The organism is Phascolarctobacterium succinatutens YIT 12067 (assembly GCF_000188175.1).
Lineage (GTDB): Bacteria > Bacillota > Negativicutes > Acidaminococcales > Acidaminococcaceae > Phascolarctobacterium_A > Phascolarctobacterium_A succinatutens.
In genome coordinates this window covers 1-57,239 of sequence record NZ_GL830938.1, presented here as the reverse complement: position 1 = coordinate 57,239, position 57,239 = coordinate 1, and the positions used below count along the sequence as shown (strand labels likewise).

Below are 57,239 nucleotides of genomic sequence, written 5' to 3'. Positions count from 1 at the left end.
CCAGTTTGAACAGAGTTTCAATGGCTGCGATGTTTCTTGCGAATTTCTGCTTCGGTCCACCTTCACCGATGTTGTCATCCGTGATGTGGAAGTTCACCGCAGGAACAGGTGGGATTTCTCTGGTGGTGATGGACTGCTCAAGCTGAGCGATAATGTCCATGACTTCGGCATTCTGCCATCCGTCCACCTGGGCATAATCCTGAATGATGGTGTCCTTTCCATCTACGCACTGTACGAAGTCCAGACTACCCGGCAGATCTCTGGTATTCATTGCACCCAGGGCTTTTCTCTGCGTGTCAGGAAGTGCATAGTAGGCTCGCAGGGCATCATCAAAGGAACTGTATTCCTTGATGTCCAGCGCACCCCGCTTCTGAATGTCCTCGGCAACATAAAAATGATCGATGAAGTGTTCCGGTTCCTGCTGTTCGGGTTCCGCACTGGCTCTGACCTGTGCGTGTGCCTTTTCGTCAGGGTAGTCCCCATAGATACGGATGCACTTATGCTCCTGCTGATCGTAAACGGCAGCACCATCGTACTTGAATCCGTCATCCTCCATGGTTCCGTCCACATAGCCCTGGGCAGCTTTTTCCGCTTCTTCCAGAGTGTAGTAGTCCAGTTTATCATCGAAGCCGTTTTCAAAGTGATGGTAGGCGGCAACCAGATAGCGGGGAGCCATGCGCTCCTCGTAGCTGTTAATCATCTCAGGTGTCAGCCATTCTGGTTTGTCGGGAATCATTTCATACAGCTCACGCATCTTGGCAATCTGTGCATGGCGGTTGCCTGCCCACAGATGCTTTTCGCTGTGCTGTCCTGCACCAAGGAAGTATTCGCAGTCCATACGCAGACGGTCTAACAGCTGATACTCAGGGGTGTAGTCCCTCGGTTCGGTTTTGCCCAGAAAATCCTCTGTAACGGGCTTTTCTTCGGTTTGGGCATCAACCCTTACCGCATGGTTTCTTTCGTCCTGAGAGAGCATACGCTCGAAATTCTCACGATTCTCGGCACGGAAGATGGGATAAGCAAGCGTAGGGTCACGCAGCTGAACTTCTCTGTCCGTGATCTGCTCCACACGGAAAGCTGTATCGTCCAGATATACCGTGTCACCGACCTGATAATTCCATTTCGGTTCCTCGGAAGCAGATGCTTCCACAACTTCGGCAGGCTCTGCCACAGGCGCTTCTGGCTGAACCGACTCCATCGCAGCTACGGACTGACGAACTTCCTCCAAATAGTCATTGGCAAGCCATTCGTCCGTGAAGTATTCCGTAACGCCTTCCGGGTCTACATAGTAGTCATCGGTCTGATTATCCCAGATCGCATACTCGCCATCCTCGGTATCAATCACTGCGAAACGGTCATAAACATCTTCCAACGGATCAGTTTTAGCTTCTTCGATAGCCTGTCGTTCCGCTTCTTCCTCCGGGCTGAGGTAGCGTCCCTTTCGTATCAGACCGTCGATTCTCTGCACCACCTGCGCCCAGGACATCTGCAATTTATCGCAACCGCTCTTGGTGTAAGCAACACCCTTGGCATCGTGATCCTGACCGCTGTGCGTTGCACCAGAGCAGGCATGGGAATGACCACCGGTTCCGTATTCATGCTTCAGGAAGTCCATCTTTTCCTTGGCAGAATGATTCTCCTGCCAGTAGTTATAAATACGGGCTTTACCACCGGAAAAGCCGCTTCCACGGGTCAAGTCTGCATTGACTTCATCATCCGTAATGAACTGGCGGACAAGGGGCATCTGCATCATATCGGTCTGATACTCACGCAAAGGCATATTCAACTCATACAGCTGTTTCTGAATGAGATTCAGCTTGTGATAGTGAAAACGAAGCAGATCGGGATTTTCCGCAAGGGTTTTTCTAAATTCCGAATACTGCTGTACCAAGGTTGCGTGGAAACGAGGGTCATCCAACTTTTCAGCCAAGTCTGCGGTTTCGTCAGGGAAACCACGAAACGGTTCCTGATGAAGAATTGCCAGATAGTTGCTGGAACGGGCTTCTTCACTCAAATCGTGATAAAGATGCCACAGGGATTCTGCCAACTTCTGACGCTCATATCCGGATGCTTCTACCAGTTCCACATTAGTTGCGAACCGACCATTTTCAAGCAGTTCTCCAATGCGCTCGGCAACCGTTTCCCAAGAAACGATCTGCGCTCTGGGGCTGTCAATGGCAGAGGAACCTTTGGCAAGGTGGATACCGTCCTCGGCATACCACGCACAGATATTCCCGCTATCTTCTTTCAGACCATAGCCGCCGTGATAGACCTGCTTTAAGGTCTGAACGATTTCTTCCAACGGCTTCTGCTTCATATATTCCAGCGCTACGACTTTTCGGGCTTCATCGGTATTGCTACCAAGCAGAAGGAAGTGGTCGATTTCTTCCTGGGCAAAAGAAAAAGCAGAGGGCGTAAAGCTCTCTGCTCGGTCGATAAAACTGATTTGTTCATTTTCGGAGAGGAAAAGGTTCAGACTCAGCTGTTGATAAGCTCCGTCATCACGACTTCCTCCGCCTGTGCTTTCAGGCTGTTCATGTGCTGCACCCACGCCATCTGCTGCGTTTCCTTGTCCGGTGCGGGGCTGTCCTTCAGGTACTGCTCCATCAGAAACTCCACTCTGGCTTTCGCTGTTTCCTCGATCTCCCACAGGTGCGGGAACAGGCTCTCCGTCAGAATCATGTCGTTCAGGAGCATCGGATTGTTCTGTTCCAAAAATGCTCGACGCATCCTGCCGTACTTGCCCAGAGGTTTCTCTCCCTCGTTCTCCAACTGAAGGTTCGGAATCTGATAATCTCCGGCCTGTCTGTAAGTCATCTCGCTCATAATCTGTACTCCTTTCGGTAGCTTTAATCTGCTCATGTTCTCCAATCGCTTTTTCGATTTCCTGAAACATCCTTGTGCTGATGGCATTCACCGCAGTACCAAGGGCATTTACCGTCTGTCTGGTGTTAAAATCAAACACCTTCTGGAAATCCTCATGCTCGAAGTAGTTGTCGGGACTTTCCACGAACCGGCAATACATCGTATAGGATACGCTGTTTGCCACCGCATTTTTGAAAGCTACTTCGATGTTGAGTTCATCATACTCCTCAAGGAAGCTGTTGGCAACGATGTCGAGGAACTGCTTTTTGTAATCGTCCCAATACTCAGCCGCCAGTGCGGATGCAATATCTTCAAGCTGTGCTTCCAGTACCCCGTCAGCGGCAACACCGAAGGTACGCTCCATCGCTTCCATGACATAGGAGCGGTTTTCAGGCGTCACCTCCCACGGTTTCAGTTCCGGGGAAGAACGGCGAACGCCGGTATCCGCCACATCAAACACATAGCGCAGATACGGTTTATCCCTGTTCATCACAAACAGAGCAATGCCGGTAGAGCCACGCTTTACATATCTGCGGTAATTTTCAGCGTTCCAGTCCTCATAGGGCTTGCAAAAGGTCGCATTGGGGCGCTGAGCATAAATCATCACCTGTTCCGGATAGGTGAACTCATAGTTGCGGGACATCGTTCTCAAAAACGAAGTCCAGTTATCTGTGTTCGAGGTGATTTTCCCAATCGTTTCTTTTGCTAATCCGGAATAAAATCGCTCTTTTGCGTTCATTGTATCCCTCCAATCCTATCAATCCGGATAAAGGTTCAGCTTCTCAAAGGCGGCATCGTCCATGGCTGAAACTTTACGGAGAACCGAGTCTGCCAAAGCAAAAAGCTCTGACTCGTCCTCCGAAAGCTGTTCCTTCATCAGTGTCAGTGCTTCACACAGCCCTGACCTTGTGCCAGGGCTGTAAAGCATCATCATGTTCCGCTCATCCTGTGTGAAATCCATCATTCAATCTCCCTTTCCGGGTGGCTCTTGGGCGGCTTATGGGAAACATCCGGCACGGGCTTTTCCTTTAACTGCTCCAACACCGAAGGACGTTCCTCTAATCCGGACGCTTTTCCGTTATTGATGATACCGTCAATCATCCCATAATCATCTTCCATTGCCATCTCTGCGTTTTTCAGGTAGTTTTCGGACTTCATAAAGTTTTCCAGCTTCTGAAACCCAACAGAATCTACATAGTGAAAGGATACCTCACCGACTACCTTTAAGGCTACGATGTCGCTGACCGACATACTGTGACCACGGAAATCATCCGGGTGGTCAATATTGAACTTTACATACAAATCTTCCAGCTGCCGATTCACATCCTCGGACATAGAAATGGAGCCATGATAGACCACCTCGTAACGGTCAATCTCAGGCTCCATTTCTTTCTTCTGAAGGTAGCTGTAATTTGCAAACATGAGCGGGATATTATCGTCTACATCTTCCCGCAGCTGAAGAATCGCATAGGAATCCGTGGGGCTTTCCAGAAAAGCAACCATTCTGTCATCCGGGGTGGTATTTCCGTGAACATCATCCCATTTTTCGTTTTTCATATCCGTGTCCTCCTTATCGTTCAGGCTCTTTGCGTTTGGGAGAGGGACTGGCAGGCGCAGCTTTTTCTGCGGCCTGTGCCAGTTTTTCCATGACCGACTCACGCTTCGGAGAGTCGAGCTTATCCAGCTGACTTTTCAGCACTTTGGCAACCTCAACCGCAGTTTCCTCACGGGCTTCTTCAATGGCTGTATTCAGGAACTCACGATACGGAGCCGTATTACCAGCGGCAAGATCTGCCTTGATTTCTTGGATATGCGCCTGCACATCATCGACCTGATCCATATATTCATAGGGGTCGAAGTTCTCTGCAAAACGGTCGAGCTTAAAAGCAAGCTCAGCGATAGGGTCATTGACCACCACCGCCTGTCTGCCGACTTCAAAAGCCTGCTCCATGACATCCTCATAGAACATTGCCCGCAGTTCCCGGCGCTCCAGCCCGAAGGATTCCAGAATATCCCGGCGGACTTCGAGCATGGACAGTTCAGGGTTATCAACCTGACCGCCATCAATCTCGTTGTAGTTTTCATCCAACAGGGTGTAGTCGTAACCATCTTCGCAGGTCTGCACCGCAAGGATTCTATCCTTTCCGACCTTCCATGCGGCTTCATCGCCCATAATCTCAGGCTCCGGCATATAGCTTGCGCCGTTGCGCTCCATAATTTCTGCAAACTGGCAGATATGAAACACATTGTATCCGATCTGCGTATGATACTCGTCAATGAAGGTGCAGGGCTTCACAACCATTTCATCCGGGTAGTGAATCTGCACACAGCTGCCATCGGGGATATGAAACAAATCCTTATAATGGCTGTCGATAAATCGGATTTCCTTACCATCCGGGTTGTACTCATTTGTCATTTGCGCTTTCCTCCATTTTCAAATTCCATACTGAACTTCGTTTTGCCATCATCTGATACCTCCATAAAGACGGTGGCATCAAAGGTGTTGCCCGTTCTTTCGGACTTGCAATTCTTGAGCTTTACCTTGCCGGAACCAAGCAATTTCTGCGCCGTGGCAGAAGTCATGCTCTTGCCGATGCTCGCAAAGTAGCGATTGTTTTTCCAGAGGGCAAATTTGCAAGCTCTGTTGGAACAGAAAAATGCCTTGGCTTTGTCCTCTACAGCACTGCCGCAGAGCGGGCATTTGCCGATAGAATTGGCTTCTTTCGACATCATAACCTCGGAATCACGGATTACTTCATAGTTCTGAATCAGACCGGCAATCACATCTTTGATCTCGTCCATAAAGTCCTCGCTGGCATATTCGCCTTTCTCAATGAGCAACAATTTTTCTTCCCAATCCGCCGTCATGGATGGGGACTGAATCTGTTCCGGCATGACTGTTACCAGAGCCGTACCCTTGTGGGTCGGAATCAGGTGTTTGGTTTTCTTATCACCCTTACGCTCCAGAAAACCGATGCGAACCAGCTTCTCAATGATACCGGCACGGGTCGCAGGCGTTCCCAAACCTTTGCGCTCCACCTCATCAGGCATTTCGTCCGCACCGGCAGTTTCCATAGCAGAAAGCAGAGTATCCTCGGTAAAGTGTTTAGGGGGAGATGTTTTCCCTTCCTTGATTTCCGTGCCGCTGACGGTCATTTCGTCACCAACGGAAACAGAAGGGAGTGTCTGCACGTTTTCGTCGGATTTTGTCGAATCATTTTTCTGAACCAGAGCTTTCCATCCATCCTGCACAACAGTTTTGCCTTTGGTGGAAAACACGGTACCGCCACAGTCCAGCTCAATAACTGTCTCTGCGTATCGGTGCGGATCGCCAACAGCTACGCACAACCGATTCGAGATCAGTTGCAAAATTGCAAGTTCACCCTTGGGAAGTTCGCTCAGATTGCATTTCTGCAATTCTCTGGTCGGAATGATGGCATGGTGATCTGTGACCTTTTTGTTATTCACAACCTGCTCTGCATGAACTGGTATGTTATCCACATCCTCCACGGGGAATGTGTGGAAAGCCAGCTTTACGAGGTCGGTCAGGCTATGTGCCATATCTTCCGTCAGAAACCTGCTGTCGGTACGGGGATAAGTGACCAGTTTCTTTTCATAGAGGTTCTGCGTGTAGTCCAAGGTCTGCTGTGCCGTGTAGCCAAGCACACGGTTGGCTTCTCTCTGTAAACTGGTCAGGTCATAGAGCGCAGGCGGCTTTTCTGTTTTCTCCTTACATTCAGCTTTCTGAACGATTGCCACCGAACAGCTTTGTTTGACAGCTTCGGCTGCTGCCTTGGTTTTGAAGCGTTCGCTTGCAGCCGTAAAACCATCCAATCCAATCTGAACTGTGTAGAACAGTTCAGGCTTGAATGCGGAAATGGCAGCTTCTCGCATAACAGCCATAGCAAGGGTAGGGGTCATAACACGACCAACATTCAGGGTCTGCCCGTAAAGGGTCGAAAAAAGTCGAGTAGCGTTAATACCAACAATCCAGTCGGCTCGTTCTCGACACAGTGCTGCTTCATACAAAGCATCATATTCCGTTCCAGACCTGAGATTTTCAAAGCCCTCCTTGATTGCTACATCTTCCATCGAGGAAATCCAAAGCCGCTCAAACGGCTTTCTGCACCCGGCTTTGTGGTACACCAACCGAAAGATCAGCTCGCCCTCACGACCGGCATCTGTTGCACACACAAGACTCGCAACATCTTCTCTGGCCATGAGCTTTTTCAGAATCCCAAACTGTTTTTTCGTACCGGCAGAAACCTCATACTGCCAGTCCATCGGGAAGATAGGAAGGTCTGCATAAGCCCATTTGCTGTACTTCGCATCATAGACTTCCGGCTGTGCCAGCTCCACCAAATGCCCTACACACCAGCTGACCACATATCCGTTTCCCTCTAAGTAGCCATCCTCACGCTTGGCAGCACCTAACACTTTGGCAATACTCTGTGCAACCGAAGGCTTTTCAGCCAAAACTAATTTCATTTGCATCTGCTCCTTTCACAAAAAAATAAGCAGCCACACACCGTAGTGCATGACTGCTATGTAAAAAGTTCGGAAAGGATTTTTGCAACCTGATACAATTTTCTGTTCTACAATCTCCGTCATAATAAAAATATCTCCATCATTTCAAAAGAGAATGACGGAGATATTTCACCTTGCTTATTCTTGTAGCAACCAATCGGCTATATCGTGAATTTCGATTCCTTCATAGCTATATTGGGGATGTTTGGTTCTGGCAATAATCATTTTCGGATAAGCGTCTCGAATCTGAAGCAGAGGAGAGCATTCTCTCTCAAATGTTTCCTGCCCGGAAATGTTGTCGCTGACCTGAATATAAATCTTTTCGCTACCTCTCTGAGCAACAAAGTCGATTTCCTTTTGATAGAGCTTGCCGACATAGACATCATATCCACGGCGAAGAAGCTCGATACAAACAACGTTTTCATATACTCTGCCATAGTCTATATTTCTGCTTCCCAGTATTGCATATCGAATACCGCTGTCACACAAATAGAACTTTTCAGAGCTTTCAAGGTATTTCTTACCTCGGATGTCATATCTCTTAATATCATAAAATACAAAAGCATTGCACAAATACTTAATGTACTTGCCGACGGTTACATGATTGGTTGGAGTCTCATTTGCTGTCAGTAGCTGACTGACCTTATTCGGAGAAGTCAGGTTGCTGATATTATCCATAAGGAACTCGCTCAGACGTTGTAAAACCAAAGTGTCCGGGAGAGTATATTTCTGTACCAAATCCCTTGTAACAATCGTTTCGTAGACCTCTTTGATATAGTTTGTTCTGTCTTTTTCGGTTCTATAAGCATAGGAACCTGCTAAACCGCCCTTGATAGCGTACTCATCAAAGAGCTTATCTTTGTCACTAATATCATCATAATACTGGCAATATTCCTGGAAGCTGAAAGGAAACACATGAATTTCAATATAGCGTCCGGTAAACAGAGTTGCCAGATCTGCACTCAACAGGAAAGCATTAGAGCCTGTTACATAGATGTCGTATTTTCCCTTAGAGTACAGGCTATTGATTGCCAACTCAAACTTGGGACACATCTGAACCTCGTCTACAAACAGGTAGTTCGTTTTTCCTTCCTGATAATGTTCTTCCACATAGGCGTGTAAGGCATGGTATTCCTTGATTTCTTCATACGCCAAATCCATGAAGTCGATGAAGATAATATTGATGTTTTCAAAATTGCTTTTCAGATACGCAATATACGCCTGCATCAATTTGGACTTACCAGATCGACGAATGCCCGTGATGATCTTGATGTCAGGAGTACCATTCAGTTCAATGATTCTATCGAGATATTTTGCTCTCGTGATTGTTTTCATATAGTCACCCGCTTTCAAAAATTGAAGTTTTTTCATTTCTCGAAACCGCTTCGCTGTACTTATTATACTGTCTGCTAATAGTATATGCAAGATGTCACTTTCAAAAACGCAAATTTTTTTATTTTTTGAAAGCGGAAACTATGTAAAGGCAACCCGAAGGCTGCCCCAGGCATCAAGCCTATCCTGTTTACACAGGTTCATTATCATCTTCATCGACGGAGCTATCTTCATCGTCGTCCTCAAACTCCGGATCGTACCCATAGTCCTCGTCATCGTCCACATAATCAGCATCTGGGTCAGGCTTTGCCGCTTCCTGTGCCTTCTTCTTTTCCTGGACTTTCTTAAATACGAAGAATCCACCACCACAGGCAAGCACAATCAGAGTAAGAATCGCCGGGAGCATATTTGTGGATTTCGGCTTTTCCTCCGGTGTCGGTTCTGTAATTTCAGGAACTGTTTCAACTACTTCCGGCTTTGTTTCCTCAACCGGCTTGGTGAACTCTGCAACTTCTTCCTCGTCCATCAGCTTGAGCAGGTCGGCTTCATCCACCTGATTCAGAAAATGCACGGTTTCCTCGCCCTTATCATCACGGTCAATGATGATATAGAAGTAGTTTCCGTTTTTGGTTACAGCGGTAATGAACTGCTTTCCGCTTTTCGTAGGCGAGCCAGCGTCATCAACCAAAGTCAGATTGCCGTCGGGAGTAAGCGGTAGCATCGGCTCCTCCGGCTCTGTTTCGGGAACTTTTTCTTCGACCGCAGGTTCTTCAGTCGCTACGCTTTCATCTACATAGGCAAATGCCGTTGTAGAAAACACGCCAAAACACATTGCACACGCCAGCAATGCGGCTCCAATTTTCTTAAATCTCATTCTGCGTTTCCTCCTCATTCATAGTATTGATCGTATCAGGCTTCGGAGCCATATCCGCAGCAAACATACGGAGCAGCTCGGAAAGCTGTTCGGGATTCAGGTTCGCAGCATGAACCATCTCATGGATTTCGGAATTTTCCTCCTCACGGTATCTGCGTTCCAGGTCTTTCACCTTAGCATCCCATTCTGCCCGTTTCTTACGGGCTTTTTCAAGGTCTGCACCTATTCTGTCTAACTTGGCACTCAATCGCCATCCCTCCTTTAGTTTCTGATTCTGCCGAAGCAGTAAAAATGCTGTTGCCAGTAATTCGATTCGATAGAAGCGTAGGAAATGGGGTTTCCGCAGTGGATCATCATACCATTGCCAACATAGATACCAACGTGTGATGCACCGGAGGTATCATAAGTGCCTTGGAAGAAAATCAAATCTCCCGGTTTGGCAGAGCTTTTCGGGATAATGTCGCATACGCCCATCAAACCGTTTGCGGTCAAACGACCAACACTCCAACCGTTTCCGCAGTGATTGATTACATAGGAAACAAATCCGGAGCAGTCAAAGGAGGTAGACGGGCTGCTGCCGCCCCACACATACGGGTATCCCAGATATTTTTCAGCTTCCCGAATCATATTGGCAAATCTTGTGTCTGTCAGCGCTTCGCCCGGAATATCATAATCGGTGTACTCGCCGCCAGGGGTGGCGTAAATGTCATTTCCGAAAATATCCGGTCTGTTGCCCCTTGTCTGAAGCAAAATTCTATATCGCTCCATATCATCTTCCGACAAGCCGGAATTTGAAATCACACTGTTCAAGCCCTTATTTCTGAGCTTCACATTCAGAATATAATATTCGTAATCTTCTTCCTCTGTTGTTGTCTCTCCCGTTTCGGGATCAGTAGAAGATGTTGTTCGTGTACGAATCTCTACTACTTCCGTCAGGGTCAGCTCATATTGTTGCTCAAATAGCCATTGCAGGGTAGCCTGCACCTCATCTCTGGTGTAATCCTCAAACTTCACCGTCAAATACGCCGCCAGCTCATAAGGATTGTGGTTGATTTCATCAAGGTCATACCGGTACTCGTCATATCCGCTATGAGTACGCTCGATATTATTGATTTTATTGCGGAGCGCAGCTTCCAAAGCCTTGTAATCATTGTCCGCACCAATAATATCTTCCTCTTTTGCAGTAAAAGAAGTTCCCAGAATGATCTGTGTGCCGCCTTGGAACATAGCCGAACAAGACGAGAACATCCCTGAGAGTATCATAAAAAGCAGTCCGGCAATCAAAACAAACAGAATCGTTTTAGAGTGTGTGGTGCAGAACTCCGTTACTCTTTCTGTGATGTTCTTGGCTCCCTGAGCTGCTTTGCCCGTTGCCTTGCCTGCACCCTTAGATGCAGAAGCCGTTGTCGAAGCGGTATTCTTACCGGCTTTGGCGGCAGCATATTCTTTCTTGATTGCCCTTTTCTGTTGCCAACGGGAAAAGGGATTGGAACCGGCATCGGGGTTGTCCTTTTTGAACTTCTCATACAGGGCATTTACATTTGCTTTATCTGACTTCTCAACCAGCTTTTCCGCCTTGTCGTAGGCTTTCAGCTTGTGACTGTAAACGGCATGATCGACGGTATAGACAGTGGATTCAACAGCCTTGGTCGTTTCCTGCACAGCCTGAACGCCGATATTATCATCCTCATATTCTGACACCGCCCGATGTGCTTTGGATGTGAGCGTGACTGCGGCACCACGGCTTGCCATGTGCTTTGCCACAGATGGGCGCTCGATTTCCGTAAACTCCGCTTTTTCAAAACGGAGCTTTGCTTTACGGGAACCGGCTGCATCTGTTTCCAGCTTTAGCTTCGGCTTTGCCTTTTTAGAAGCCAATTTGTCTGCCGCTTTTTCAGCCCTATCAACCGCCTTATCTGCACGGTCGGCAGCTTTCTTCACATGAGAATCTGCAAGGTCATCTTCGGTAAAACGGAGTCGTGTAGGTCTTTTCGCCATACATTACGCCTCCTTTTCCTGTGCCACCTCGTTTAACTTCGTGGTCATAATGCGATACAGTTCCAGATCTGTCGGGAATCGGTCAATGAACGGCAGAATCACATTGCCATAGAACAGAAGTCCTTCGCCCTCACCGGAGTTGGTTACATAGGACAGCTGATGCGGCGAAATGTTCAACCGCTGTGCCAGAATACTTCGGTCATCGCTTGCCTGATTCAGCATATAGATGAAATCAGAGTTTTCGAGGATGTTGGCAATCTCCGGGGAACGAAGCAGGTCTTTGACATTCTGAGTAATACCGGTCGGCAAGCCGCCCCATTTACGGAATCGCTTCCAGATTTCTACGGAATAGGTTGCCGTCTGTTCTTCCTTCAGAAGCAGATGGAACTCGTCAATATAATATCTGGTCGATTTACCGGCAGAACGGTTGGCAGTTACACGCCCCCAGACCTGATCCTGAACGATCAGCATACCGATTTTTTTCAGCTGATTGCCCAGCTCCTTAATGTCGAAGCACACCAGACGATTCTGAATATCCACATTGGTTCTGTTGTTAAACAGTTTCAGAGAACCCTTAACATAGATTTCCAAGGCGGTCGCTACATGGTGGGCTTCCTTTTCGTCCTGTTTCAGAAGGGCATCATACAAATCCTCAAGGATCGGCATATTCTCAGGGGCAGGATTGTCGAAATATCTCTGGTAAATCTGATGCACACAACGGTCGATAACCGTCTTTTCGATAGGCTGCAAGCCATCCTTACTGCCCATAATCAACTCACAGAGGGACAGGATAAAATCAGCTTTCAGTGCTACCGGGTTGTCATCCTCAGAGTAGTTCAGGTTGATGTCCATAGGGTTGATATAGTTGGTACTGGAGGAGCTGATTTTTACCACCTGACCATTGAACTTGTGAACCAGAGCCGCATATTCCGCTTCGGGGTCGCAGATGATAATATCGTCATCCGTAACCAGGAACGCATTGGTGATTTCACGCTTTGCGGAAAAGGATTTACCGGAACCGGGAGTACCCAGAATCAGTCCGTTGGGGTTCTTGAGCTTCTTTCTGTCCACCATGATAAGGTTGTTCGACAGAGCATTCAGCCCGTAATAGAGCGTTTCTCCACCATTCTGGAACAGCTCCTGCGTGGTGAAAGGCACAAAAATAGCCGTGGAACTGGTAGTCAGGCCACGACGAATCTCAATCAGGTTTTGTGCCAAAGGCAGGCTGCTCATCAGTCCGGATTCCTGCTGAAAATCCAAACGACGCAGATTGCAGTTATGCTTCTGGGCGATGCTCTGTGCCTGGAACACATTGTTCTCCAGTTCCTGCTCGGTGCGCCCGGTGTTCAGCACCAGAAATGTCACCATGAACATTCGCTCATTCTGGCTCTGCAATTCTTTCAGAAGTGACTTCGCATCTTTACCATAGGTAGCAAGGTCAGATGGGATAATGTCCATGTCATAGCCAGAACGCACAGCCTTTTTCTGTTCCTCGATTTTGGAACGGTCAAGCTCGGTGATGATTCTCTTGATGGTCTTAATCGCCGCAGTCTGGTCAACCGACTGGATGTGCATGGTCACGATCTGCGTGGATTCCATATCCAGAAAATCCGCCAGCATACGATCAGACAGGTCTGATGCCGTAATTGCCAGATAAGACATCGAACCGAAGATACTGCCCATCTGGAAGGTGCGGTTGGTCTTAAAGGCAAACGCCGTCGGAGCAATGAAGTCCTTTACGGACAGCCCGGATTCCACAAGATACTTCCAATCGAAGAAGAACTTATCATTATCACCCATGTGGAACATAGAGTGCATCAGATGCAGCCGCTCTTTGCCGTTCATGGTAGTGGCAATGACACCCAAACGCCGAAAGTTATTGAGCAGATCGTTTTCGATATGGTTGAGTCTCGGCTTTGCCTGCCGCATGGATTCGGCTTCAATGCCGAATGTCAGGTACTTGGTTTTGGTCAAGCCGTTGTTGCCCTGCGCCAACTGCTTTTTCAGCATCTGGCTATACTCGGCACGGACGGGATTGAAGCTGTCCTTCTTGAACGGGATACGGATACTCTTTTCAAAGCTTTCAGCATCGGTACTCAGGTTCATAAAGGAAAGCTCAAAGTGAATGGAGCTGTCAAAGAAATTCAGGAAACTGCACCACTCATCGAAGATGGCAGTCTTATCTTCCTGCTGTGCCAGCTGATAGTTGATGTCCTGAAACTGAATGGTCTTGGTGTAATAACTGTCAGTGACACGGCAGATGCCATCCGGGAACATTCTCTGAAAGGGAATGGACTGCTGTGCAGTCTGCGGAATACCGTTGTCCTTCTTTGCCCGTTCCACAACAGCTTTAATTTCTCGCTGCTGCTTCCGATTCAGATTTGCAGGCATTTTGATGTTTCTTGCCTGTGGCTTCTTTTTGAAAAACAATTCGTTCAACCTCCTTTTCCAGTTTGTACTGACGCATCAAAGCGTCATAATAGTTGTCCGTCTGATAAGGGCGAACCTTGGGACGAACGAATTTGGTCTGAATGAAGTGTTCTACAACCACTTCCAACGGCTGACTATCCTTTTCATACATTGCCAGAAAGAACAACGGTAACATGACGATCATCATGGACAGTGCTGCAAGGCTCACATTTCCGGTTGCTTTGACCAGAAAGAAAATCGGCACTCCGATGAGCGCCGCCGCACCAAAGCAAAGTAACTGCCGTTTCGTCAGATTGAAGAACACTTTTGTTTTTACCCTCGTCAGGTCACGAGGTACGGGAATATACGCTGCCAAACAATTTCCTCCTTCCCTTAGTGAGCGCTGAATACACCCTTCGCAAGCGAACCAGTCTTAAACAGGGTGAAGCACAAAAGGACGGTGTAGCCCATAACACCCCAGATAGAACCGATGATGTCATCACTGAATGCGATAGACTGAATCAGCACCGCATAAATGCCCACGCAGATCATAATCAGGAATCCCTGGAATCCGATTGCAAACAGCGAACGCAGATAATTCTGTCCGATATTGCTCTGTTCTCTGTTTCCAAAAGTGGAAAGCGGAATCGGGGCAAGGCTGACCATCAGATAAATTTCAATCATTCGACCGTAGACGATCACAAAGATGATGATTGCCAAAGCGGACATCGTGACCTGCACGATAAAGGATTGCAGGAACAAGCCGAGCAAAGGACCCAAATCCATTGCCATCAGCGTTTCTTCCATTGTTTCCAATGCCGAAGCATCTATGGCAGTATTTCCGGATATGATACCGGCGCTTGCGTTTATAACGTGCTGTGTCACATCAAACACAGCCATCGTGATATTGAATGTGTTTGTGATTAACATGACCGCAACAAAAGTCTTGAACACCCATTTGAAGAAGATCCAGGTTTCAAAATTTGCCAGATTGTTGTGGTCAATAATCATCTGAATTAGCTCATAACAGGCAATGAAGGTCAGAATCAAGCCTGCGATTGGGATAATCACTGACTCGGAGATGTTTCGTACCATGGCAAAGACACCCGGCGAAAAATTCGCCGGGGTCATGCCAACGGAGGTTGCTATCTCGCCAACCTGGTTGTTGACGGACTCAAACATCCCCGACAGATTTCCCATAATAGCTGAAACGAGCATTTCTTTCAGCCAGTCTGTGATCTGTTGGAGTATGCTGTCCAAAGGCGATTACCTCCTTGTTTTGTGATTAACCGAACAGTCCGGAGAGCAGAGGTACAAGGGTGGTGCCGATGAGGGCAACACCGCCGCCAGCCATGAGCTGCTTCATGCCCTGGGACTTTGCGCCGGGGTTATCGTTGCCGTAGCCCTCAAGCAGATTGATTGCACCCCAGATGCCAAGACCTGCGCCCAGAGCGATAACGAGAGTCTGAAGAACGGTTACTGCGCTATTGAAAAATGCCATAATATTTTCCTCCTAAAATTTGAAATTGTTTTGAGAATAGAAAAAGCCCTCCGTACTACCGGCATCAAAACCGGACGGAAGGCTTAGTTTACGAGAATCTTTTCAAGGAACTCCTCGACGGTTATCACGCCAAGTTTCTGTTCCATTCTGCTTCTTGCATATTCAGTTTCACAATCATATATATCACCACCACCTTTCATAAGAAACAGCCAATACATTGACTGCAACAAATCTTCACGAGAAGCACAGATTGTCGGTGAAAAAACGACAGGTGAAACCTTCAGAACCTCTGCGAGTTTCGCTGTGGTTTCTGCATTAGGGGTTCGAGCGTTTTTCTCATACTGAGCAATACGGACATCCGCTGTTTTCTCGGAATACCCCATCAGGAGTCCAAGCTCTTTCTGGGTAAGGCGGCGAAATCGTCTAACGAACTTCAATCGCTGCCCAATAGAGGTATCCGTGATCCACCAAGTCATTTTTTTTACACCTCGCTTTCTGCAAATTCTCGATATACAACCTCATTTTTTGCTCTGCGCTTGCCTACGGCTTCACTGGGAGCAAGGTCAGGGTAGGTTGCCTGCACTTTCTGTCTGCTTCTGCGGACAGTTTCAAACCCCGGAAAGCTGCGTCTATCCAGTTCCTTCAAAAACACAGGAACCGTCATGGCATGAATGTCGATGCCACGCAGACCGGAATAGTGTTCCAGTACCATCAGGTACAAATGATTGTCGGTATTTCTTGCCTTGTGGTCGTGTTCCAAGATGTTCTTAACCAGGGCAGATACCGTTTTCAGATTTTCCAAACAGAAACCTCCTTAATCCGCATCGACTACCACAAACTCATCACCTGCCTTGAGCTTCAACCTTCGACTCAGAAACTGCTCAATGTTGAACTCATTTCTCTTATCAAAGTCTGATGTGTACTTATAATTGGGGTGCTGCGTCAGATCGTACTTGTCAGAAAGAAACGGTCTGACACCACGCAACTGCAAAATACACTTGCTGCCATCCAGAACCGCAAGCTCATCTACGCTCGCAAGGTCTTTGCCTAACTTCTGATAATTCAAGCCGTAAGACGGGCTGTTACCTCTGGTGTTGGAGGTGTTGTAGGTGTCGATAGTTTCTTTTCCCAATGCCTGATTCAGTTCTTTGAGCGTGGTTGGCTCAGAACCACCCAGGAAAATTCGGGAATCCATGTTGCCGATGATGGTATCGGCATTGTCTTTATAAATGGCTTTCAGCTGTGATTGTGCCTGGAGAACAAGGCAAGCCGATATTTCACGGCTTCGGATTGTCGCTACCAGTTTTTCCAGATTGGGAATCTGACCGATGTTTGCCATCTCATCAATCAAGCAGCGCACATGAACCGGCAGTCTGCCGCCGTACACATCATCTGCTTTCTCGCACAACAAGTTGAACAGCTGTGTGTAAATCATGGAGATCAAAAAATTAAACGTCGCATCCGTATCTGACATAATCAGAAAGAGCGCCGTTTTCTTATCTCCGAGAGTATCCAACTGCAACTCGTCATAGGCAGTCACATCTCTGACCTCCTGAATATCAAAAGGAGCCAGACGAGCGCCGCAGGAAATCAAAATCGACTTAGCGGTCTTGCCGGCAGCCAGCTTGTATTTTTTATACTGACGGACTGCAAAGTGATTCGGCTTTTTCTTTTCCAGGGCTTCAAACATCAGATCCACCGGGTTCTGGAACTCCTCATCATCTTCCCGCACCTCCATTGCGTTCAGGAACTCAATCAGGGTGGAGAAATTCTGTTCCTCAACCGGAGCTTCATAGTGGATATATCCGATCAAGGCACAGTAGAGCAGCGTTTCCGCCTATAGTGATAGGTAATCCTTTGAAGTTATCGCCGGATTTTCCCCCACTCCACACCGGACGTGCGACTTTCACCGCATCCGGCGTTCCATCGGTTGTTTTCACAAGCATTTAATCAATCACCAAATGAAATGTTAGTTTTCTATTGCGGACAAACCAGCCTGCTGGCGCAGACTGTTCACTTTTAACATCAGTTCCTTTGTTGCCTTGAGCGTGTCGGCTATCTCTTTTAGCTCATTCTTAGGACACTCTTGCAGGAGTGGAAGAAATCTATTATGGAACAAAATCATATTTCGATAGCGTTCCTTGCCGCCCAATTCTGCCGGTGTTTTCAGCCAGCATACTATGTCAGCCGCATTTTCAAAGAGTTCCCCACTTAGCGCACATTTTCCACGTTGAGCCGAGAATAGTGAAATCCTGCTGTCAGTAAGTTCTGTGCTTCGCCCCATAGACGGTTGATTCCTCAAACCTGATAGAACAGATGAGTTCATACTTAGGTTCGTGTGTATCAATGCCCGTCCCTCTACCGTGTAACTGCAAACCGCCGCTTTCTTTGCCATCGGTATCTTGTTCTTGATGTATGCGATAGGGTAGATAGGTTGGTCGATTCCAGATACATACCGTATCATTGCCGACTTTCCAAACCGTTCTTTTTCGCTCTCGGTCATTGCGCCGCCCTCTCGAACAAGTCTGCACCCGGTTTCTGTATTGAGCCGATTTGTTAAAACTGTCATGACCTGTCTGTGGATTTTCCTGCAATCAATGCTGATGCAGGTGGCAAGTTGAAAATAATTCTGTATTCCCAGAACCATTGAATTGTACAGCCGTATTTCGTCCAAAGGTCTTTTTCCCTCTGAAGGTCGGGCAATTCGTTTCGCCTGTTCCACCAGTTTTTGCCTTTCCAGTTCCAACTTTTTGTCACAGATATGAGATTGCACGATGTACTTCCTGCTTTTCGGTCTGACTCGTATCTTAAACCCAAGAAACTCTGAATAGCGTTTTCTAACATTGACTATCCTTGTTTTCTCTGGCGATACCTCCAACCTCAGCCTCTCGGTTATCCATGCCGTTACAGCCTCTTTCGTTCTCAAAGCGTCCTCTTTATTCCGGCAGAAAATTCTGAAATCATCTGCATATCTCACGATATACATTTCTTTCAACCCTGTTTTCCTCATTTTGAGGAATGCCTTGCTCCGGTCAAAAGTAATCGAGTTTCTGATTTTCCTCTCATACCCGTATTCCTTTACAAGAGGGTGGTTCTGCCATTGGCTCTCAACCCATTTGTCCAGTTCATTCAGCACGATATTGGCAAGCAACGGTGAAATGATACCGCCTTGCGGAGTGCCTTTGTCTGGAATGAGTGTAGTGCCGTCTGGCATTCTAATCGGTGCTTTCAGAATCCGCTTGATAATAAAAATCAACTGCTTGTCGTGTATTCCCATTGCCCATATTTGCCGCATTAGCTTGCTGTGATTTACGTTGTCGAAAAATCCTTTTATATCAAACTCAATCACATAATGCAGGTTCATGCGTTGAAGCATGGTGTAAGTTTTCTGCACGGCGTGTTCCACGGAACGGTTCGGGCGAAAGCCGTAACTGTTGTCGCTGAATTTCGCTTCGCAGATTGGCTCTATGACCTGTTTGATACATTGCTGTACCAGCCTGTCCCAGATACAGGGAATACCTAACGGTCTGGTTTTTCCGTTTGGTTTCGGAATGTCTTTGCGTCTTACCGGCTTTGGGCGGTATCCGTGCTGACTTCCTGTGACAATAAACCTCACTTTCTCTGCAACTGTTTCGGGCGGTAAACACCCGATGTCACTGATGTTTTTGTTGTCTGTTCCTGCTGTGTAGCTTCCTCCGTTTGCTTTGATGTTCCGATATGCCAGAAGAATGTTGTCCCGGCTCAGAATTAAATCCATAAGGTCGGTAAAATTTTCTCCCTCCAAACTTCGATGATAGAGTTCATCAAAAACTGGCTGCATACCGTAATACTCGGCATGACGTAAGTCATCTACACATAGAGTTTTGTTTTTCTTTGGCATAAGGCATCACCTCCTTTTTGCGAAAGTGACCCTTTTGGTCTTACTCGAATCCTTATGTTGGATTGAATAATGCCTGCTTATCTCAACCGACTTGTGGCCATTCCTCCGTAGCTCACATAACGCAAGCACATCATAGGTTCGACCACTACTTTTCAGCAGCAGTTCGTCTGCTTATTGTTTTTCGTCAGACTATTCCTTGCGGAATCTGCTGCCTTTCCTCGTTCCGATAGTTCTATCTGTTCATACATACCCGTAGGTTCCTGCTATAGACCTGTCGGCTTGCCTGTGCCTGTAACACAGCATGGTCGTTCGTAGGATCAATTTCTACTAAACCACACCGACTGCGCATTAACGCACCCACACATTTCTGCGTGGTCTTCTTTTAGACCTGTACATTCGCAGGTTCGTCAGTCCGCCCGCCAAAGCGAACATTCTAACCATAGGTATCTTATAGACTCTCGGCTTATAGGTAACACAGTCTGCCTCCAGACCGCTTTCGACCACTTTAAGCAGTGGTTACGGTTACTCTCAGCCTTTGTCATGGGGCTTCGTACACCAGCCATTACAGCTAATGCACGCCCATCAAGGGTAGGCGTTTCAGGGCGTTACCCCGTCATTCCACCTATCAAACTACCAGTTCTCCGAACAACGGAAAACCGTTGCTCGTGCGCAGACTTTTTACCGTCTGCGAACGAGTCGCACTCGTCCAGAACTCATCACCGGCTTTTCCATCACCCTTTGTGTTGGCAATCAGCGTTGTCACCAGTTTCAGAATGTCTTTTTCTGAATGGATATAGGCAAATGGGTTATAGTGCATCGACTTCTGAAAGTTGATGGTGTTGAAAATCTTGATGGTGTAGCCATGCTTCAAAAGGGCGTTGCCGCACTCAATCACGATGCTGCCTTTCGGGTCAGTGACCACATAGGAACTGTGCATCTGGAGAAGGTTTGGCTTCAACCAAAAGCGAGTTTTACCGGAACCCGAACCGCCGATAATCAGAACATTCTTATTTCGGGCATTGGCAGGATTCTTCGGGCGATTGCTCATCATCAGCCGCTCCGTTTTCGTCAGGATCACATTGTCCTCGAACTTTGGTGCAATAAACGGCTCAATATCTTTTGCCGTTCCCCAACGAGCAGAACCGTACTCAACATTGTGTCGGTACTTCTTTGCGTTTTTGCCTTTTAGATAGACAGCCAGCCGAAGTCCTGCGCCGCAGAGAATACCAATCAGCAAATCCAACGGGTGAAAGCTGGGAAACGGATTGTTCAGGGCTATCGGAAGGGCATGAAAAAAGCTGAGGATTTTCGCAGATGAATCTGCCCCCTCAGCCAATCTCCATGCTTCTCCTAAATTCGTAGCGAACAACCCTACCAGAAAATACGGTAAATTCAGAATCAGGAGCTTTTTCATTTTTCTCTTATCCATCACAGATCACGCTCCTGTTTCTTCTCTCGAACCTTCTTCGGAATCGCTGCGACAATTTCCTTGAACTTCTTCAGCTGCGCCAGAACGCTCGGCTTTTCATTCTTGGTTAATGCCCTTGCCTGATGTTCCTTGCAGATTGCATCCAAAGCATCTGCATCTTTAGAACGGACAAAAACAAGAAACCGGGGAGGATCAACGGACTTATCTTTTCTTACGGCAAAGTCCACGCCATACTTCTTGGCGAGCTTTTCAAAATCACGGATACTCTCTTTGTCGATCTCAACATTCGTAGCACCCTGATTCTGTCCCAAAAGCTGTTTCACGGATTGCTTTCCATGAACGGCAGGGTCTCGTGCCTTTTTCATCTTCACTTTTTCCCGGTGCTGCAAATACTTGCGGATACCGGCAATGATAGTGCGCCCCGTCAGCTTGGTTGTGCTGATCGCCAGGTTTACTGTTCTGTTTTCAACTTCTTCCTGCATGATTCATCACCTCCTGCAAGCAGTAGAGTGAACAGATTATCGTGCCATATCTCTGTGGTCGTAATACAGATTGCCCTTGGCAACTGCGGCATGGCTGATAATCTTGATATTGCCAGCTTTCTGGTTATCCAGAGCCTTCTGATAACCCACATCGCTCAAATACAGGCGATTTCTTTCGCCTTTCCAACCGACAGGCGATTCATCGGTCAGCACATCGAAAATAATCATGTGCTTGGTGGCGTCATCAAATCGTGCCAAGTCCATATAGGTATGTCCCTGGTACTCCTTGGCACCATCCTGAATCCGCTTTCGCTCCATCAGCTCTCCAATCGTCGAATTTCTTTGCATAAGAACCTCCTTACAGAACATCTCGGTCAGGGTTACTTTTGTGGGGAACCGAATCAGCTTTGACAGGTGCATCTTCTTTCTTCACCATGTCATCCGGCAGGGGAAGCGCCATAATGCTGCGCCCCATGCGTACAAAAGTCTCAGGCTGATGAAAGTGTTCCTCAAACTGCTTCATCAGTTCCGGGGACAGAGAACAAAAATCATCCTCGCCCAATCCCACAACCAGAAAATCACCGGCGATAATGTCATAAATATCGCCGTCATCATCACGCAGCGCACGGTTCAGTTCTTTGCCTACGAGTTTACCTTCGTCGTGCATCACCAGTGCAACCGGCTCATTGAACGGATAAGTTGCCTCAATATCGCCACCTACGGCTTTCTGCAAATCCTCCAGCTCACAGCCGATCTGCACAGCCTGCGGATACATGAACGGCTTTACCAGCAACACATTCATGGTATCTGCCTGTTCTTTCTGAACCTCCCGTTCCTCGGTCGTGCCGAACGCAACACCGGTAAAGTTTTCGGAGTCCAGAATGTACTCCGAATTGTAATAAGCGGCTCTAACCTGTTCCTCTGCCGCATCGTGAGATTCTGCTTGCACCGTAACCGTTTTCTCCAAGGTTTCGGTGATCTTCACATCGTATTCTTTCAAGTTTCGATACCTCCGTTTCTTTGGAAATAAGAAAAGCGACCATCCATGAACCTGTTACAGTTCATAAATAGTCGCATCCACATCGGCTAAAAGCTCGAACAAGCAAATATCGTCCAGTTCGCAAATCAGGGAACCCATGTCGAAGAAAATATCGTCCTCGCATTCCACCGTAGTAACCACGCTGCGGTGTTCGTTAAGACAAATGGCTTCTTCCTTGTCCATCGTGATCGTAGACATACAGGACACCACATAGAATGTCATATCTTCTGCTAACCACAGCTCCTTGCTCTGAATCGTGCGAACTTTTTCATCGCCGCTCATATCTTCTACATAGGACAGAAGCCGCACGGCTCTGCTGTTCAGAAGTACCTTTCCCTGATAGTCGATACCCTCACCAGCAGAGGACAATACTCGATACTCGCTAATCATCTCGGCATTTTTCTGAAACGACTTTGCCAGAAGCGCAGGAGAAATATCATCGAACTCCTCACTGTAGTTTACGAGCATATCTACCATATAATCAGGATCGCAAAGGTCGTAGAGTTCTTCCAAAGCGCCCTGAATGTTTTTGGGTGTAAACATTTTTTACCTTACCTTTCCATTGATTTTTCTCTTTTTTTCTGCCATTGCTCCAAAAGCTGAATGATTTTATCCTCCATCTGCTTGTTGGTATAGGACTTCGGGAAGTATTTTCGCAACGAATCCGTTTTGAAGGTTACTCTGTCCAGCTCTCCCTTCTTGATTTCATTCATAATCTCGCACATCGCATCCAGCGTACACTCGCCCTCCTGTGCGAGCTTTTTAATTCGCTGTGCTTGCGAAAGGGAAGGAGCTGCTTGAGCATAATCCATTGCAGAAAGAAAATCCTTCTGTTCTTCACTTGCCAGATAGGAAAGCTCCACCGCAGGATTGAATTTGATCTGACCCGTATCTACCATATCCAGCAGTTCCGGAATCAGTTCGGTCAGACGGATATAACGGTGTACCTGATTTCTGCTTTCTCCTGCCTCCTGACCGACTATATCCATTGCCTGCAACTTCATCCCAACTTGGGATGAAGTTAAATCGGTGCGTTGACCTTGATGTTTAATCGCATCCAGCTTCATCTTATAAGCAAATGCTCTTTCACTCGGCAGGATACTCTCCCTCTGCAAATTCGCATCAACCATCAAAATAATGGCTGCATCATCGTCCAGGTCACGAACAATCGCAGGCATGGTTTCCTTACCCGCAAGCTCCGATGCCCGGTGCCGCCTGTGACCAGAAACGATTTCATAACCACCGTCGGGGTCAGGACGGACAATCGCAGGAGTGAGAACTCCGAAATCTCGGACGCTCTCTGCCGTTTTCATCATTTCTTCATCATCAACCACACGGAAGGGGTGTCCCTCAAAGGGGTGTAGCTCAGAAAGCGGAATTTCCTGCACACGCTCCTGCTGGGCTTCAGCTCTGGATTGATCGGTGGAGAAAATATCATCGTACCCCTTCAAGCTGATGTTTGCGCCTTTTTTCTGCATTGTTTAACACCTCCTTCGTCAGAATTTTATAGGCTTCGGCAACTTTGCCTTTGGGATCATGCTTGAAGATACTGGTTCCCTCTGCGCTGATTTCCTCTGCACGGACAGAGCGGGGAATGTCGGTCTTGTAAACCTTCAGCTTTCCGCCGTAGCTCTCCCGAATCAGATTGCTGATGTCTTTGGAGTAGTTGGTGCGGCTGTCCACCATCGTCAGAAGAATCCCTTCAATCCTCAGTTTCGGGTTGATTTGCCTCTTGACCTTGTTGATGGTTCCAAGCAGCTGTTCCAGACCCTTTGCAGGAAGGTATGCTGCCTGAACCGGTATCAGCACATTGTCGGCAGCTGCCAACGCATTGACGGTCAGCATACCCAAAGACGGCATACAGTCAAGAAGAATGTAATCATAATTCTGTTTGACTGTATCCAGGTATTGCCGGAGAATGGTTTCCCGGCTCATGGCATTGACCAGTGCTACCTCCATACCTGAGAGTTCGATGTTGGACGGCACCAAATCAACGCCCTCCGGATGATGAAGAATCCCTTCATCGGGAGTAATAGGGTTTTCCATCATAATCTTTCCCATCAGATCGGAAAGTGTCGGAGACAGATCATCCGGGCAGGGATTGCCCAAACTGACCGTCAGGGAAGCCTGGGGATCGGTGTCTACCAGAAGCACCTTTTTTCCTTCAAGAGCCAAGCCAACGCCCAGATTCTCGGTGGTGGTGGTCTTTCCAGTGCCTCCTTTCTGATTGACCACCGCAATGATGGTTGCTTTTTTCGACATTTATCGTCACTCTCCTTCCTCTCGCTTCATTTTCAATTTCTTAAATCCTCCTTCCAAATATCCGTGTGACATATCGTGCCGAACAAGAGCATCGTAGTAGGTGTCTATTGTCGTCGGCGCATTGTATATCGTAGTCAGCATATACTGACGGATATTTCTAATCTTTGTGGTGTTCTCCTTGAAGCAGTCCATAACATATCGAATGTGTTCGGCATTCAGTTTCATAAACCGACTGCGGACAATTTCTGCCGGACGCTCCTCTGCACCAATGCGAATCAACGGTCGCTTCGTGCAAACTGTTTCAACGATCAACTCCAGAATGTTATCCAGCATTTCGGAATCGTAAGGGTAATCCTTCTTCAACAAATCCATACTGAGCTGATCCGAGAAATAATCAAAGTATTCTTGATACCGGTCATTCTCGTCCATCATTCCACCATTTCCGGAAGGAAAGATAGAATCAGTATCACTAAATTCAGTATTTTTAATATCAGTATTATTACATTGTGATTTCGGAAGTTCTTGAGTTGTGATTTCCATTGTTCCAGAATTGTGATTTTCACAATTCAAGAGTTGTGAATCCACAGCAGAGATAAAGTTCTTCACATAGATCAGGTTGGGCTTTCCCAAACCCTGGCGCTTACGTTCAATCAATCCTGCTTTCTTCTCAAGTTCACTGAGCAGCTTGATAGCCTTTTGTTCAGCACAGTTCAGAGCCATCTTCGCTTCGTCGATTGTAAAAATGATATACACTCTACCGTTTTTATCTATCCAACCATTCTTGGCAGACAGGCTCATGCGGTCAAGCAAAATGCCATACAGCATCTTGGCATCGGCAGAAATATTCCAGAACCTCTCGTTCGTGAACAACACCTTCGGAACTCGATAGAATGTGAATAGATCGGATTGCTGACCGTAAAAATAATCAAAACTCACACGGCTTCACCACCTTCTTTCTGCGGAAAACTTTCTGTTGTCAGCGGAATGCTGCGGAAAGTCGTATCCGTCTTTTCGTAAGGACATCGGGCAAAATAGTAGAAGCGGTATTCCTGTTCATACACATCCATATCAACGAAGCCCCACTTCACGCATAACCTTCTTCGTACACCAACCAATGCACGGGTGATCTCGCCCATAGGGACAGCCATCACATTCCGACTTGGGTTTCGGCGGCAAAGAGATTAAGTAGTAGCAATTATTTCTACCCAGACGGCAGCCCTTTCTGCCATTCGTCCAGAAGTAGCAGTAATGACAGTCGCTCGGCTTGTCTGCGGTATAAACAGGCTTGCTCAAATAAAACACCTCCAATCTCTTGTATTTGCCCATGGGTTTGGGCATAAAAAAAGAGCGCCTATCCATCCCCAATGCGGGGCAAATAGACGCTCTATGTACATAACGATATTTAATTTTATCTGCTATAACTGCATGGTATTCAAAACATCCGCCTTTTTTGATTAGCTGGATTTTTGGCACGATTTTGGGGCTGATTAGCAGGAAGGGCATTTTCATTAGCAAGAACAGCCCGTTTTCTGCTAAAAATTAGCTGGCGATTTTGTCTTATAACAACCGTTCGATTCTGGAGGGGTTGTCAAAAATCAAATTTTGGAGTAGAATTTTATCTCATACAGTGAAAGAGCTTTTTCGTAGCTTTTTATATAAGAAAAGCCGAAAACCCTTGAAAACAAAGGCTTTCGGCGTTGTTCACTGGCGTCCATAAGAGGATTTGAACCTCCGACCCCACGCTTAGGAGGCGTGTGCTCTATCCAGCTGAGCTATATGGACGTGTCTGATATATGATTATAGCCCGATCAAAGTCGAACTGCAATCCCTTATTTAGTTTTTTTTGAGGTGGCCGTTGTAACGCAACCTTAGGAGGCGGTTGCTCTATCCTACTGAGCTACGGAACCATAACAACAGCTCAGGCAGAACTCAAGCCTTTCCACCCAAGCTGTATTAAATATTATACCGCAAAAACAAAATACTGGCAATGAGGAAACAGCAAGTTATGCGTCAGCAAGCTTCTCCTCTTTTTCCTTTGCCAAAAACTCCGCCACAGCAGGCAGATTAGCAAAAATAAACTGCTGCGCTGCCTGCGGATAAAGGTTAATATAATAAATCTCTCCGGTGGCTTGTCTTACACGCTTTTCGGTAACAATACCCAACGCAGAACCCTTTTCTGTCGGAATTTTATTGCGCCCATCCTCGGGCAACTTCAGATAACCGGTATTTTCCAACCATCTGCCAAGCTCCACCGTAGTAAGATTATGCATTTCCTTATCTGCAAAGGTATCATTAATATATTTTACAAGCTTTGTGATATTGGTAGCTTCAGTCATAGGCTGCAGCCTGCTCAGGTCATCCTGCTCCACAACAAAGCTGCTTTTAACTGCCTTAGGAGTTTTGGGTGCAACCTTAAAGCTCGTGCTCTGCGACACCAGATTCATAATCTTGCCGTAAACAGCAATAACCTCTGCGGCATCGGCAAGCGCCTCCTGTACCTGCGCGCTCTGTACAACCTCCAGTGAAAGCTCCTCCTCGGCAAAAGGATGTCTGTTTTGGCTCATACGGTGAATAACATTGTAAGCATTGCGTAATTTGTTGATATCCAGCATCTGCATTTCTCCTATTCTTCACACAATTTTTATAAACCAAAAGGCAGACTCTGCTAAATCAAGAGTCTGCCCTAAAACAATCAGAAGTTAATGTGCTTCTGCCAACACCTCAGCGGCAATATCGTCAGCCATTCCCGGAGGCATGCTCCATTCAACACGCACGCCGGTTTTACCCCAAAGACGGGTGAGCGCTACCTGAAACGCCTCCTTACTGGAAAGCGGCTCCAGCGTTATCGTAGCAAAATCACGAATAGTATCACCCTGCGGTACATCCAGGCTCAACGGAGTTGCCAGATACTTCTCGACAGCAGCCTTGGCTTCGGCAACAGCCTCCGGCAAGGTTACTACGGCAGTCTTATCCGCTTCGTTATATTCTACATAGCCATAATGGCAATTATAATTCAAAGTTACAGCATAATTACTCATTTTAATCCCCCTCTGCTCTTGTTACTAATTATAACAACTTAAGCACATAATATCAATATAAGGATTTAAGTAAGCAATTAAAATATAAGTCTTTTTTAGCTCGTAATCCTTGATAAATATGATGCGGCACTATTATCTGCGGCTGAATACAGGCTGCAGACGTTTTTCCATCGGCAGCTTGTCGGCAGTCACCGCCAGCTGCGCCATCTCGTACAAGGTGCTTTGTGCGCTCACAGGCTCCAGCTTGTTGCGTACACGGCGATAGGTACCGTTGGACTGCATCATATGCGCACCCACGTTATCGCGCAGATACAAGTCGAGCAGCGCCTTGATGCGATGGATATGCTCCTCTGTTTCTACCGGGAAGAACAGCTCAACGCGGTCATTAAGGTTACGCGGCATCCAGTCGGCACTGGAAAGATAGAGCTGCTCCTCGCCGCCGTTGGCAAACCAGAAGATACGGCTGTGCTCCAGCTGACGGCCTACAATACTGCGGACCGTAATATTATCGCTGATGCCTTCGATGCCTGTGCGCAGGCCGCAGATACCGCGCACAATCAGATCAATATGCACGCCTGCAGCCGAAGCCTCGTACAGCTTCTGGATTACGGGCTGGTCAATCAGCGAATTCATCTTGGCGATGATATGGCCCTCACGACCGGCACGCACCATGGCAATTTCATTATCAATCAGCGCGTAAATTTTCTCGCGCAGTCCCAATGGCGCCATAACCAGCTTATTCCAAACTGGTGGCTCGCTGTAGCCGCTAAGCAGATTGAAGAACGCCGAAGCATCGCTGCCGAACTCGTCATTGGCCGTCATCAGGCCAAGGTCGGTATACAGCTTTGCGGTGCTGTCGTTATAGTTGCCTGTACCCAGATGCAGATAACGCCTGATGCCGTTATCCTCCTTGCGCACGATAAGAATAATTTTGGCATGCGTCTTTAAGCCGACTAAACCGTAGATAACGTGGCAGCCGGCTTTTTCCAGACGACGCGCCCAGAGGATATTGTTTTCCTCATCAAAACGCGCCTTCAGTTCTACCAGTACGGTTACCTGCTTGCCGTTTTCCGCAGCACGCGCCAGCGCAGCAACAATCGGGCTGTTGCCGCTCACACGGTACAGTGTCTGCTTAATTGCCAGCACCTGCGGATCGTCGGCAGCATCACTCACCAGCTTAACTACCGGGTCAAAGCTTTCATAGGGGTGATGCAGCAAAATATCATTTTCACGGATAGCGGCGAACAAATCGCTGTCATCCGGCAGCTCCAGCGGACGCTGTGGCACAAATGGCTCATACAGCCACGGCCACATGCCCTTCATACCGATAAATTTAAAGAAGCAGGTCGGATCCAAAGGTCCGTTGATTTCATAGACCTCCATCTCTGTAACATCCAGATTTTCCTCGAGGAATTTTTTGATACGATTATTATTCGTTTTGAAGATTTCCAGACGTACAGCAGCGCCGCGCTTACGTTTACGCAGTGATTCCTCAACCTCCTTCATCAGGTCAACGCTGTCATCCTCTTCCAAGTCAAGGTCACTGTCACGCGTTACTCTGAAGGACACCATATCCAGAATATGGCAGCCCTTGAACAAATCGTGGCAATGGCTGGCGATAATATCCTCCAAAAATACGAAGGTACGCTTGCCCTCAGGCTCTACCTCAACAATGCGGTCCAGCACGCTCGGCACCTGAATCAGGCCCATGCTGTGCTCGCCGTCGGCCTTAATCAGCTCAACAGCAAGGTTCAGTGTTTTATTGGCCAAAAACGGGAAGGGACGCGAAGCATCTACCGCCATCGGCGTCAATACCGGGAAAACTACCTCGCGGTAATATTCCTCCAGCCAGTCCTTGCCCAGCTCGCTCAAATCCTTAACGCGGCGGAAATGCAGCTTCACCGCATCCATTTCTGCCATCAGCGCAATCAGCGATTTTGTCTGAGTGCGCACCTGCTCATGCGCTGCCTGCGAAATAGCCACCAGCTGCTCATGCACCGACATGCCGGAAGCATCGCGCTTTTCTACGCCGCTATCAAAATTGCTCCACAGTCCGGCTACACGCACCATAAAAAATTCATCAAGGTTAGAAGCCGAAATGGCGATAAACTTCAAACGCTCCAGAAGCGGCGTTTCTTTACCCATCGCTTCCTTCAGCACGCGCAGATTAAATTTCAGCCAGCTCAGCTCGCGGTTATAAAAATACTCAGGCTTTGTCAAATCTAATTTTCCCATCACTTATTCACCCGTTCCAAAATCGGTTCAATACCAAAAACTTCCTCAAAGAAAGTTGATTTATCATCAAACGTCCAGATTTCCAACGTCAAATCCTCTTTGCTTGCTGCCAGAACCTTCAGCTTATTATCCTTCAGCGTTACACTGCAGCTGTGGATTTTTTGCATATAGCTGCGGTCTAAGGCATCAGCCAGACGCACAATGGCAGCCAGCTTGGCTACAACCGGCACCAGCTCCTTCTCCACCTGCGGAGCAAGCGTATTGGTCTTGTCAAACAGTCTGTTGGCATGATAATACGAGGCCAGCGCTACGATTTTCTTATCCTTCTCGCTCAGGCCGATAATATCCGTAGACATAATCAGCTGATATGTATAGATAGAGTGACTGCGCATACAGATGTATTTGCCTATATCATGCAAAATGCAGGTTGCACGCAAAAGCAGGCGCTCATACTCACCCATGCCGTAAGCCTTGGCAATCTTATCGAAAATAATCAACGACAGGCGCTCCACCTGCTGGGCATGCTTCTTGTCATACAGATAACGGCTGCCGATGGTATGGAAAAGGCTGATAAGCTCCTGCTCCAGCTCCTTGCGCATTACAGGATTCGTTTTATTGCCGATATGAAGGAGCTGGATGCCGTCGATAAAGCGGTCTGCCGTAATAATAATTTCCTTGGCGGGAATCAGATGCAGCAGCTGTTCATAAAGCAGCACCGTAGGCAGTACAAGCTCCGCAACATTCTCCGGCAGCTTATATACCTGAATCAGCTGTGCCAGGCTCATCTGACGCATGCTGTCGAAAAAGGCATGGAAATCCGCTGCCTTGATGTGATGCACCTTCTGCTGCTCATCCAGCCCCAGCATCCGCAGCAAAAGCTCCGTTTCCGTACCGGACAGCACCAGATAACGCACCTTGCTGTCACCCAGCTCATTTCTTACCGGGCCGATTGTGCTGCTTAAAAATTCCGTCAGCGCCTTGTTAAAATGCATGCTTTCACGGCGGTTGCGCACAAAGCTTTCCTTAATACGGATGATACCGATGTGGAAATTGCCCTGATAGCAGATTTTTTCATCGCGCACCAGCGTTACACCCAAACCGCCGGAGGAAATATCCATCATCAGCATGCCTTCACGCTCGGTAGAAATTTTTTCTGCCTTCAGCGTATTACGGATGGCCACAAATTTGGTATAAATCTCCTTCGGCATATCAACAACATCGACCACAAGGCCGGTTTTGTTATAAATCTGATCCAGCAGAAAAACCTGATTGCTGGCCTCACGCACGGCCGTTGTCGCCTGCATAACATATTCCTCTACACCGTATTCCTTCATCAGGCGCTTGAAGCCTATCAGAATCTCGCAGATTTCGGAAACAAGCGGAAAAGGAATTATTTTATTTTTAAAAGTTGCCTCACCCAAACGGATGCGTCGATTGCAGCATTCGACAACCTTGTACCTTTCGGTATTATGATATTCGGTAATCTGCATACTGAGCATCTCCGAGCCTAGATGAATCGCAGCAAAGGTTGTATAATTTTTACGCTTCATTAGCTAAGCCTCCAAAACAGTATATTATTGATATAATTCGTTTTTCTTAACAAAAATCCTGCGAAGAAATCGAGATTATACATTAATTTAACAAATTAACACGAATTTTACTTTTTTACGCAGGATTTTTTCCGCTTATGGGTAATATAATAAATATATCGTTAAAATAGAATAATCGGAGTTTAGAGGAACACCCCACAAGGAGAAAAGAAAAATGCAACGAATCGCAATTATCGACATCGGCTCCAACTCGGCCCGGCTTGTTATCAGCCATATTTATAAGAATGGTGCTTATAATATGGTCTATAACCAAAAAGAAGCACTGCGCCTGAGTCAGAAGGTCGACGAAAAAAACATGCTTACAGAAGTAGCCTTCAGCAGTACCATCGAAACCATGAAAAGCTTTGCCTATATGTGCAAAATTTATCAGGCTGACAAAACCATTGCCGTTGCTACTGCAGCCATCCGCAACGCTGCCAACGGTGCGGAGCTTGTCGCACGCGTTGCCGAGGAAACAGGCATCCAGCTGCACATCATCTCCGGCAATACCGAAGCCTATATCAGCTATCTTGGCGTTATCAACACCATCAACGTCAAGGACGGCATCATCTTTGACTTGGGCGGCGGCAGTACCGAGCTGATTCTGTTCAAAAACCGTAAAATTTTGGAAAGCGTATCCCTGCCTATCGGCGCAGTCAATACCACCTCCATGTTCAACACACGCAATGTCATGCCAGCCAATGTCTTTAGCGACGTGAGCTTTTTTATCATTAGCCGTCTGGAAAAGTACCCCTGGCTCAAGCAGAACGGACTGCCTCTCATCGGCGTCGGCGGTACCGCGCGTACGGTAGCTAAAATCATCCAGCGTGAAAAGAAATATCCGGCAACCAAAATCCACAATTATTCCTATACCGCGCAAACATATTGCAGCTTCTTCAACAGATTGCGCAACACAAATCTGGAGCAACGCAAAAAAATTTCCGGCCTCAGCAGTGAACGTAGTGATATCATTTTGGCCGGCATTAGCATTATCAGCTGCCTTTTGGAGGCAACGGGTGCCAAAAAGCTCATCACCTCCGGCTGCGGCCTGCGCGAAGGACTGTTCTTCGATTATTATTCCAAGGAAAACCACGTGCCCATTATAGCGAATGATATCCTTAAAATGAGCAGGGAAAATGTGTTAAACCTATATGAACCCGACCAGCAGCATTCCAGACACATCACCCATTTGGTGTTATCAATGTTTGACGGCTGGAGTGAGCTGCACGGCTTACGCAAAAATTATCGCCGTCTGCTGGAAACCGCTGCACTGCTGCATGACATCGGCATTACGATCAACTTCTACAGTCACGCACGTCATAGTGCCTATATGATTTTAAATGCCAAGCTCTTTGGTCTGACGCACAAAGAGCAGGTCATCACGGCAGCTATCGCCGGCTGGCATAACGGCGTTTCCAAAAACTATTTCAAGGACCGTTTCTACAAGGAACTGCTTAGCGACGCCAACTGGAAAACAATCAACAAGCTGGCACTGCTGCTGGCATTAGCCGAAAGCCTCGATTATACGGAAACCTCCCAGATTCACGTTATTGAACCTGGCATCAACAAAAAGACTGCTACCTTAAAGCTCTATGCTCAAGGTATTCCCAGTATTGAAATGCATCAGATTCAGGAGCATCTGTCATGGTTCAAAAAAACCTTCGGTGTAGAGCTGAAGGTACAGCTGGCAACAGCAGCAGAAGAATAAAAATTCAGCAGCCTCAGTATACGCTTGCGTATGCCAAGGCTGCTGTTTTTATTTTGCTCCATATTTTTCTGTTTCTTCCTGAATATAATGTGTTGTAAAAACAGGCATAAATCCGCCGCCTTCTTTTTTGACATACTCGCGCAAAATATTTTGCCAAGCACGCTTAGCATACAGAAAACGAATGACATAAACAGCACTTTCATCTTCGCGCACGACATAAAACAGCAGATAATTTTTCACAGGCACGAAGCGGATTCCCCACGCACGCAAAAATGCGTCGTTACATAAGGGATAAAGAGTCGGAAAAGAAGCAAGGCTATCTCCTTCGCCGAAAAAATTCTCTATTATACGATCTGACGCAGAGATATTACACAACTTGAGCTTTATATAACTAGCGACAGCATCTAAATCCGTCAATGCTTTTTGCGTATAAATTATCTTGTACGTCATCATATATTTGCTCCAGGATATTTCTTTCTGAACATCTCTTTAGCATCTTCTGCAGAAACTACTCTCCCCGCCTCAATATCATCTAAACCTTGTTTCAACGCACCATACAACTCAAACCTTGCTGTAATCTCCTCGTAGGCTTCAATGCTCATGACAGCCAAATCACCCTTGCCGTTTTTGGTAATAAAAACCGGCTCCTTATACTGATGGCAGAAATTAGAAATCTCGTTATAGTTGTTGCGCAAATCTGCGCTGGAAGTAATTTTCGGCATAATTGCACCTCCTTTTTTATATATAAATTATACCTTAATTCGGCTATCTGGTCAAATTTCATTGAAAAAGACCTGCACGTTTTGCACATGCAGGTCTTTAATTATATATACCTTTTTATTTTACCGCAGCCTTCAGAATACCATGTACCATCAACGCGGTATTATACAAATCCTCTTCCTTAATGTATTCGTCAACAGTATGCACATGAGCCATGCCAGTGCCCAAAATTACGCTAGGCAGTCCGTAAGCATTCAGGAAGTTGGCATCACTGCCGCCGCCGGTTACCGTAATATCCGGAGTAAAGCCATGCATTGCGCAGGCAGCCTTTGCCAGTGCTACAACATCGCTGTTCTCGGCAACAGCAAAGGAATCATACTTGTTATCCACAAAAACCTCTGCCTTAGCGCCATATTTTTCAGCACTGGTTGCAATGGTTTCTACGATTTCCTTGCAGATAGCTTCCAGCTTTTCCTTATTACGGCTGCGCGCATCGCCCTCAATGGTTACCAGATCAGGCACAATATTGGTTGCCTTACCGCCGCCGATAATGCCGATATTACAGGTTGTTTCCTCATCAATACGGCCATAGCGTTTAACATCGGCAAGAGCCTTGGCAGCAATCATAATGGAGTTAATGCCCTTTTCCGGCTCCAGTCCGCCATGCGCGGTTCTGCCGATAATGTCGATTTTATATTTCTTCTGGCCGGGAGCGCCGACAACAATCTCGCCCGGTGCGCCTTCGCCGTCCAGTGCATAGCCAACGTCCGCACGCAGCTTGGAGCGGTCGAGGCAACGGGAGCCGTTAACGCCGCCCTCCTCGCAAACAGTGAAGAGAATCTGGATATCGCCATGCGGAGCGCCTTCCTCCAGCAGCATGCGAATACCCTCTAAAATACCCTCAACGCCGGATTTATCGTCACCGCCGAGAATAGTGGTGCCGTCGCTGTATAAAACGCCGTCCTTTTGGATAACGGTAGTGCCGCCGCAGGGCTCAACACCGTCCATATGTGCAGAAAGCAGCACGCGTACCGCACCTTCAATTCCTGCGCTGGCAGGCAAAAATGCCCACATATTACCACAGTTGCCACCCAGCTTTTCACCGGCGTCATCCTCTTCCACCGTAAAGCCGAGAGCCTCCAATTTGCCTTTGAGCAGTTCGAATACCGGACGCTCCTGCAGACTGTGACAAGGCAGAGCAACAATTTCCTTAAATTCTGCGAGCATACGCTCCTTATTTACTTGCGTCATGTATATCTTCCTTTCTATGATATAAATTAAGCTCAGCGTGCCTAAAGGGGCAGCAAATCCGCTAAACTTTTATTCCTTAAATTATTCCTGTATGTTCCAGCAAAATTTTGACACCGATAAAAATCAGCACCAAGCCGCCGGCAACATCAGCTCTTTTGCCGGCCATAGCTCCAAGCTTAAAGCCTGCCAGACCGCCAAAGGCTGCGATAGCAAAGGTCACCACACCAATCAGTATGGAAGCGGACCAGATATCGGTATTCAAAAAGGCCAGGCTGATACCTACTGCCAGAGCGTCAATACTGGTGGCAATCGCCAGCACCGCCATCTCCTTCACGCTATAATCTTTTTTGACATGGCAGGCCTCGTTTGCTTCACGAATCATGTTGATTCCCAGATAAAGCAATAAGAAAAAGGCAAGCCAATGGTCATATTCCGTAATATAATCACGAAACGATACAGCGCCGAAATAGCCTATCACAGGCATCAAAAACTGAAATGCTCCGAACCAGCTGCCGAAGCGCAAAGCTCCGCGCAGTCTGTTATCCGGTATCAGCACCATACTGCCGCAAACGGAAACGGCAAAGGCATCCATCGCCAGGCCAACCGCCAACAGCAACAGTTCTGCTAAACCCATATTTTCATTCCCTCACTCACTACAAATAACCTTATTCTTTTTCTTCCTTATGCAACAGCTGCAGCAATCGTTTATGATCCTTGCTTATCTTAATTACACGGAATACGCTTGTCATAAGCATCATCCCCAAGGCAATAGCACTGGCATCCATGCCGGTGGTTATAAGGATGTTCATACCCGTGTCGTAATTATTTTCTATAATCGCTGCCATACCGCGATACATGCCAAGTCCCGGCACAATCGGGATAATACCCGGTATAACAAAAATGGTTACCGGCTGCTTAAACATGCGTGCCGCCAGTTCGCTCAAAAGTGAAAGCGCAACCGTGGCAAAAAACATGGCATAAAAAGAATCATACGCCATATCCTTGCGGATGTAGCAATAAACTACCCAGCCTACAGCACCGATAAAGCCGCTGACAGGCAAACTTTTACGCGGTGCCTGAAACAGAATACCGAAGGCAGCAGTAGCAATAAATGCAAAGCCAAAGGCTGTAAAATAATTTATGCCCACAGCTTCCACCCCCAGTGATACCATACAAGCAGGCTAAATGCCAGGCCAATCGCAATGGATGTAGCGAAAAGCATCGCCTCGGCGATACGCGAATTACCGGAAATCAAATCGCCGGCCATATAATCGCGCAGGCCGTTGGTAAAAGCTACGCCCGGCAGGAACGGCATCAGTGCACCTACGATGATGTTGGTACGTGTACATTCGCCGTCCATCTCACAGCAAAAAATAGCCAAAGCACCGATTGCCGCACCGGAAAGCGCATTCTCCCAAAAGGCACTGGGACGATAACCGCCCAGCTGCTTCAACAGCACCATTGAAAGACCGCCGGTAATAAAGGCCGCAATAAAGTCATGGCCGTTGCCTCCCAACATCGCCGAAAAGGCTGCCGAGCTTATTGCCGAAGCCATGCAGACACGCCATTTGCCGTATGGCGGAGCCTTATGACGCAGCTCATCCAGATACGCCAGCGTTTTTTCATAATTCAGCGGCCAGCGTTTCAGATTATAGGAAAAATCGTTCACCGCGCTGATGACGCTCAAATTGGTGCTGCGATAACGAATACGGCTGATAATCGTCGCACCTTCGCTTTCCTCATCGCCTAAAATAATAACCGTCGGCGTAACAAAAACATGAATATCATGATAGCCGTGCGTATGGCAGAAGCGGGAAATAGTGTCCTCTACTCTGGAGGTTTCCGCACCGTTTTTCAAAAGTGCCTTGCCCATGCCAAGAGCAATATGCAAGGTCTGCTCACGGCTTAAAGGAACAGCTTCCAATTCCATTACATCTCACCGCCTAACAGCTGCGCTACTGCCGCACGGAAGCGGTTGGCACCGCCCATAGACGGGTGCGGCACAGCCATACATTCAACGCCGTAACGTGACAGCGTTGTCGCCGCCTTCTGACCGATAGCGACAATCTTCATCCCCGGACGCAGCTCCAGCAGCATCCGCGCGTACTCAATGCCTACATCAAGCTCGCTCGGTGAGGGCGTACGGTTAGTCAGCAGATTGCCTGCTTTATACGGATGAAACGGAAAAATATTCCAAAGAATAACATCAAAGGACGCAAGGCCATGACTGTTCAGCGCATTCCAGACAACAGTATCCGTGGGCTCGTTAAAGCCCTTCAGGCGCTGCGTATTGTTCAGCATTGCGCTGCTTGCGTCACTCGTGCGGCGGTAATCCCATTCGCCCAGCACACTTTTCGGCTCTACATCAGGATGATGCCCCAGCAGAATACGCTCCGAAGTAATAGCAATACCGCTGAAATGACCGCCCTGATAGCCCAAGGCCTCGGCAATAAACAAATAATGTGCATCCGCGCGCAGCTCCAGATAACGGCGCAGATTGGCACTGCGGATAACAGGAGCCTGCGGGCCTATATCACAGCTTGTATCAAAATCACGCCAGGGGTTAAAAACCTGCTCGCTGTGATAGCTCTGTAATTTATAAAGAAAAGTATTAATCTCCATAATTCCCTCCATGCATTATTATACCGCATAGAGGCAAGTCGTAGCAATAAAAATGGATGCGAAGCAAAAGTTCCGCATCCATTTTATACTTTTAAAAATATCAGATTTTAGAACAGCAGCAGAATCATGCCTACAACCAGCGCCAGGGTAATACCCAGAGCATTACGCTTGCAAACCTCCATCGGGTCTACACCGGCAATGCCTGCGCAGATAATAGTAGCGCCGGCAATCGGGGAAATAGTACGGCCGAGAGTACCGCCCAAAGCTGCAATAGAGCCCATGTTCATGTTTTCCAGACCAAACTGTGCCGCATGCGGAGTAACTGCTTCGTTAAACGCAACAGTTGCAGCGTCACCGGAACCGGAAATAAGTGCCAGCACAAACGGGCCGAAGGTAGCAGCAATTTTAACAATACCGGTAGAATTCAGCATCCAGTTAATCAGCGCCTTAATCAGTCCCAAAGCATTCAGGCCTGCTACGAAAACACCTACGGAAATAATAATACCGATGATATTAGCATAAGCATCGCCCATGCCGTCAAAGAAGCTCTTGGTCAGCTCAACAGGATTTTTACGGGTTACTGCCAAAGACAGGATTGCACCGATAACCATAGCGTGGGGTACGCCCATTTTCAGTACAGGCACCAGTTTAGTGCTGCCCAACAGCAGAATGATAACCGGAACCAGCGGCATGATAGCGAAAAGCGGATTGATGCCGAAGTTCTCGTCAACACCGGCTTCACCTTCCGGAACAAAGCCTCTGTTTTCCTTCAGCACAACTGCGAGAACAGTCAGTACAGCTGCAGCAATGATTACGCCGACCACAGTTGCCAGCATATGGTTGGCAATTACATCAGTAACCTGTACGCCTGCCAGCTTAGCGATAACGGCGTTATGTACCAGACCGGGGTTCAGCATACTGCCATAGGTACCGGATTTAACGGCAGCAGCAGCCATTGCCGGATGAATGCCTGCGGACATCATAATCGGAATAAAAATTACACCTACCGCAGCACTGCAGCCTGCAGCACTGGGGATAGCAATATTAACAACAAAGGTTGCCAGCGTAGCGCCGGGAATGAGCAAAAAGCCCATTTTTTTCAAAACCTTACCGATAGCGACAACCAAATGCTTGTCGCAGCCGGTATACTTCATGCACCAGGCAAAGCCCATGCAGGAACAAACAGAAGTAATCAGACCGGCATTAGTCATACTCTTGGCAAAAGCATCAAGAGAAGCCATCGGGTTGCCGGCAATGCAGCACATCAGAATACCAGCGGCAATCAATACCATTCTGGATTCATGTCGTTTCAACAAAAGATAAATTACACCGATAACAACGAGTGCACCTATTATCAGAAACATCTTCATTCCCTCCATAAAATTATTTTTTTGCATTAATATTATATGTGATAGAACTGCTTTTGAAAAGTGTATTATCAATTGTATACATAATACTTGCTTTTTTCAGCTAAGTTTATATAGCAAAAGTATAAATACCGTCCCACATCTCTGCGGAACGGTATTTTTTAATAACTTTATTGGTGCCACAAGCCATAATAATGAATAATATAGTTTGTTAAAGCATCCTCATATTCTGTATCCGGTACAGGCTTATCCATCTGATCGACCAAATGACGCTCATCCGACCAGTAGAACGCCTTACCGCCAAAGTAGCCTAAGGCATAGGGAATATCCGTAGGCTGCAGAAGATTGCGGCCCATGAATTTTTCCGGCACGTCGATGCCTAGAAGATATAAAAGCGTCGGTGCCAGATCAATCTGCGAAGCATATTCATTGGTGCGCAGATTATTGAGCGGTGCCATGTTCTTCGACACAAAAATCAGCGGAATCGGTGCAATGCTCTGCTTATCATCAGCCTTGGTAACGAGCTTTGTGTACTCGCCGCCGCTGTGCGGATTATGGTCACTCGTAATGATGAACAGCGTTCTGTCATCCATCAGGCCACGCTTCTGTGCTTCCTTAAAGAAATGCTCCAACGTTTTATCAACCCAATAAACGCCGCGCACTGTAATAAACTGATTGCTGCGCACATTGTCCGGCATTTCGTTCCAGCTGAAGCCTGTATAAGGATAAGGCTGATGCATATCCAGGGTTTTAGTAACCATCACCAGACGGTCATTCTTCGCTTTGGCTTTTTCCAGCAGCTTCAGTGTTTCCTCATACATTACGTCATTATGGAAGCCCCAGCCGCTGGCACCGGTATAGCCCTGTTTTTCCAGATATTCCTTGGCATAGTATTCGTTCATTCCGAACTGCGTCGGATATTCGCGCAGCTCGTTTGCATAATACTGGCTGGAAGCATTCATGAAAATGCCGCGCATTCCCTGCGCCTGTACACTGCGGAACAGCGAGGGCGTATTTTTACCGGGAAGATCCTTATCCATAATCAGATGCGAACGGAATGTAGCATTCAGGCCCTGCGTTGTCGGCACGGCAGAGGAATAATACCTGTTCATATGCGGATAACGGATAACAAGACTATTCAAAAACGGAGTAGCTTCTTCGGGAATATCATGGTTATAGTAGTTGATGTAATCACGGTGCATGGATTCCAGAATCAGCAGAACAACTCTGTCATACTGCGGTTTGATTTTGGCAATCTTTGCTTTAGGCTCATCAATGCCCATTTCCGTCAGACGTGTTTTATCCTTGGCAGTCAGCTCGCGCTGCTCCACATGCTTGCCGCCGGCAATTTTATCCGTATCAAAAATTGCCTTGCTGACAAAGTTCACATTAACAGGAACGGAAAGCATATTGCGATAGTTCATGCGCGTCTTTTCGTTCTCTACCTCAGCGTACATACCGATAACATTTTCCACGCCGTACATGCCGGCATAGCCAAGCAATCTGTCGGTAAGGTTCAAGCCCAAGGTGAACATGGCCACACAAAGCAACGACCAGGCAAAGTTCGGCTTACGCTTTTGCGGTTTCGGTACATAAAACAGCAGTAAAATCACCACAATGCTGATAACGATACCGGCAATCATCGTGTTGCTCATCGTCGCAAAAATACCTTTAACAGCATAGATATTCAGGTTCTGGAAGAGAACGCTCTCCACGTGCATGGAGGTCTGCCAAAAGTAAAAACCGTCAAAGACCAGCGCTAAAGCGGAAAATACATAAACAGCAAAATAAAGGATTTTCATCCCGATGTTGGGCCATTTATGGTAGCACATTGCCATCAGCAGCACTGCAAAAATGTTATTGTTAATACCGGCAAGCACGGACAGGCTTGTCTGCAAACCTTTATCAAGACTAAGCTGGTTTACCATAAAAAAGGCTTCGCCCAGATAAAGAATACCGATAACAATAACGGGAAAATAGCGCTGCAATCTGTCCGGCACACGCTTACGCCGGTAATACAGTACATATGCTATCTCTGCCAAAACGCTGTCACGCAATACATGATCAAAAATCTGAAAGCCAAACTCATTCAGCGGAAAGGGGTGCGTTCCGCCGAAGCTTTGCCAGGCAAAAAATCCTTCTACTATGCAGGCCGCGATAATAAAAATCAGCCAGCCCATTTTTCTGCTTATCCTATTCACCTTACACCATTTCCTTGCTTACGCCAAAAACTTAATCGGCTCGGACTCCATCTCAATTAAAAGCGGAGCAGTTGTTACAGCATCTCCGTCAAGCTCTGCTGCAAAATTCTCTTCATTGCAGCGTATTTCCATTTTTTTCGCTGCACGGATAATAATATCATTATCCAGCGTCAGCGCCTCCATAGCAATGCAGGCCGCATAACGTATAAAATCCCCGCGCTTATCACCGGTAAACAGCGCCGCATGTAAAAGAGGTGACGAAAGCGACGCACCGTTAAAGAGGTTGTAACGTCCGGCATAATAGCGGCTCTTGCCTACAATAACAGAAGTTGCATCATACCACTCGGCTTCATCATCAAAACGCACCTGAAAGCGGTAACGCCAGTTGTTAAACAGAAATTCCTTACGCATAATCTCTGTTCCCTGCCAAACATAAGCAAGCTTGTTGAGCAGCTTTTTCTCCTTTTCGGTCACCTTGTCTACTACAAGGGAATCAAAGCCTATACCGGCAACCGTCAAAAAGACGTTGCCGTTGGCGCGTCCCAGATAAACAGGCACCTCTATACCTTTGGATACTCGTTTAAACCACTTATGCGGGTCCGCCTTCAGCAGCAGCTCCTTAGCCACCAGATTTACCGTACCGGCAGGAAAAACGCTGATGTAAGGCACATACTTGCGATTAGCCAGCTGTTCAATCATCGCTCTGATTGTGCCGTCACCGCCGGCAATTATCACCCAGTCAACCTTTTCCTCAACTATTTCCGCAGCAATCTGCGGTATCTGGTCAAAGAAGCGGATATCTCGCATTTCTGCATTTTTAGGTCCTACTAATTCCTTCACCAGCTTATAGGTTTCATTCACCTTAGCCATCATACTGGCAAAAAGCTGCTTACCGGAATTACGGTTATACAAAAGCACAACCTTTTTAAATTTTTTTACGTCTACATATTCTCCAGGCATATCTAACTCCTAAAAATCCATTTTTTACGTGAGAGATAGTTCCATACAACAACAATACAGCTTGTCAGCACCTTAGACAGCATCGGCTGCCAGTCAAGCAGGCTGACAAAAATATACATCAGCAGCAGGTTAAACGCCAAGCCTATACAGCTTACCAAAAACACCAGGCTAAGCTCCTTGCCGCGTTTGTAACGGCTGCCGCTGTCAAAAACCAAAACATTGCCCAAGAAATAATGATACAGTGTTGCCAAACAAAAGGATAAGGCTGTTGCCAGCATAGTCAGCAAGGTCAGGCTCAGCCCGGTTAAAAGATAGTGGAAGAAAATGTAGAACAAGGCCCACTCCACCAAGGCCGCCGTGCCGCCGACAAACAGATACAGCAAGAGCTTAATCAGCTCGCTGTCCGTATAATCAACACCAAATAATATTTTCCTGCGCATAGCGTACTCCAGTCATAGTATAATAGCTTATTATATCATCTTTAAGCGAAGTTTTCAAAGCTTTCCAGTAGAAGATACCGATGGTGACGTATTTATATATTTAGATAATTGTTGAAAAAAGATACACTGCCCGCTCCTTTTGTATAGCAGCATGACGCAGTAAAAAGCGTAACCATCATCGAATTCAAAGATGGCAAGCAGGCTTACCGTACAACAGTAAAGCCCTGATTCCCCTCTCAATATCGGTCTTCCCAGCCGATTTGTGGAAAAAGTTAGGCTATCATACACTCTAGTGATAGCCTCCACTTTTTATTTCAGATATTTCATATAGAAAGCTTCTATTTTATCAAAGGAACTTACATCAATCTTGCAGTACAAATCCGATGCACAACACCAGAAATAATCACCAGCTCCTTATTGTCTCCTTGTAGCTTTTTAATGGCATCTGAATTTAACTCAAAACCAAGAATAAAGATTGTAAAAATAGAGCGATGCTTTCGCACCGCTCTAAAAAATTTATAAAAATTTATTCTTAAAAGCTGTATTTTACTTCTTTATCCAGCACTACACCAGTTTCCGGATTAACATTCATCTCACCACGCAAACCAGATGCACTGAATTTCACTTCATATTCATATAATCCATGTTCTCTGTCCAATTTCAGTTCATAAATCGACACGTCACCAACTTCTTTGGCAACAATTGCTTTTACATCATCTTTGGACAAGATGACATTAGCGCTACCACCCAACGCTTTTCTTTCCATATTGTATTCTTTGATTTTACCATTTACCTGATATACATCAATTTCATATTTTGTCTGAGTAGCAGTATCAAAAAACTTCACTTCATAATATGGTTGCAGTTTTTGCAGTTCTGCTTCAGTATGCAGGTAAGTACTACCTGTTGGAACTTGCTTTTGCGCAATTGCACGAGCTTCTTCCGCACTAATCAGATTAGCAGCAAATGCTGTAGCAGAAATTGCCAAAACAGTCAGCGCGCCAGTAATAATAGCTGTTAATTTTTTCATGAGATAAACCTCCTTCAATGTGAAAAGTTAAACCATATTTAAAGTATACTAAATTTCTAGGATTTGTATTGTGAAGTCTTTGTGACTTCTTTAGAAGTTCCAACGCACGCCAGCGTGAAAATCCCAGTTCTTATTATACTCGCCGCCGACTGCACGCTCGATGTCAAAGTACGCATAGCTATCTTTGCCAGTTTTTACGCTCAAGCCTGCACCATAATTGACGCTTACGTTTTCTCTAAGTAATAAACTAAGGAAAGCTTAATTTCTTGTATTATCCAAAGAAGCTTTTTCTCTTGCTGGATTTACAGTTACCTTAATTAGTGCTCTATACTAAAATTTACTTTAAAATCGCTTTGCTGCGTACTCAAAATATCTAGTCCCTGTTCAACGTGTCCCAAATAAATCAAATCATCCGTATATCTGAAATCCTTATAAAACACACTTATATTACCCCATGGAACATAAACACACACATCTCCGGCCTTCGGAGCATGCCCTCGTGGCGCTCCGTCCCCGGTAAGCTTATTTTTAAAATAGCCAATCTTTTCGGTATGATTAAAATCATTCAGGTTTATCCCTGCGGGAAGCATATCAATTAAACGCTTCGCTGCCGCATTATCCGCAAGTACAACAATAATATTTTTACCATCAACCTGCAGCTTCAGCTTGGTTCCTTGCGCTGCAGACTGTGACTGCTGCGTTTTATTTTGAGCAGACTGCACTTTCGGTGCAGGATTCTGAGCTGCTTTACTATCAGGTGCATCCGCACCGGCGCAGCCGCTCATAAGCAATGTTACAGCTAAAGCTGTAGAAGCCAATAATTTTTTCATAGTAAACCTCCTTGCAGACATCATTATGTAAAACAGGATTTACCCTTCACCGATAATTATACTAACAGCCTAAATATGCGTCCAATACCTATAATAATTACCGTTACATGCTTTTTTTGCATAATCAGCAAGGCTGCGTTATAATAATGCCAAAAATTACAAGCATATCGATAGAAAGGAGCCGTCGCTATGAACTTTCGTATTCTCAACTATTTTCTGACTGTCGCACACGAAAAAAATATCACCAAAGCAGCTGAAGTTCTGCACATCACTCAGCCCACGCTCAGCCGTCAGCTCATGCAGCTTGAAGAAGATTTAGGAACTAAGCTATTTGACCGCAGCCAACATAAATTCGCGCTCACACCCTCCGGGCAGTTTCTCGTACAGCGCGCACAGGAAATTTTAGACATGGTAGAAAAAACTACGCTCGACATCCAAGACCAGGAGCAAAACCTCAGCGGAAGCATTGCCTTCGGCGCAGGTGAGTACTATGCTACACAAACACTGGCACAGCTTATCGGAGCTTTTCAAAGGCAATATCCGGCTGTAACCTTTGACCTTTTTACAGCTACGGCAGATACTCTGCTGGAAAAAATGGAAAAAGGGCTTATCGATATCGCTATCCTGCAGGCACCTGTCGATACAACAAATTATGACTATATTCATTTACAGAAAAAGGAAATTTGGGGTATTCTCATGCGCAAGGATGCTCCTCTGGCAACAAGAAAAGCCATTAAAGCCTGTGAGCTTTGCGGCCTGCCTGTTATTTTACCTGTACGCCTGCAAGTACGCAGTGAAATCTTCAATTGGCTCAGCGGCGATATTGCCAAAATACACTTTGTTGGCAACTGTAACCTGCTTGCCAATACAGCCGTACTCGTAGAACAGAATAACTATTACGCTATAACCATCAGGCCGCCGCTAATGAATGAAAACCGCTTTGTATTCCGTCCTTTGCAGCCGGCACTAAGCGGCGATATTCTTCTTGTATGGCGACGCGACAGACAGCAGAGCCATACTCTGCAAAAATTCATTGATTTTGCAAAATGCTTTTTAAGCATAGAATAGCTTTACAAGATAAGTATTAGACATGTAAATAAGAATCATTATAATTTTAGGCAGATAGCAATTTGTTATCTGCCTTTTTGATTGTTATTTTTTGATGAGGAAAACTTATGAACAGACATGATTTTATCAGGCTCGCTGTCGCAGGCTTCGGCACCATGCTTGCCAGCGGCGCAGCTATCAACTTTCTGTCTAACAAAAATACGCCTGAAGCGAATGTGCCTGCCGCTGAAGCAGCACAGCAGCCAACACCAAACGGCAAACAGCGCATCGTTGTCATTACGAGCAGTCCGCATAGAAACGGCATGACCAGCGTGCTAGCAGAACAATTTATCAAAGGCACAGAAGCCAAGGGACACAGCGTCTTTCGCTTCGACGCAGCGTTTCATAATATTCATGGCTGCCTGGTCTGCGATGCCTGCGGCATGAACGGGCTCTGCGTGCAGAAGGAGGACATTGAAAATGATTTGATTATGCGCCTCGTTAATGCTGATTTAATCGCGCTCATCACGCCCGTTTATTATTGGCACGTCAGCGCGCAACTCAAGACCTGCATTGATAGATTTTACGCACGCACAGGACGTATCAGCGGCAAGCAGAGCGTTCTGCTCGCAGCAGCAGGCAGCGACGTTCCCTGGGCTATGGACTGCCACACTCTCAGGCTATATGCGCTGGCAGAGCCGTGGCACTTTGCTCGCCACTAACTGCAAAACCCGCAAGGATATTTTGAAAACCACCTATCCGCAGGCTGCCTATGATTTAGGTCACAGCTTATAAAAAACTCTTGACCGATAGCAACAATCGCAAGCTATAATTTACTTGACTTGGAGTTATCTCCAAGTCATAAACTAAAAACGAAGGAAACGCTATGCAAAACCTAACTTACAATCTCAAACGCACTGTCGGTTATATCGTCGGCTTCATACTTTTCTACGAGCCGTTCATGTTCTTCAACCAAATAGCAAGTACTTTCATCACCGACACAAGCTTCAGCTCGATTCACGTTCCCTGTGCACGTATTCCGCTTGCGAACATCGTCACAGGCGAATGGCTTGCGACAAGCACGATTTCACTAATCTTTTGCCTGCTACTCGCCGTAACCTCGCTGTGGTTCGGTCCGCTCTTTTGCGGCAAGCTTTGCCCTACCGGTGCCTTCAGTGAACTGCTTGGCAGCCTGCTGCCTGACAAATATAAAATAGACTGGGTAAAGCTCGTGCCCGTGCTGCCGCTACGTTATGGTTTTCTCATCGGTTTTCTTTTTTCCATCTGGCTGGGCTTTGGCATTCCCTGCACCTATTGCAATTATTATTCTTTCGAGATTTTTATCAACTTGTTTCTCACAGAATATTTCTTAAACACGCTCTCCTCGCTCATCGCCACGTTCTTTTTAGCGAATGTCTTCTTAGGGCTTTTCACCAAAGGTGGACGCGGATATTGCCTGTTTATCTGTCCTGTTGGCACATATAATTCCTTGTTTCACATTTTTGGACGTTTTGTTCCCGGTGCTTTCGCCATGCAGGTGCGCAAAAACGCCTGCATCGGCTGCACCAAATGCGCGCAAAACTGCCCCATGCGTGCGATAACCATGCACGAACGCCAAGCAACGATTGACAGACGACTTTGCATCATCTGCGGCAAGTGCGCGCACGGCTGTCCGAAACAAGCTATCTGCTATCAAAGCAATCTGGCGAAGGAGAAAAAGTAAGATGAGCACAACTGATAAAGCACTTCATGACAACAAATTATCTCAGCTCGCTCTCAGCGGCGGTGCTGCTGCCAGCATCCTCCTGCCCCAGTCTGTTACGAAGGCTATACCACAGCTTTTCGCCGGCATTGCGCCCGTCACGGCACAGACGCTGCTCTATTGCACAGGCGTGTGCGGCAGCTGCGGTGGAAGCTGCGTGGGGAGCGTGGGCGTTATGGCTTTTCTTGCTATCTTAGCTAAATATAAACATCAATCATACAAGGAGGATTCAATATGAACAGACGCGACTTTTGAAAACTCGCAGGCGTTAGCCTTCTGAGCCTTGCAGCATTAACTATGGGCTGCGGTTCGTTCAACGCTGCTAAAGCAGACGCACCTGCGCCTAAAGTAAAACAATCCACTAGTGAAGGAGCATCACAAAACATGAATAATGGTAAAAAAATCTTAGTAGCCTATTTTTCCTGGAGCGGCAACACCAAAGCTGTTGCTGAAGAAATCCATAAACAGGTCGGCGGCGACATCGTAGAAATCGTGCCCGCAACTCCGTACTCCGAAACCTATAGCGTCACCGTCGCCAAAGCCAAAGCAGAACAGGCAGCCAACGCCCGTCCTGCCATCAGCACAAAAATTGATGATTTCGACAAATACGACGTTGTTTTCCTTGGTTATCCCAACTGGTGGGGCAGCTTCCCCATCCCTGTTGCCACCTTCGTAGAAACCTATAAATTGGACGGCAAAACCGTTGCTCCCTTCTTCACCCACGGCAGCGGTGGCGAACAGCGCTGCCTAAGCGATTTGCAGAAGCTGACACCTAATGCCAAATTCACCCAAGATCTTGTTCTCTCCGGCAGCAGCTCCAAGAACGCCCAAGGTCAAATCAAAAGCTGGCTTGACAGCTTGCAATTCTAATTTTTAAAGGAGCGATAACAATGACAGAAGAAAAATTTTTCACCATATTCCCAACAGGCCCTAAAAACGATGCTTATGCAAAATATTTCGTAGGCCAAAGCTATCTTAACATGCTTTCTCTCGACCAGGTTGTCATCGGCAACGTAACTTTCGAGCCAGGCTGCCGCAACAATTGGCACATCCACCACGCCGATAAAGGCGGCGGGCAGATTCTGCTTGTCACCGGCGGTCGTGGCTACTACCAGGAATGGGGCAAGCCTGCCCGTGAGCTGCATGCCGGTGATGTAGTCAAAATCCCCGCCGGAGTTAAGCATTGGCACGGTGCCGCCCCCACCAGCTGGTTTGCGCACCTCGCCATCGAGATTCCGGGCGAAAACACCAAAAGCGAATGGTGCGAGCCTGTGGATGCAGAGGAATATAATAAGCTGAAATAAACCCGCTGTCACCTTCAGTGATATCTTCCCTTACAGACAGACAAGTCGCTCAACACTAATTTACTGAAATGAGAATCACCAATGAAAGACATCTCAAAAATTATACTCACTGCATTTCTTTCATGCACTTTACTTTTAGGAGGCACCACCGCTATGGCACAAACACGTGAAACAGCAGCAAATACTGCTGCTCAAAGCTTGTTCACCAAAAATGATCCTACTGATATTAAAAACGAACCGGAGCTTTCCGCTATCAGCAAAAAGTTTATCTATCACGATATCAATAAGCAGATTAAGCTCATTGCCGCCAAACAGGAGCTGCTGACGCTCGTTGTTCTCACTGCCAACAACACACCGGAGGATATTCCTGCCCACGTCGAAGGCGCTCTCAGAGCAGGTGCAACGCCGGAGCAGGTACACGAAAGCATTTTCCATTGCACGCCATACGTTGGTCTGCCAAAGGTAAAAACAGCACTGGAACGCTTTGACCAGGTTATGGAAATGCTCAAAATCAAGCCCTGCGCTCCTGCCGGAACAACTACCGATCAAACACGCCACGAAGCAGGCCTCGCCGTACAGCGCGCCATCTTCGGCGCAGAGAACATTGATAAGATGAACGCGAGTGCCCCTGCTGACCAAAAGCATATTAATGATTACCTCAGTGCCAACTGCTTTGGCGACTACTACACACGCAAAGTGCTCGACGTCAAAGAGCGTGAACTGATCACATTTACAGCAATCGTTACTCTCGGCGGATGCGAACCACAGGCCAAGGCACACGCCGCTGCCAATATCTCCGTCGGCAACTCCCGTCAGGATTTGCTGGATGCGCTCACCATTGCCCTGCCCTACATCGGCTATCCGCGCACCTTAAACGGACTTAGCTGTGTAAACGCTATCGCGCCAAGCAAGTAAGCTGCCAAAAATTTATATTACCATTAACACAAACTTCCATTTTCCTCTTGACTTAGAGTATACTTCAGGTATTAAAATATAAGTAACCAAATTATAGGAGGTAGTTGAAATTGACACAAGAATTTGCACAAGCCCCTGTAGTAGGCTGCAAAAGAGTTGCCAAAACCGATAACGCAGGCTCTCATGCCAAAGTATATTTCACCAAGCACATTGATGCCGAGCATCTCATCAAATTATACGGTTTAATCAACGAAAGCATTTACGGCAAGATTGCCATCAAACTGCACACCGGCGAAAAGCACGGCCCCAACATTCTGCCGCGCGAGCTGGTGAAAGCGCTGCAGCAGCAAATCCCTGACAGCACCATCGTAGAAACTAACACTCTTTATCAGGGCGACCGCTATACCACCGAAGAACATCTCGACACCTTAAAGGTTAACGGCTGGACCTTCTGCCCTGTCGACATCATGGATGCAGAAGGCACCGTTAATCTGCCTGTACGCCACGGTAAGCATTTCAAAGAGGTTTCCATGGGCAAAAACATCGTCAACTACGATTCCATGCTCGTTTTAACGCACTTCAAGGGCCACGCTATGGGAGGCTTCGGAGGTTCCATGAAAAACCTTGCTATCGGCTGCGCTGACGGACGCATCGGCAAAGCACAGGTTCACGGCGTAGATAAGGATAACCTGCCTGCAGACTGGAACGTATGGCCCGGCAAGGAGCTGCTCATGGAAAACATGGCTGAATCTGCCAAGGCTACCATTGATTTCTTCGGCAAGCACATCGTTTACATCAATGTCCTACGCCGCATGTCCGTTGACTGCGACTGCGCCGGCTTAAGCGCAGAAGAGCCGACTATTCCTGATATCGGCATTCTCGCTTCTACCGACATTCTGGCTATCGACCAGGCTTCCGTCGATCTGGTATATGCCAAGGAAAGCAACCATGACCTCGTTGAGCGCATGGAAAGCCGTCACGGCCTGCACCAGCTCACCGCTATGCACGAGCTGAAAATGGGCAATGACAAATATGAACTGATTGAGCTTGATTAACCGTAATTAAAAAGGCTGTCGCACTACGATGATGCGACAGCCTTTTTGCTTATTTGGTTAATTTAACTTCGTCAAACTGCTTGCCATCCGGCAGGAAGGCTTTAAACTCCAAGGTTTTCTCATAGGCTTTCATTGTCATATAGTTGGCAGTTTCCGGTTTCGGCGCTGTTGCCGCATCCCACTCAAAATCGCCCCACAGCTTAGGATAGCGCACACTGCGGGCCACACCTGTCAGAATATAGGTAATACCGCTTCCCTGCGGTGCAGGCGCAAAGTTCTGCAGCGGCACACGGCGGCGATATGTATGCAAATGCGCCGTCAGTACTGCGTCAACCTTGTATTTTTCAAACACCGGCATCAGCCGATAGCTGAAATCAAGAAACTGCGTCTTGCTCTGCGCTCTGCCAGACTCCGGCCCGAAGCCGTAGAGAAAGATATCGCGGTGCATCAGAACAACCTTCCACTGCGCCTTGCTCGCCGCCAAATCCTTTTCCAGCCAAGACAGCTCGTCTGCCAGCAAATCAGGCTGAAAATTTTCCATCTCCGGAAAGTTGGTATCCAACACTACAAAATGCACCGGACCGTAATCAAAGCTGTAAAACTGATTCGGATATTTTGCCAGACCGTTTTGCGGCACATTGAACAAATGCGTATAGCTTGCAGGCAAGTATTCCTTCCACTCCATGTTGTACGCCTCATGGTTGCCGATTACAGGTGCCAGCGGCACAGCATCACTGAACACGCTCACGCTGTTGAACCAGGCGCGCCATTGGCTTGCATCCTGTCCGTTGTCCACCAAATCTCCCATATTCACGTAAAACGCACTCTGCGGATGGCGCTTGTACGCTTCACGCGCCAGCTGCTGCCAGCCACTGTAATCAGCGCTTTGCGAATCCGGGAAAATTAAAGCAGTAAAGCCTGCGCCCTTTTCCGTCTGCAGCTTGTGCCAACGTCCTTTATTCTGCGCTGTGTTGATGCGATATTCATAAGCACTGCCCGGCACCAGGCCGCTAAGACGTGCAGTATATTGAATAATACTGTTTTTATCCGTAAAGCTGCTGTCTGTTGCCTGCACTGCCTGTATGTCCTTGTCGTCCTGCAAGCGATACTCCAGTGTATAAGGCTGCTTCACCTTCGCTTCCCACATAATTGTGCGCCCTGTTTTGTTATCTGCAGCGACAAGCTGACGCGGATTGGTAATGGCAACGGCGGTATCACTGCCCTGCACTTCGCTGTCAGCATTTTTAGCACAACCGTTTAAGGCCATTACTGCCAGGCACAATATAAAAAGTAAAAGCTTAATTATCTTGCTCATGCTCTGCTTCCTTTCATGTTGCTTTATTTAAGTATAGCATAACACCTGGAGTACGGTCGAAGTCAAGATTTGTTTGTACATTTTGACTTAAAGTTACAATAATACTATCTTTTTCACTTTACAAAACATTATAGAATTTATTCATGATGTAGTAAAAGATAATTTGTAAAAAGCTTTCAAAAACACTTTCATAAAATGCTATTTTTGATATAATATAAGGTGAAGCTATCGCATGCTGTTATTTTAAACAAGGTATCATAAGGAGGAGACCATATGAGCTTAAAAATAATTACTAAGCGTTGCAAAGGCTGTGGTATTTGTGCGGCCTTCTGCCCGAAAAAAGTTCTGGCAGTCAGCGAAGTCGGCAAAGTCGAAGCCGTTGCTGAAGAAAATTGCATCAAATGCGGACAATGCGAAATGCGTTGCCCCGACTATGCTATCTTTGTAGATAAATAAAAAGGAGTGAGGTAACCCATGTCAAGAATCCTGCTGTTACAAGGTAACCAAGCGGTTGTTGAGGGTGCGATTGCCGCCGGTGTAAAATTTTACGGCGGTTATCCGATCACCCCTTCTACCGAAATTGCTGAACAATTAGCTCTGCGTCTGCCGCAGGTTGGCGGTAAATTTATGCAGACTGAAGACGAAATCGCCGGTCTCGGCACTGTTATCGGTGCATCCATGGCCGGTAAAAAGGCTATGACCGCAACTAGCGGCCCGGGCTTCTCCCTGAAACAGGAAATGCTCGGCCTCGCCTGCAGCGCCGAAATCCCCTGCGTTATCGTTAACGTACAACGTGTAGGCCCTGCTACCGGCCAACCGACCTCCCCCGCTCAGGGCGAGGTTATGCAAACCCGCTGGGGCACCCACGGCGACCACTGGTTGATTACCGTTTCTCCGTCCAGTGTTCCCGAATGCTTTGACCTGACTTTGCGTGCAGTAGCATTGAGCGAAAAATATCGTTGCCCGGTTATTCTCCTGATGGACGAGGTTATCGGCCATATGCGCGAGAAAATCGAGCTTCCCGACAACTATGATGAAATTCCGCAGGCAGAACGCAAGCGCCCGACCTGCGCACCCGAAGATTATCTGGCTTACGGCTGCGAGGAAGGCTCCAAGGTTCCTGCTATAGCAGACTTCGGCAGCGGTTACCGCTGGCACGTATCCGGTCTGGTACACGACGAAACCGGTTTCCCGAAGGGCACCGGTGAAGCAACCCGCACCTCTCAGGACCGTCTGCGCACTAAATTAGAAGATAACTTAGACGACATCGTACAAGTAGAAAACTATCGTATGGAAGATGCCGAATTTGCTGTTGTAGCCTTCGGCGGTGCTGCCCGCACTGCTTATGAAGCAGTTGATATGGCACGCAAGGAAGGCCTGAAGGTTGGCTTCGTCCGCCCGATTACTATCTGGCCGTTTGCCGAAAAGCAAATGCAGGAGCTGGCAGGCAAGGTTAAAGGCATCCTCGTACACGAGCTGAACTGCGGCCAGTACGTTCTGGAAGTTGAACGTGCGGTAGCAGGCAAGGTTCCTGTAAGCCTGTACGCTAAATACGATAACGAATCTGCTACTCCGGCCGAACTGTTAGCTGAAATCAAAAAGGCTATGGCCTAACGGATGAGAGGAGAAAAAACGATGAGTGAAATGGAAAATTTAATCAATAAATATTTCCGCCCGGGCCGTCTGCCTCACATCTGGTGCCCCGGCTGCGGCAACGGCGTTATCACCGGCGCCATTGTAAAAGCAATTGATAAGCAAGGTCTGGCAAAAGACGACGTTGCAGTAATCAGCGGCATCGGCTGCTCCAGCCGTTCCTCCGGTTATCTGGACTTCAACACCGCCAATACTCTGCACGGCCGTGCTCTGCCGATTGCTACCGGTGTAAAAATGGCTAACCCTGCACTGAACGTTATCGTTTGCAGCGGTGACGGCGACTGCACCGCTATCGGCGGCAACCACTTGATTCATGCAGCACGCCGCAATATTGATTTGACTCTGGTTGTTTTCAACAACAGCATTTACGGCATGACCGGCGGTCAATATTCTCCGATGACGCCGATGCATTCCAAAGCAACCACCGCTCCGTACTACACTGTTGAACCGAGCTTCAATCTGCTCGATCTGGCAAAAGCTGCCGGTGCAACCTATGTAGCACGCGCAACCACCTACCATGTTCCCGTACTGGTCGATGTTATCGCTAAAGGCATTGCTCACAAAGGCTTCTCTATCATCGAAGCTGTCAGCGCTTGCCCGATTTCCTTCGGCCGTCAGAACAAGATGGGCGGACCTGCTCAGATGATGGCTTGGCAGCGTGACCATGGCGTTATGAAGGCTGTTTGGGACCGCATGGATGAAGATAAAAAGGCAGAAGCAATCGCTGCCGGCAAATTCCCCATCGGCGTTCTCTACGAAAACAACGACGTTATGGAATACACCAAGGCATATGACCAAATTATTCAACGTGCACAGGAGGGTAAATAATTATGAGACATAGCTTTCGTTTCTCCGGTACCGGTGGTCAGGGCCTGATCACTGCAGGTATTATTTTAGCCGAAGCTGCCCTCTTAGACGACAAGCTGGCTGTACAATCCCAATCCTACGGCCCGGAAGCCCGCGGCGGCTCCTCCAAGGCCGAAGCTATCATCAGTGATGAGCCTATTTATTTCAGCCGTGTTATCTGCCCAGATACTCTGCTGGTAATGAGCCAGGAGGCTGCCAACAAATTCATTGCCGACCGCGATGAGCATACCACCGTTATCACCGATACTCTTTTCGTAACTGATGTTCCCGGCAAGTACGGCAAACGCGTTGACCTGCCTATCACCCATACTGCCAACACTGTTTGCGGCAAGACACTGTTTGCGAACATCGTTGCTCTGGGCGCAGTAGTTGCACTCACCAAATGCGTTTCCAAAGAAGCAATTCTCAAGGCTGTACTGAACCGTGTTCCGAAAGGAACCGAAGAAGCTAATACCAAGGCTCTCGAAGCTGGTATGGCACTGATTGAGAAATAAAATCTGACCTATACAATTAAAGCTGTTGCTTTCGGCATTCACGCCGGAGGCAGCAGCTTTTTAATTTTTAGCTAGCTAATTATGCAAAATGTCATGCAAATGCCACAAACTTACGCTATAATATACAAGTACAATAGGCTTTTAACTTCAAGGAAACGAGGAATCTACTATGAAGATATTAAAAATATTATGTTGTATGGCAGCCGTCTGCCTCACAGCCTTCAGCCTGAGCGGTTGCAGTCTGCAAAAGGCTGATAACAGTCTTGGCAGAGGCACAATCAGCATCTCCACCTATGCAGTCAAGGCTCCGACAGCAGGCAAGCTCATAGGTCTTATCAGTGAAAAGGGCGAGCGCATCAGCAAGGGCCAGCCGCTTTTTGCTATCGGTGACGCAAAGCTGGATAAGCAGGTTAAGGACCTGGCAACCCAGGTTGCCAAGGCCGAAGCAGATTTAAAACGTATGCAGCAGGGCACGCCAACGGCAGCACCGGTTGCTGACACCTCTCTGGCGCAGGCCAACGTAGCAGCGGCACAACAAAAAGCCGCTAAGATGAACAGTTTGCTGGCGCAGGGCGCAGTTTCACGCAATCAGGCACAGGCTGCCCAGGACGAGCTGCAGCGCGCTATCGCACAGCTGCAGGCAGCAAGCAGCGTAAGCGTCAGCTTCAAGCCAGCTTCTCCGGCAGAAATCGATGCACAGCAAAAGCTCATTGTACAGCTCAAGGCACAGCAGGCCGCTGCAAAAGCACAGCAGGAAAAAAATGAAGGCAACAGCCCCTGCACCGGCATCATTACCGATTTGCAGGCCGCTAATAATGCTACCGTACAAAAGGATCAGGTAATCCTGCACATCAAAGCTGTCGACAGCTGCAGTATAACGCTGAATGTCAGCGCAGCCCAGACCAAGAAGCTTAAGGCAGGCATGCCGGTAAACATTAAGGCTGCCGAAACACCTGCACCCTTCAGCGGTAAGATAAGCAGCATTGACGGCACTAAAATCACTGTTACTTCAGACCAGAAGCCAGAAGATCTTAAGGACGGTGTAAAGGTAGAAATCAGCTTAGCAGCTTAAGCTTCCGATATCCAAACCAATAAATACCACGCAAGGAGATTCATATGCTTAACCAATTTTCACGTACAGAGCTGCTCTTCGGCAGCGAAGCAATTACGCGTCTGCAGAATGCCCATGTCGCTGTTTTCGGTATCGGCGGTGTAGGCGGTTATACAGTCGAAGCACTCGCCCGCAGCGGTGTCGGCAGCTTTGACCTCATTGATAACGATACCGTTGCTCTCACCAATCTCAACCGTCAGATTATCGCTACCCTTGATACTGTCGGCCAGCCTAAGGTTGAAGTCATGGCCAAACGTATTGCGAGCATCAACCCCGATGCCAACGTAAATTGCCGCCAATGCTTCTTTTTGCCGGCAAATCAGCATGAATTTGATTTCTCACAATATGATTACGTTGTCGATGCCGTAGATACAGTGGCAGCCAAAATTGCTATCGTACTTGCAGCCAAGGCAGCAGGCGTACCGGTTATCAGCAGCATGGGAGCAGGCAACAAGGTTAATCCTGCCATGTTCGAGGTAGCAGATATCTATAAAACCAAGGTTGACCCCTTAGCGCGTGTTATGCGCCAGGCTATGAAGAAAAACAACATTAAAAAACTAAAGGTTGTTTATTCGCAGGAGCTGCCGCTTTTACCTATAAATGAGGAAATAGAAAGCGAATGTCACGCCGAAACACCCAAACGCCGTGCGCTGCCCGGCAGCAATGCCTTCACACCTTCGGTAGCAGGACTGATTATTGCCTCCGAAGTCATCAAGGACCTGGTAGGCTTGGATGACAGCCACCGCAAGGGATTAGCTTAACAAAAACAGAATTACAAGCAAAATAAAAACGCCTCTGCCCACAGCTCAAAGCGTGGTCAGAGGCGTTCCCTCATTACAATTATTCAAAAATGCACATAACAGTCAGGACGCCTAAGAAAACTAAGCTAACACCAGCGGCACTAAACATAGTAACTCACCTCCATGCATTCGCACTTTTTATTTTTTATTTGCTGCTGTATTTTTACAGCCTGTGGGTTTTTTCCCTCATCTGCTATCTATTATAGCACTTTTTTGTATTTTGTATACAGTATTCTCGAAAAAATTTTAAAGTTTTTCTGACAACTACAATTGCTCGTCGCAAAGCCCTCAGCACTGGCTAGCGTAAAGTTTTTGTAGGAAAAACGG

The 57,239-nt window shown here is 47.2% G+C and carries 59 protein-coding genes, 1 tRNA gene and 2 pseudogenes (1 of these 62 running past the window's edge); 16 read left to right on the top strand and 46 right to left on the bottom strand.

Annotated elements, in window-relative coordinates:
• Together HMPREF9443_RS10065 and HMPREF9443_RS11090 are read right to left on the bottom strand one after the other, a co-directional pair.
• Window positions 1–2,317 carry the 5' end (the start) of an LPD11 domain-containing protein gene (locus tag HMPREF9443_RS10065; RefSeq protein ID WP_227612560.1) on the bottom strand. It extends 4,727 nt beyond the left edge of the window, so the window shows 2,317 of its 7,044 coding nt (coding positions 1–2,317); it begins with the start codon at window positions 2,315–2,317; its stop codon lies off the left edge, out of view.
• Window positions 2,318–2,478: 161 nt separating this feature from the next.
• Window positions 2,479–2,862 (bottom strand): TnpV protein, encoded by a 384-nt coding sequence (locus HMPREF9443_RS11090; RefSeq protein WP_021632747.1) that lies wholly within the window; start codon window positions 2,860–2,862, stop codon window positions 2,479–2,481.
• Between HMPREF9443_RS11090 and HMPREF9443_RS11085 the strand changes: the two genes are divergently transcribed.
• On the top strand, window positions 2,861–3,574 hold the full coding sequence (locus tag HMPREF9443_RS11085; RefSeq protein ID WP_021632746.1) for a hypothetical protein: 714 nt from the start codon (window positions 2,861–2,863) through the stop codon (window positions 3,572–3,574). The two genes, HMPREF9443_RS11090 and HMPREF9443_RS11085, sit on opposite strands and share 2 nt — an antisense overlap.
• A 48-nt stretch (window positions 3,575–3,622) precedes the next feature.
• Here the strand turns inward: HMPREF9443_RS11085 and HMPREF9443_RS10060 are convergent, their stop codons facing one another.
• The 30 genes and pseudogenes from HMPREF9443_RS10060 to HMPREF9443_RS09915 all read right to left on the bottom strand — a co-directional run bounded on the left by HMPREF9443_RS10060 (window position 3,623) and on the right by HMPREF9443_RS09915 (window position 31,421).
• A complete protein-coding gene (locus tag HMPREF9443_RS10060; RefSeq protein ID WP_002578948.1) occupies window positions 3,623–3,829 on the bottom strand; it encodes a transposon-transfer assisting family protein in 207 nt (68 codons plus the stop codon).
• Window positions 3,826–4,422 (bottom strand): YodL domain-containing protein, encoded by a 597-nt coding sequence (locus tag HMPREF9443_RS10055; protein ID WP_002304389.1) that lies wholly within the window; start codon window positions 4,420–4,422, stop codon window positions 3,826–3,828. The genes HMPREF9443_RS10060 and HMPREF9443_RS10055 overlap by 4 nt, the downstream gene beginning before the upstream one ends.
• Window positions 4,423–4,435: 13 nt before the next feature.
• A complete protein-coding gene (locus HMPREF9443_RS10050) occupies window positions 4,436–5,281 on the bottom strand; it encodes an LPD16 domain-containing protein (protein WP_002304387.1) in 846 nt (281 codons plus the stop codon).
• On the bottom strand, window positions 5,278–7,353 hold the full coding sequence (locus HMPREF9443_RS10045; RefSeq protein ID WP_002578949.1) for a DNA topoisomerase 3: 2,076 nt from the start codon (window positions 7,351–7,353) through the stop codon (window positions 5,278–5,280). The genes HMPREF9443_RS10050 and HMPREF9443_RS10045 overlap by 4 nt, the downstream gene beginning before the upstream one ends.
• Before the next feature lie 177 nt (window positions 7,354–7,530).
• Window positions 7,531–8,763, bottom strand: a complete 1,233-nt coding sequence (locus HMPREF9443_RS10040) for an ATP-binding protein (protein WP_002304383.1) — start codon at window positions 8,761–8,763, stop codon at window positions 7,531–7,533.
• Window positions 8,764–8,914: 151 nt separating this feature from the next.
• Complete coding sequence (locus HMPREF9443_RS10035) at window positions 8,915–9,598, bottom strand: DUF4366 domain-containing protein (protein WP_002578950.1); 684 nt, start codon at window positions 9,596–9,598, stop codon at window positions 8,915–8,917.
• A complete protein-coding gene (locus HMPREF9443_RS10030; protein ID WP_002304378.1) occupies window positions 9,588–9,845 on the bottom strand; it encodes a DUF4315 family protein in 258 nt (85 codons plus the stop codon). Before HMPREF9443_RS10030 ends, HMPREF9443_RS10035 begins: the two co-directional genes overlap by 11 nt.
• A gap of 14 nt (window positions 9,846–9,859) precedes the next feature.
• Window positions 9,860–11,596: a C40 family peptidase gene (locus HMPREF9443_RS10025; protein ID WP_002304377.1), complete on the bottom strand. Its 1,737-nt coding sequence runs from the start codon at window positions 11,594–11,596 to the stop codon at window positions 9,860–9,862.
• Window positions 11,597–11,599: 3 nt separating this feature from the next.
• The gene (locus HMPREF9443_RS10020) at window positions 11,600–13,987 is read right to left on the bottom strand and encodes a VirB4-like conjugal transfer ATPase, CD1110 family (protein ID WP_002588967.1); all 2,388 of its coding nucleotides are present in this window, start codon (window positions 13,985–13,987) and stop codon (window positions 11,600–11,602) included.
• Window positions 13,947–14,381, bottom strand: a complete 435-nt coding sequence (locus HMPREF9443_RS10015) for a PrgI family protein (protein ID WP_002304375.1) — start codon at window positions 14,379–14,381, stop codon at window positions 13,947–13,949. The genes HMPREF9443_RS10020 and HMPREF9443_RS10015 overlap by 41 nt, the downstream gene beginning before the upstream one ends.
• 17 nt (window positions 14,382–14,398) lie before the next feature.
• Window positions 14,399–15,265, bottom strand: a complete 867-nt coding sequence (locus HMPREF9443_RS10010) for a VirB6/TrbL-like conjugal transfer protein, CD1112 family (RefSeq protein ID WP_002304374.1) — start codon at window positions 15,263–15,265, stop codon at window positions 14,399–14,401.
• Between the two features lie 25 nt (window positions 15,266–15,290).
• On the bottom strand, window positions 15,291–15,506 hold the full coding sequence (locus HMPREF9443_RS10005; protein WP_002576404.1) for a Maff2 family mobile element protein: 216 nt from the start codon (window positions 15,504–15,506) through the stop codon (window positions 15,291–15,293).
• 83 nt (window positions 15,507–15,589) lie between these two features.
• Window positions 15,590–15,982, bottom strand: a complete 393-nt coding sequence (locus HMPREF9443_RS10000) for a helix-turn-helix domain-containing protein (protein WP_002304334.1) — start codon at window positions 15,980–15,982, stop codon at window positions 15,590–15,592.
• A gap of 5 nt (window positions 15,983–15,987) precedes the next feature.
• On the bottom strand, window positions 15,988–16,308 hold the full coding sequence (locus HMPREF9443_RS09995; protein ID WP_002304332.1) for a hypothetical protein: 321 nt from the start codon (window positions 16,306–16,308) through the stop codon (window positions 15,988–15,990).
• A gap of 12 nt (window positions 16,309–16,320) precedes the next feature.
• Window positions 16,321–17,343 (bottom strand): annotated as a pseudogene (locus tag HMPREF9443_RS09990) (VirD4-like conjugal transfer protein, CD1115 family); the annotation flags it as partial.
• Window positions 17,344–17,475: 132 nt separating this feature from the next.
• The gene (gene ltrA / locus HMPREF9443_RS09985; protein ID WP_009005801.1) at window positions 17,476–19,386 is read right to left on the bottom strand and encodes a group II intron reverse transcriptase/maturase; all 1,911 of its coding nucleotides are present in this window, start codon (window positions 19,384–19,386) and stop codon (window positions 17,476–17,478) included.
• Window positions 19,387–20,083: 697 nt separating this feature from the next.
• Window positions 20,084–20,815: pseudogene (locus HMPREF9443_RS09980) on the bottom strand (type IV secretory system conjugative DNA transfer family protein); the annotation flags it as partial.
• Complete coding sequence (locus HMPREF9443_RS09975) at window positions 20,815–21,297, bottom strand: PcfB family protein (protein ID WP_002304320.1); 483 nt, start codon at window positions 21,295–21,297, stop codon at window positions 20,815–20,817. The gene HMPREF9443_RS09975 and the pseudogene HMPREF9443_RS09980, both read right to left, overlap by 1 nt.
• Before the next feature lie 36 nt (window positions 21,298–21,333).
• Window positions 21,334–21,645 (bottom strand): DUF5720 family protein, encoded by a 312-nt coding sequence (locus HMPREF9443_RS09970; protein WP_002304317.1) that lies wholly within the window; start codon window positions 21,643–21,645, stop codon window positions 21,334–21,336.
• 10 nt (window positions 21,646–21,655) lie between these two features.
• Window positions 21,656–22,297, bottom strand: coding sequence for a DUF3846 domain-containing protein (locus HMPREF9443_RS09965; RefSeq protein ID WP_002588969.1), 642 nt, complete (start codon window positions 22,295–22,297; stop codon window positions 21,656–21,658).
• A gap of 54 nt (window positions 22,298–22,351) precedes the next feature.
• Window positions 22,352–22,705, bottom strand: a complete 354-nt coding sequence (locus HMPREF9443_RS09960; RefSeq protein WP_230197179.1) for a hypothetical protein — start codon at window positions 22,703–22,705, stop codon at window positions 22,352–22,354.
• 182 nt (window positions 22,706–22,887) lie between these two features.
• Complete coding sequence (locus HMPREF9443_RS09955; RefSeq protein ID WP_002304314.1) at window positions 22,888–23,814, bottom strand: ParB/RepB/Spo0J family partition protein; 927 nt, start codon at window positions 23,812–23,814, stop codon at window positions 22,888–22,890.
• Complete coding sequence (locus HMPREF9443_RS09950; RefSeq protein WP_002304313.1) at window positions 23,771–24,598, bottom strand: ParA family protein; 828 nt, start codon at window positions 24,596–24,598, stop codon at window positions 23,771–23,773. Before HMPREF9443_RS09950 ends, HMPREF9443_RS09955 begins: the two co-directional genes overlap by 44 nt.
• 6 nt (window positions 24,599–24,604) lie before the next feature.
• Window positions 24,605–25,534, bottom strand: coding sequence for a DUF6017 domain-containing protein (locus tag HMPREF9443_RS09945; RefSeq protein ID WP_002304312.1), 930 nt, complete (start codon window positions 25,532–25,534; stop codon window positions 24,605–24,607).
• On the bottom strand, window positions 25,531–25,734 hold the full coding sequence (locus HMPREF9443_RS09940; protein ID WP_223385014.1) for a hypothetical protein: 204 nt from the start codon (window positions 25,732–25,734) through the stop codon (window positions 25,531–25,533). The genes HMPREF9443_RS09945 and HMPREF9443_RS09940 overlap by 4 nt, the downstream gene beginning before the upstream one ends.
• 569 nt (window positions 25,735–26,303) lie before the next feature.
• Window positions 26,304–26,380, bottom strand: a tRNA-Arg gene (locus HMPREF9443_RS09935).
• A 221-nt stretch (window positions 26,381–26,601) separates the two neighbouring features.
• Window positions 26,602–27,210, bottom strand: coding sequence for a hypothetical protein (locus tag HMPREF9443_RS09930; RefSeq protein ID WP_040565489.1), 609 nt, complete (start codon window positions 27,208–27,210; stop codon window positions 26,602–26,604).
• Between the two features lie 87 nt (window positions 27,211–27,297).
• The gene (locus HMPREF9443_RS09925) at window positions 27,298–27,636 is read right to left on the bottom strand and encodes a hypothetical protein (protein WP_009146478.1); all 339 of its coding nucleotides are present in this window, start codon (window positions 27,634–27,636) and stop codon (window positions 27,298–27,300) included.
• A 132-nt stretch (window positions 27,637–27,768) separates the two neighbouring features.
• Entirely contained in the window at window positions 27,769–29,871 is a 2,103-nt protein-coding gene (locus tag HMPREF9443_RS09920; protein WP_009146477.1) for an RNA degradosome polyphosphate kinase, read from the bottom strand.
• Entirely contained in the window at window positions 29,871–31,421 is a 1,551-nt protein-coding gene (locus HMPREF9443_RS09915) for a Ppx/GppA phosphatase family protein (protein WP_009146476.1), read from the bottom strand. The genes HMPREF9443_RS09920 and HMPREF9443_RS09915 overlap by 1 nt, the downstream gene beginning before the upstream one ends.
• A 214-nt stretch (window positions 31,422–31,635) precedes the next feature.
• Here HMPREF9443_RS09915 and HMPREF9443_RS09910 point away from each other — a divergent pair, with 214 nt between their 5' ends.
• Entirely contained in the window at window positions 31,636–33,168 is a 1,533-nt protein-coding gene (locus HMPREF9443_RS09910) for a Ppx/GppA phosphatase family protein (protein WP_040565487.1), read from the top strand.
• A gap of 48 nt (window positions 33,169–33,216) precedes the next feature.
• On the opposite strand, the gene HMPREF9443_RS09905 is transcribed toward HMPREF9443_RS09910, so the two are convergent.
• The 13 genes from HMPREF9443_RS09905 to HMPREF9443_RS09845 form a co-directional block, all read right to left on the bottom strand.
• Complete coding sequence (locus tag HMPREF9443_RS09905) at window positions 33,217–33,621, bottom strand: type II toxin-antitoxin system RelE/ParE family toxin (RefSeq protein WP_009146473.1); 405 nt, start codon at window positions 33,619–33,621, stop codon at window positions 33,217–33,219.
• Window positions 33,618–33,890 carry a type II toxin-antitoxin system Phd/YefM family antitoxin gene (locus tag HMPREF9443_RS09900; protein ID WP_009146472.1) on the bottom strand — a complete coding sequence of 91 codons (273 nt, stop codon included), beginning with the start codon at window positions 33,888–33,890 and terminating at the stop codon, window positions 33,618–33,620. Before HMPREF9443_RS09900 ends, HMPREF9443_RS09905 begins: the two co-directional genes overlap by 4 nt.
• 115 nt (window positions 33,891–34,005) lie before the next feature.
• Window positions 34,006–35,139 (bottom strand): M20/M25/M40 family metallo-hydrolase, encoded by a 1,134-nt coding sequence (locus HMPREF9443_RS09895; RefSeq protein ID WP_009146471.1) that lies wholly within the window; start codon window positions 35,137–35,139, stop codon window positions 34,006–34,008.
• Window positions 35,140–35,215: 76 nt separating this feature from the next.
• The gene (locus tag HMPREF9443_RS09890) at window positions 35,216–35,773 is read right to left on the bottom strand and encodes a manganese efflux pump MntP (RefSeq protein ID WP_009146470.1); all 558 of its coding nucleotides are present in this window, start codon (window positions 35,771–35,773) and stop codon (window positions 35,216–35,218) included.
• A 31-nt stretch (window positions 35,774–35,804) separates the two neighbouring features.
• Window positions 35,805–36,287 (bottom strand): threonine/serine exporter family protein, encoded by a 483-nt coding sequence (locus HMPREF9443_RS09885; protein WP_050787138.1) that lies wholly within the window; start codon window positions 36,285–36,287, stop codon window positions 35,805–35,807.
• Window positions 36,278–37,069: a threonine/serine exporter family protein gene (locus tag HMPREF9443_RS09880; RefSeq protein ID WP_009146468.1), complete on the bottom strand. Its 792-nt coding sequence runs from the start codon at window positions 37,067–37,069 to the stop codon at window positions 36,278–36,280. Before HMPREF9443_RS09880 ends, HMPREF9443_RS09885 begins: the two co-directional genes overlap by 10 nt.
• Window positions 37,069–37,761 (bottom strand): uracil-DNA glycosylase, encoded by a 693-nt coding sequence (locus HMPREF9443_RS09875; RefSeq protein ID WP_040565486.1) that lies wholly within the window; start codon window positions 37,759–37,761, stop codon window positions 37,069–37,071. Before HMPREF9443_RS09875 ends, HMPREF9443_RS09880 begins: the two co-directional genes overlap by 1 nt.
• A 107-nt stretch (window positions 37,762–37,868) precedes the next feature.
• Window positions 37,869–39,125 carry a C4-dicarboxylate transporter DcuC gene (dcuC, locus tag HMPREF9443_RS09870; protein WP_040565485.1) on the bottom strand — a complete coding sequence of 419 codons (1,257 nt, stop codon included), beginning with the start codon at window positions 39,123–39,125 and terminating at the stop codon, window positions 37,869–37,871.
• Window positions 39,126–39,298: 173 nt separating this feature from the next.
• The gene (locus tag HMPREF9443_RS09865) at window positions 39,299–41,308 is read right to left on the bottom strand and encodes an LTA synthase family protein (RefSeq protein WP_009146465.1); all 2,010 of its coding nucleotides are present in this window, start codon (window positions 41,306–41,308) and stop codon (window positions 39,299–39,301) included.
• Between the two features lie 39 nt (window positions 41,309–41,347).
• Window positions 41,348–42,289, bottom strand: a complete 942-nt coding sequence (locus HMPREF9443_RS09860; RefSeq protein WP_009146464.1) for a diacylglycerol/lipid kinase family protein — start codon at window positions 42,287–42,289, stop codon at window positions 41,348–41,350.
• Window positions 42,290–42,291: 2 nt separating this feature from the next.
• Window positions 42,292–42,729 (bottom strand): GtrA family protein, encoded by a 438-nt coding sequence (locus HMPREF9443_RS09855; protein ID WP_009146463.1) that lies wholly within the window; start codon window positions 42,727–42,729, stop codon window positions 42,292–42,294.
• A 532-nt stretch (window positions 42,730–43,261) separates the two neighbouring features.
• Entirely contained in the window at window positions 43,262–43,759 is a 498-nt protein-coding gene (locus HMPREF9443_RS09850; protein ID WP_009146462.1) for a PepSY domain-containing protein, read from the bottom strand.
• Window positions 43,760–44,076: 317 nt separating this feature from the next.
• Window positions 44,077–44,589 (bottom strand): cyclophilin-like fold protein, encoded by a 513-nt coding sequence (locus HMPREF9443_RS09845; RefSeq protein WP_050787137.1) that lies wholly within the window; start codon window positions 44,587–44,589, stop codon window positions 44,077–44,079.
• Window positions 44,590–44,778: 189 nt separating this feature from the next.
• Between HMPREF9443_RS09845 and HMPREF9443_RS09840 the strand changes: the two genes are divergently transcribed.
• From HMPREF9443_RS09840 to HMPREF9443_RS09805, 8 genes are all read left to right on the top strand, one after another.
• Window positions 44,779–45,657 (top strand): LysR family transcriptional regulator, encoded by an 879-nt coding sequence (locus HMPREF9443_RS09840; protein WP_009146460.1) that lies wholly within the window; start codon window positions 44,779–44,781, stop codon window positions 45,655–45,657.
• Between the two features lie 107 nt (window positions 45,658–45,764).
• Window positions 45,765–46,358, top strand: coding sequence for a flavodoxin family protein (locus HMPREF9443_RS09835; RefSeq protein WP_009146459.1), 594 nt, complete (start codon window positions 45,765–45,767; stop codon window positions 46,356–46,358).
• 164 nt (window positions 46,359–46,522) lie between these two features.
• Window positions 46,523–47,359: a 4Fe-4S binding protein gene (locus HMPREF9443_RS09830; RefSeq protein ID WP_009146458.1), complete on the top strand. Its 837-nt coding sequence runs from the start codon at window positions 46,523–46,525 to the stop codon at window positions 47,357–47,359.
• Window position 47,360: 1 nt separating this feature from the next.
• On the top strand, window positions 47,361–47,636 hold the full coding sequence (locus HMPREF9443_RS09825; protein ID WP_009146457.1) for a hypothetical protein: 276 nt from the start codon (window positions 47,361–47,363) through the stop codon (window positions 47,634–47,636).
• Between the two features lie 146 nt (window positions 47,637–47,782).
• Window positions 47,783–48,268, top strand: coding sequence for a flavodoxin (locus HMPREF9443_RS09820; protein ID WP_040565483.1), 486 nt, complete (start codon window positions 47,783–47,785; stop codon window positions 48,266–48,268).
• Between the two features lie 20 nt (window positions 48,269–48,288).
• On the top strand, window positions 48,289–48,702 hold the full coding sequence (locus HMPREF9443_RS09815; RefSeq protein ID WP_009146455.1) for a cupin domain-containing protein: 414 nt from the start codon (window positions 48,289–48,291) through the stop codon (window positions 48,700–48,702).
• A gap of 153 nt (window positions 48,703–48,855) precedes the next feature.
• Entirely contained in the window at window positions 48,856–49,617 is a 762-nt protein-coding gene (locus HMPREF9443_RS09810) for a carboxymuconolactone decarboxylase family protein (RefSeq protein WP_187363728.1), read from the top strand.
• Between the two features lie 104 nt (window positions 49,618–49,721).
• The gene (locus HMPREF9443_RS09805) at window positions 49,722–50,672 is read left to right on the top strand and encodes a DUF362 domain-containing protein (protein ID WP_009146453.1); all 951 of its coding nucleotides are present in this window, start codon (window positions 49,722–49,724) and stop codon (window positions 50,670–50,672) included.
• A gap of 49 nt (window positions 50,673–50,721) precedes the next feature.
• Here the strand turns inward: HMPREF9443_RS09805 and HMPREF9443_RS09800 are convergent, their stop codons facing one another.
• Window positions 50,722–51,987, bottom strand: a complete 1,266-nt coding sequence (locus tag HMPREF9443_RS09800; RefSeq protein ID WP_009146452.1) for a purple acid phosphatase family protein — start codon at window positions 51,985–51,987, stop codon at window positions 50,722–50,724.
• Between the two features lie 273 nt (window positions 51,988–52,260).
• Here HMPREF9443_RS09800 and HMPREF9443_RS09795 point away from each other — a divergent pair, with 273 nt between their 5' ends.
• From HMPREF9443_RS09795 to HMPREF9443_RS09770, 6 genes are all read left to right on the top strand, one after another.
• Window positions 52,261–52,443 (top strand): 4Fe-4S binding protein, encoded by a 183-nt coding sequence (locus HMPREF9443_RS09795; protein WP_009146451.1) that lies wholly within the window; start codon window positions 52,261–52,263, stop codon window positions 52,441–52,443.
• An 18-nt stretch (window positions 52,444–52,461) separates the two neighbouring features.
• Window positions 52,462–53,601, top strand: a complete 1,140-nt coding sequence (locus tag HMPREF9443_RS09790) for a 2-oxoacid:acceptor oxidoreductase subunit alpha (protein WP_009146450.1) — start codon at window positions 52,462–52,464, stop codon at window positions 53,599–53,601.
• Window positions 53,602–53,631: 30 nt separating this feature from the next.
• Window positions 53,632–54,468, top strand: coding sequence for a thiamine pyrophosphate-dependent enzyme (locus tag HMPREF9443_RS09785; protein WP_040565495.1), 837 nt, complete (start codon window positions 53,632–53,634; stop codon window positions 54,466–54,468).
• 2 nt (window positions 54,469–54,470) lie between these two features.
• Window positions 54,471–55,001, top strand: coding sequence for a 2-oxoacid:acceptor oxidoreductase family protein (locus HMPREF9443_RS09780; protein ID WP_009146448.1), 531 nt, complete (start codon window positions 54,471–54,473; stop codon window positions 54,999–55,001).
• 169 nt (window positions 55,002–55,170) lie between these two features.
• Window positions 55,171–56,073: an HlyD family secretion protein gene (locus HMPREF9443_RS09775; protein WP_087942328.1), complete on the top strand. Its 903-nt coding sequence runs from the start codon at window positions 55,171–55,173 to the stop codon at window positions 56,071–56,073.
• Between the two features lie 44 nt (window positions 56,074–56,117).
• Window positions 56,118–56,873 carry a tRNA threonylcarbamoyladenosine dehydratase gene (locus HMPREF9443_RS09770; protein WP_009146446.1) on the top strand — a complete coding sequence of 252 codons (756 nt, stop codon included), beginning with the start codon at window positions 56,118–56,120 and terminating at the stop codon, window positions 56,871–56,873.
• The last annotated feature ends 366 nt before the right edge of the window (window positions 56,874–57,239 follow it).

Bases quoted from the DNA above. Each gene is read 5' to 3' on its own strand.
- HMPREF9443_RS09815 (WP_009146455.1), top strand. From the start codon at position 48,289: ATGACAGAAGAAAAATTTTTCACCATATTCCCAACAGGCCCTAAAAAC.
- HMPREF9443_RS10045 (WP_002578949.1), bottom strand. From the start codon at position 7,353: ATGAAATTAGTTTTGGCTGAAAAGCCTTCGGTTGCACAGAGTATTGCC.
- HMPREF9443_RS09775 (WP_087942328.1), top strand. From the start codon at position 55,171: ATGAAGATATTAAAAATATTATGTTGTATGGCAGCCGTCTGCCTCACA.
- HMPREF9443_RS09875 (WP_040565486.1), bottom strand. From the start codon at position 37,761: ATGGAGATTAATACTTTTCTTTATAAATTACAGAGCTATCACAGCGAG.
- HMPREF9443_RS10040 (WP_002304383.1), bottom strand. From the start codon at position 8,763: ATGAAAAAACTTCAATTTTTGAAAGCGGGTGACTATATGAAAACAATC.
- ltrA (WP_009005801.1), bottom strand. From the start codon at position 19,386: ATGCCAAAGAAAAACAAAACTCTATGTGTAGATGACTTACGTCATGCC.
- HMPREF9443_RS09810 (WP_187363728.1), top strand. From the start codon at position 48,856: ATGGCACAAACACGTGAAACAGCAGCAAATACTGCTGCTCAAAGCTTG.
- HMPREF9443_RS10035 (WP_002578950.1), bottom strand. From the start codon at position 9,598: ATGAGATTTAAGAAAATTGGAGCCGCATTGCTGGCGTGTGCAATGTGT.
- HMPREF9443_RS10000 (WP_002304334.1), bottom strand. From the start codon at position 15,982: ATGACTTGGTGGATCACGGATACCTCTATTGGGCAGCGATTGAAGTTC.
- HMPREF9443_RS09950 (WP_002304313.1), bottom strand. From the start codon at position 24,598: ATGTCGAAAAAAGCAACCATCATTGCGGTGGTCAATCAGAAAGGAGGC.
- HMPREF9443_RS09830 (WP_009146458.1), top strand. From the start codon at position 46,523: ATGCAAAACCTAACTTACAATCTCAAACGCACTGTCGGTTATATCGTC.
- HMPREF9443_RS09865 (WP_009146465.1), bottom strand. From the start codon at position 41,308: ATGGGCTGGCTGATTTTTATTATCGCGGCCTGCATAGTAGAAGGATTT.
- dcuC (WP_040565485.1), bottom strand. From the start codon at position 39,125: ATGTTTCTGATAATAGGTGCACTCGTTGTTATCGGTGTAATTTATCTT.
- HMPREF9443_RS09780 (WP_009146448.1), top strand. From the start codon at position 54,471: ATGAGACATAGCTTTCGTTTCTCCGGTACCGGTGGTCAGGGCCTGATC.
- HMPREF9443_RS09820 (WP_040565483.1), top strand. From the start codon at position 47,783: ATGAATAATGGTAAAAAAATCTTAGTAGCCTATTTTTCCTGGAGCGGC.
- HMPREF9443_RS09790 (WP_009146450.1), top strand. From the start codon at position 52,462: ATGTCAAGAATCCTGCTGTTACAAGGTAACCAAGCGGTTGTTGAGGGT.
- HMPREF9443_RS10025 (WP_002304377.1), bottom strand. From the start codon at position 11,596: ATGGCGAAAAGACCTACACGACTCCGTTTTACCGAAGATGACCTTGCA.
- HMPREF9443_RS09855 (WP_009146463.1), bottom strand. From the start codon at position 42,729: ATGCGCAGGAAAATATTATTTGGTGTTGATTATACGGACAGCGAGCTG.
- HMPREF9443_RS09770 (WP_009146446.1), top strand. From the start codon at position 56,118: ATGCTTAACCAATTTTCACGTACAGAGCTGCTCTTCGGCAGCGAAGCA.
- HMPREF9443_RS09900 (WP_009146472.1), bottom strand. From the start codon at position 33,890: ATGCCGAAAATTACTTCCAGCGCAGATTTGCGCAACAACTATAACGAG.
- HMPREF9443_RS10055 (WP_002304389.1), bottom strand. From the start codon at position 4,422: ATGAAAAACGAAAAATGGGATGATGTTCACGGAAATACCACCCCGGAT.
- HMPREF9443_RS09840 (WP_009146460.1), top strand. From the start codon at position 44,779: ATGAACTTTCGTATTCTCAACTATTTTCTGACTGTCGCACACGAAAAA.
- HMPREF9443_RS11085 (WP_021632746.1), top strand. From the start codon at position 2,861: ATGTTCTCCAATCGCTTTTTCGATTTCCTGAAACATCCTTGTGCTGAT.
- HMPREF9443_RS09915 (WP_009146476.1), bottom strand. From the start codon at position 31,421: ATGAAGCGTAAAAATTATACAACCTTTGCTGCGATTCATCTAGGCTCG.
- HMPREF9443_RS09940 (WP_223385014.1), bottom strand. From the start codon at position 25,734: ATGGGCGAGATCACCCGTGCATTGGTTGGTGTACGAAGAAGGTTATGC.
- HMPREF9443_RS09975 (WP_002304320.1), bottom strand. From the start codon at position 21,297: ATGCAGGAAGAAGTTGAAAACAGAACAGTAAACCTGGCGATCAGCACA.
- HMPREF9443_RS09930 (WP_040565489.1), bottom strand. From the start codon at position 27,210: ATGCTGGATATCAACAAATTACGCAATGCTTACAATGTTATTCACCGT.
- HMPREF9443_RS09895 (WP_009146471.1), bottom strand. From the start codon at position 35,139: ATGACGCAAGTAAATAAGGAGCGTATGCTCGCAGAATTTAAGGAAATT.
- HMPREF9443_RS09970 (WP_002304317.1), bottom strand. From the start codon at position 21,645: ATGCAAAGAAATTCGACGATTGGAGAGCTGATGGAGCGAAAGCGGATT.
- HMPREF9443_RS09835 (WP_009146459.1), top strand. From the start codon at position 45,765: ATGAACAGACATGATTTTATCAGGCTCGCTGTCGCAGGCTTCGGCACC.
- HMPREF9443_RS09860 (WP_009146464.1), bottom strand. From the start codon at position 42,289: ATGCCTGGAGAATATGTAGACGTAAAAAAATTTAAAAAGGTTGTGCTT.
- HMPREF9443_RS09880 (WP_009146468.1), bottom strand. From the start codon at position 37,069: ATGGAATTGGAAGCTGTTCCTTTAAGCCGTGAGCAGACCTTGCATATT.
- HMPREF9443_RS09925 (WP_009146478.1), bottom strand. From the start codon at position 27,636: ATGAGTAATTATGCTGTAACTTTGAATTATAATTGCCATTATGGCTAT.
- HMPREF9443_RS09795 (WP_009146451.1), top strand. From the start codon at position 52,261: ATGAGCTTAAAAATAATTACTAAGCGTTGCAAAGGCTGTGGTATTTGT.
- HMPREF9443_RS10050 (WP_002304387.1), bottom strand. From the start codon at position 5,281: ATGACAAATGAGTACAACCCGGATGGTAAGGAAATCCGATTTATCGAC.
- HMPREF9443_RS09850 (WP_009146462.1), bottom strand. From the start codon at position 43,759: ATGAAAAAATTAACAGCTATTATTACTGGCGCGCTGACTGTTTTGGCA.
- HMPREF9443_RS09920 (WP_009146477.1), bottom strand. From the start codon at position 29,871: ATGGGAAAATTAGATTTGACAAAGCCTGAGTATTTTTATAACCGCGAG.
- HMPREF9443_RS11090 (WP_021632747.1), bottom strand. From the start codon at position 2,862: ATGAGCAGATTAAAGCTACCGAAAGGAGTACAGATTATGAGCGAGATG.
- HMPREF9443_RS10020 (WP_002588967.1), bottom strand. From the start codon at position 13,987: ATGCCTGCAAATCTGAATCGGAAGCAGCAGCGAGAAATTAAAGCTGTT.
- HMPREF9443_RS10060 (WP_002578948.1), bottom strand. From the start codon at position 3,829: ATGATGGATTTCACACAGGATGAGCGGAACATGATGATGCTTTACAGC.
- HMPREF9443_RS09910 (WP_040565487.1), top strand. From the start codon at position 31,636: ATGCAACGAATCGCAATTATCGACATCGGCTCCAACTCGGCCCGGCTT.
- HMPREF9443_RS09825 (WP_009146457.1), top strand. From the start codon at position 47,361: ATGAGCACAACTGATAAAGCACTTCATGACAACAAATTATCTCAGCTC.
- HMPREF9443_RS09905 (WP_009146473.1), bottom strand. From the start codon at position 33,621: ATGATGACGTACAAGATAATTTATACGCAAAAAGCATTGACGGATTTA.
- HMPREF9443_RS09845 (WP_050787137.1), bottom strand. From the start codon at position 44,589: ATGAAAAAATTATTGGCTTCTACAGCTTTAGCTGTAACATTGCTTATG.
- HMPREF9443_RS09890 (WP_009146470.1), bottom strand. From the start codon at position 35,773: ATGGGTTTAGCAGAACTGTTGCTGTTGGCGGTTGGCCTGGCGATGGAT.
- HMPREF9443_RS10005 (WP_002576404.1), bottom strand. From the start codon at position 15,506: ATGGCATTTTTCAATAGCGCAGTAACCGTTCTTCAGACTCTCGTTATC.
- HMPREF9443_RS09800 (WP_009146452.1), bottom strand. From the start codon at position 51,987: ATGAGCAAGATAATTAAGCTTTTACTTTTTATATTGTGCCTGGCAGTA.
- HMPREF9443_RS09785 (WP_040565495.1), top strand. From the start codon at position 53,632: ATGGAAAATTTAATCAATAAATATTTCCGCCCGGGCCGTCTGCCTCAC.
- HMPREF9443_RS09955 (WP_002304314.1), bottom strand. From the start codon at position 23,814: ATGCAGAAAAAAGGCGCAAACATCAGCTTGAAGGGGTACGATGATATT.